Below are 57543 nucleotides of genomic sequence, written 5' to 3' on the forward strand. Positions count from 1 at the left end.
GCAATGACCTCCTTTTGTTAAATTGCCTGCGGACACAGGCAATTTATTATACAAAAGGAGTTTTTTTATCTTCCTTACCGGTGAAACCTTTACCGAACCCCCAGCCTAGCTGGGGGTTTTCACAACATACAAAAACCCCCGCCTAAACAGGCGGGGGCGCCCATATAAGACAATATAAAAGAAACTAGTCTTCCCGCACAATGCGGTTGGTTTTACCGGATTTATGCAACTCTTTGGGGAAGCCTTCGTATTCCACTTTCCCCCAGCTGTGGGCGCTGGCGGTTAATTCTTCCGAGGCGCGGCAAGAAATATCGCCCCACCCATAAGCCGAAGCGGTAACAAACTGGGCACGCAAATCACCCGCGTCAATATCTTCACGGCTGCGGTTTTCCAGTTCCACTTTATCGGCTACGCCGCTAAATTCCAACTCGGCATGTCCGCTGGAGCGGGCAATTAACGTATTGGCTTTTAAAATGCGCTCCACAGACACGTCAGCCCGGCCGGAAGCGTTCACTAAAATGTTTCCAGCCTCCACCCGTTTTAAGCTTACTTCCGCGCGGTCAGAAGCTTCTATTTCCAAGTCTTGCGTTATGAGCCCGCGGGGAATTTCCACTTCCCCTTTATCTGACGTTACAATTTTGGAAAGCTCCGGCCCGGTTACCCGCACCTGCAAATCTTTGCGCCCGCGGATAATAACCGGCTGGTCAAAACCAATATAAAGGGCCCCTTTATTCACATTGACGCGCACTAATTTCACCAAGTTTTCGGAACCGTAAATCCGGGCAGATACCTCTTCCTGCTGATCAAAAACCACATCAATATCTCCGTTTACCACTAATGTATTAAAAGGTTGCGCAATTTCCGCTTCCGTGGAAATATAATCCTGGCTAGCGCGTATTTTTAACGTATCGGACGCAAAAACCACAGCCGCGGCCAACACAACCCCCATCATGCTTAACAGTATTTTTTTATACATGCTTTTCTCCTTATTTGAGTATCCGCCCCGCAAGCGGCGCGGATATATATTGTAACAAAACACATCCTTTATGAAAAGTATTATTAAGATTTTTCTTATTTTGAGCCAGTTTTCTGCCCCCTTATTCTCTGGTAAAAATATGGCCCGCCATTTCCGGCGGGCCACATAAAAACATACATCAAAAATTACTTCAGAACTGCAGCATTTTTACATAATCTTTTAAGCGTTTGTTAATCTCCCGCTTGGTCAGGGAGGCAAGCCGCGTAACGCTGAAGGATTCTATCGTAAAAGAGGCCATCACGTTGCCAATCATCATGGCGCGTTTTATTTCAAGCGGGTTATCCCAATTTTTTACGCTGGCCAAATAGCCGGTAAACCCGCCGCCAAAGGTGTCTCCCGCGCCGGTGGTGTCATGCACGTGCTGCAAAATAAACGGGGGCAGCTGCGCCGTGCATTTTTTGCTTACCAGCATGGAACCGTTGGACCCCAGCTTAATAATAACGTACTTTACGCCTTGTTTTAAAAGCCATTTACCGGCTTGAAGCAAATTATATTCCCCGGTAAGCAGCCGGGCTTCCGTTTCGTTTAAAAACAAAATATCTATCTTCTTTACTACTTTAAGCAAGTCCTTCTTTTTGGAAGAGATCCAATAATTCATGGTGTCGCACGCAATAAAACGGGGTTTTTTTACCTGTTTTAATACGGAAAGCTGCTGCACCGGGTCAATATTAGCCAAAAACACGGCGGAAGCGTTTTTTTGTTTTTCCGTTAAACGGGGCTCAAAATCTTGAAAGACGTTCAAATCCGTAAATTTGGTAATGGCGGTATTGAAGTCTTTATCATACTCCCCGCCCCAGTGGAAAGTTTTGCCCTCTTTTACCTGCAGGCCGGACAAATCCACCTTCCGGCGCACAAAAGGCTGGCGGTAGGCGGAAGTAAAATCCGTACCTACCACGGCCACAATAGAGGGCTTGGCAAAATAACTGGCGCACAGGGAGGAATAACTGGCCGCTCCGCCCAGCACGCACCGGGCGTGGCCGTTGGCATTTTCCACTGTGTCAAAAGCAACAGAACCTACAACCAATACATCGTTATTCACAAGAAATCCTATTTCAAATAAGTTTTAATTTCCACTTCATTATTGAACTGGTCAAAAAACGCTTGTTGGGCCGTTTCCATTTTGGTATCTAACAAGGCGGAAGCAAATTCCTCTTTATTTTTTTCAAAATCTTTCATATTCCCATGTTGTATTTTATAGGAATATTTTATTTCTTCCGGAGTCAGTTTATAATGGGAATACAATACCCCGCGGAAACGGTCCGCCAGTTTGGTTTTGCGCAGCTGGGATTCAAACTCGGCAGGCGTCATACCCAAAGAATGCTTTAACGCATATTCATACGCGATGCGGTTAAATTGGCCGCCGGCGTTAAATTGCGGGGCGGTTTGGATATCGTAAGCGATTTCATAATCCGCCACGTGCAGGCCGATGTTCTGCGCGGCTTGGTTTAATACTTCTTCGCTAATCAAGGCGGACAGCGTCTGTTGCGTAATGAACTTCATCAGGTTTTCATCTACGTCCACCCCTTGGTTGCGCAGCATGCTGGCGCGGTCTTCCGACATTTTATAAAGGGTGCGGTAAGAAATATCCGTTCCGCCCACGCTGGCGGCCGTGGTGCTAAAAGCGCCCTGGCGGTAAGAATCCAGCCCTAAATAAACAATACTTCCTATAAAAAAGGCCAAGGTGATAATTAAAATGCTTTTTTTATACTTGATTAGAAAAGATATCATGTTTTTGCACGCTCCGGTATTTATTTTTGAGGCAAGGAGTCCGTTTCGGAAATTTCCTCTTCCCCGCCAATGGCGCAATGTCCCTCAATGCGGGCGCCTTCTTCCACAATCATTTTTTTGGCGCGGATGTCTCCCTTAATGCGGGATTTGGCCAACACTTCCAACATATCCGCGCAAATGTTTCCTTCAATTTCCCCGCCGCATACTACCACTTGGGCGGTAACGTCCCCGGCAATGCGTCCGCCGTCACCCACAATGACGTGGCGGGCGTTATCCACCGCGCCTTCCAGGCGTCCGTCCACGCGCAGGGAACCCTGCACGCTAAGCGTACCCTGGAAATAACATTCGGCGCTGACGATGGAAAAATGTTCGCCGGATTCAAAATCGGAATCTTTCTTTAAAAAACCCATATAATCCTCCTAAAATTATTTAAAATAGTTGCGCGGATTGACAGGCTGCCCGTCTTTCCACACCTCATAATGCAGGTGCGTCCCCGTGGAACGCCCGCTGGAACCCATGGTGGCAATGGTCTGCCCGCGTTTTACCACGTCACCCGCTTTTACGCGAATACCCGTTGTATGCGCATACAAAGTGGAATAACCAAACCCATGGTCCACCAACACGGCCTGCCCATAACCGTTTACCCAGCCCGTATGGCGCACCACGCCGTCCGCGGTGACCATGATGGGGCTGTCCGGCTTGCCGGCAAAATCCAACCCGTTGTGGCGTTTGGTGCTGCGGCGGCCAAACGGATCCAACCGATACCCAAAGCCGGAACTGATACGCGCCGTAGACGGGCGTATAGACGGCGTGGAGTGAAGCCCTTCGCGCGCGTTGGCGTAATACCAAGCAATTTCCTGAAAGGCGGCCAAGCGGGTTTGGGCGGTGTCTTCAATCTCGTCTATATACTGTTCAAATTCCGCCGTGTCAAAATCTTTCAAATCTTTGCCGAACATGGCGTGGGCGCGGGCATCCGCTTTTTCTTGCTTTTCTTCCCACCCTTTAGGCATATTAACAAATTTTCCGCCCGGCATGCCTAACATTTGCCGCATTTGGGATTCCGTTTTACGGGTTAAATCCAAATATTTGCGTCCGCGTTCCAATTCGTCGGAAATAAGCTGCATTTTTACGCGCATGAGGCGGTTGTCCGCCTTAGTAATGTTATAGTCGTAGGCGCGGATGAAAAAGAATATGCCAATCCCCGTTACCGTTACCCACAAAGCAAACGCAAACACAACGGTAATGACGCGCACTTTAAATTTTTTGGACGAGCCAAAGCGCGGCATGATTAATATATCCACCCGCTCACCCAGCCAACGCCCCAACGAATTGATTATTTTATCCATCTTTTGTATTCTATCATATACAGAGCGGGAGGTGTGTTTCCCGTTTCAAGTTTACCTGTAAGGACATTTACGATGAAAAAATTCTTTTTCCAGTTGGTGCTGGCTTTGTTTGCGGCCGCCTGCCTACAAGAACTGCCCCAAGCGCCTAAATTAGAAATAGAACTGCCCGTGGCCGGAAGTGAAGAAATATGGAAAGCCTCCGAACAAGAAGGCAAACCTGTGCTTATTTCTTTCATGGGTACCTGGTGCCCTTGGTGCAAACGCTCTTTGCCGGCGCTGGACGCGGCGGCCCAAGCGTTTGAAGGCAAAGCCGTAGTAGTAGGCGCGTTTGCGGACGCGGATGAAGACGCCGTGCTGGAAGTGGTAAAAGAACACGGAATGAAAACCAAAGCCTTATATAATGCCCGCCAAGCGGCGCAAAATATGGGCGTATCCGGATTTCCGCACATCATGTTGTTTGACAAAAAACACCGTTTAGTAAAAGTATGGAACGGGTACGGGCCGGACTTGGAAGTTCAGTTTCAGGAAGAATTATCCAAAGTGGCGGACTAAAGATTACCAAAACAAAACCCCGGGCCAAACGCCCGGGGTTTTTATTTGTGGAAATTTATCCTTGGCAGACGGCTTTTACCACTTGGGGGTCTTCCATACATAAATACACCACCGTTTTTGGAAAAACCTTTTTTAACAGCGGCACAAAATAACGGTATACTTCCAGGCGCTGCCCGTCCCCGTAGCGCATTTTGCCGTCAAAATCCAGCAGGAATTCTCCGTCCAACAATTTGCCGTTCGGAAAGCGGGTTTCCATCATTTTCTTCAGTTCCCGGCTAAAGCGCAGCGTGCCCACGCTAATCCAGGCCACTTTGTCCGCGGGAACGGCTTGGGCAAGGGCCTCTACCGTTTGGGCGTAGTCTTGTTTCCAGCCGTCATAAACGATTACCGGGTCAAAATGAAAAGCCGTACGGTAACCGGCTTTTACCACCTCGGCCGCGGCCGCCAGGCGTTCCTGCAAAGACGGGGTAAAATGTTCCGCCGTTTGAATAACGGGCTGCGCGTTGACGGACCACGCCGCAACCACGTTTTCCGCTCCGCCCGCCTGCAAAAGGCCCTCAATATTTACGCTTTTGGTCTTAAACTCAAACTGTAAATGCGGGCGCGCCCGAAAGAAAGGCACTATTTGCCGGCTGTACTGGGTAATGTGGTCAAATACCAGCGAGTCCGTAAATTCCCCGCTGCCGATGCGGGGGCGGTCAAACGGTCCTTTATTAAAAGAAGCCGTGTCTATTTTTGCCAAAAATTCTTCCACATTGGCCGGCAACAAAACAGCGTGTAAATTTTGGTATTGCTGCAGGAAACAATATTCACACTCAAACCGGCAGCCAAACCCCAAATTGATTAAATTGTACCCGCAGCCCGCGGCCGCACAGCTGCAGGGGCAAGGTTTTAAAAAATCATATTTTTCACGGTGGATAAGCAGCGTTTCCGTACGGCGGGAAAAATGGGGGCTGCCCACTTGGGTTTTGCCGTCCGTTAACTCAAAACGGGCGTTGGGAAACAACTCCCGCACGCGCGCGGCCAGCGGCGTATTTTGCGCGCTTTCTTCTATATACACCGTTTTGGGATAAAAGGGGCGCGGAGTTAAATCCGCCCGGAGGGCCGGGTCCAGCTCCAGCTTGGGCAAATAAAAACGGTTGCGCGCGGCCGTTTTAAAATTAACGGGATAGCGTTTTTTTAACAAATGGGTTTTGGCTTTTTCAAAATTCCATTTTTCTTCTTGGGGAAGAATTTGGGGCAAGGGGGCGCCGTCGCGCTGGGCGATTTCATACAAAAGCCGCACCAGCTCCCGCATTTTATTAATGCCCAGCCCGGGCAGTACAACGGATAAATAGTTTGCAATATCAACGGGCCCCATGGTTTCCCTCCAAAAATTCCAAATCCCCGGGTTTAGGTTCCCACCCAACCGCCGCGGCGTTTTGTGCCGCCTGCTGCGCCGTTCTGGCCCCGGCTAATACGCTGGTTACCCCGGGCATATGCAACACCCAGCCCAAGGCGATATGCGCGGGCGGAACGCCGTCGCGCTCAGCTAGTTGGTTAATGCGCTGCACGAATTGACAACTGCGGTAAAAATTTTCCCCTTTGTAAAAACGGTAAAAATAGCTTCTGGCGTCCGCACGGCGGATATTGGCTTCTTTTTTATATTTAGCGCTTAGTATTCCCCCACCCAACGCGCCGTATGCCAAAAAAGACAGGTTTTTCTCCCGCAACAAAGGCATAAGCGCCCGGGCTTTTTGCGTATCCAGCAAAGAATAAGCGCCCTGCACGCAGGAAATCTCCGCCACGGAGCACGCTCGGCGAAGTAAATCCGGCGGAAAATTACACACGCCTATAAAACGTATTTTGCCGGACGTTTTTAAACGGGAAAGTTCTTGCAACGCGTCTTCCAGCGGGGTGGCCGGGTCCGGCCAGTGGATTTGATATAAATCAATGTAATCGGTTTGCAGGCGGCGCAGGGAGTCTTCCAGCTCCCGGCGTATGGAATCAGGCTTAAGCCAATGGTTAATCCCTTTGGCAAAACGCACCAACCCGCATTTGGTAGCCAAAAAAACCTGGTGGCGGCGGCCTTGCAAGGCTTGGCCCAGCACTTCTTCGCTATGGCCTAAGCCGTAAATGGGGGCGGTGTCTATCCAGTTTACGCCACTGTCCAGCGCGGCGTGCACCGCGCTGACGGACTGGGCGTCATCGGCCGGGCCCCAATCGCTCCCGCCGCCCATGGCCCAGGTACCCAGCCCAATGCGTGAAAGGTGTATCCCCGTATTTGCCAACGCCGCGTATTGCATTACCACAAACCGTTTTCCGCCATAAAACAACCGTCTTGCGCGGCAATGCCGGCCTGCACGGCCAAATCATAAGCCTCTTGGGACTGCGCGCCGGGCTGAAACCAAATCTCTTTTACTCCCCCGTCTATACATTGCCGCACGGCCTGCGGCAAAGCCGCCGGAGGAATAACCATAATGGCCGTATGCGCCCGCTGGGGCAAATCAGCCAAACATATATATAGCGGGGCTCCTAAAATCTGCCCGCCCTTTGGGTTAATGCCAAATACCGTAAAGCCTTTGGCTTGCAATGTTTTAAAAATTTTATGACCGTATTTGGCAGGCTCTTGCGATACGCCAAACACCGCCACCACGGGGTGCGCGTTCATATATTTATGCCTGCGGCATGGTTAAGCCGGCCATCCCGCCCATGGCTTGCGCGGCCATGGATTGGGAATCACGCACGGCTTTGTTAACGGCGGCTTTGATTTCTTCCCCCAGTTCGGCCGGGGTAACTTCTTTATACGTTTCAGCCAGTTTTACTTCTTTAATTTCCTGGGAGCCGGAAATGGTGATTTCCACCAAATGTTTGGGGCCTTGCGCTTTAACCACCATGCCGTCCAAGCGTTTTTTTAATTCTTCCATTTGGCTTTTTAATTTCCACAAATCTTTTAACTGTCCCAACTTATCAAACATAATACAACCTCCAAAAGTGTTTTATTTATTTTAGCTTTTATAAATCCACCCCCGCAAACCGCCGCACAAAAAACACCGTGCGGCGCAGCGCAACGCCGGGAAATAATTTTTCCACCGCCCGGCGGTACATATCTAGCTGGGGCGCGTATTTTAAAGCGGCGGTTTGCAAATCCCCCTCCACCACGTCCGTCTTATAATCAGCCAGCCACAACCCTTCGGGCGTGCGGACCAGGGCGTCCATCTCGCCCGATACGGTTTGCCCGTCCTCATTGATAAACGTAAAAGGGATTTCAGAGCCAACCAGCTGGGCCTGCAAAAACGGGGCAAACGCCTCGCATGAAATAAAATTCTCCGCCAGCAGGCAAGCCTCTTGCTGTAAGGATTCGTCCGCCTGCAACAGCGCCGCGGCGCGCGCCAAAGCGCGGGCTAAATTACGCTCTTTATCCGCCAAATACAATTCCAGCGTTTTATGGGTTAAACTGCCCAAAGCCATGGCCTGCTGGTGGGAAGGGAGAGAATCCCCCTCCAAATGGCTGGGGGCAAGCGTTCCCTTGCGCGCGCAAGCTAAAGCGTAGCGCGTTTCCCGCGCGGCGCGCGCCTGTTTCCAGCGCGCGAGCTGGGCTCCGCTTTGGCTATGCGCTGAGGGCCCAACAGCCTGATAAATAAATTCTTCCGGCGGGCGATAAGCAATATAACGCACCGGCACGCTTAAAAGTTCCCGCTGCATTTGGGCGGGGCGGTTGTCCTCGTGCGGGTATAAACCCGCTGCCACAAAAGCGGCGGCCGGGGTTTTAGCGTTGCCGGATAAATTGCCCGCTATTAACAATTTTTCTTTGGCGCGCGTAAGCGCCACATACAACACGCGAACTTCTTCACAGCGGGCGTGCTTTTTTTGTTCTTCTTCCAAAAACGCCAAATTTACGTCACACACATTTCCGACGCGAAGCCCGTGCATATCATACTGCCAGGAATAAATATGCTGCGCCCGTTGGGTGGGAGAATAAGATTCTTTGCGGGAAACATCCGCGAAAATCACCACCGGGAATTCCAACCCTTTGGATTTATGCACCGTGGTGACACAAACCGCATCCAGCGCCTCATCGCTGACGACGCCTTTCAGCCGCTCCGGTTCTTCTTCTATCAACTGCTGGGCCTGCGCCAAAAACTGCCCCAGCGTAACCGGGGCTTGCTGGGCGTATCCCCCCGCCAAGGCGCATAATTTTTCCAGGTTGGAAAGAGTCCTTTCCCCGTCATAAGCCATAGCACAAAGCGGCAACAGGAAAGTTTCCTTCTTGACGGCTTGCAGCAACTGCTCCAGCGGCACGCGCCCGGCGCGCGCGATAAACGAACGAATTAAACGGTAAAAATTATTTAGCTCTTCACTCTGGGTTTTGGCAAAAACGTTCAGCTCCCCCCGTTGGGAAAACTGGAAAATTTCCTCATCCGTAAACGCGCCCAGCGGCCCGCGCAAAAGCCCCGCCAAAGAAATTTTGTCATCCGGGTCATCTATTACCCGAAGCAGGTTTAAAAAATCACTGACTTCCTGGTTTTGGTAAAAATGTTTATCTTCCTCTACATTAAATTTAATGCCGCTGCGGCGCAGAGCGTCCAAATAAAATTCCTGAGAGGTGGACGCGCGGGATAAAAGCGCGATATCCCCATACGCCAGTTTTTTGCCGTTGGAAAGCGTCATCTTGCCCACATGGGCGCAAATCCAATCCGCTATAAACTGGGCCTGATTGCGGCGCAGGTCGTCCGCCAGCGGGGTTTTATCCCCCCCGTCCACCACGGCTAATTCCACCGCGCCCGTACGGGCGGTTTTATCCGTAAAAATAGGCACATACGCCGGCTGAAACGCCGCGCTTTGCACCATAACGCGCCCGCAAACGGCGTTGGCCGCGTCTATAATTTCCGCTTCACTGCGGAAATTCTTTTGCAAAAAACATTTTTGCCCGCCTTGTTTTAAAATCAAATCGGTAAACAATTCATAAGCGGTGATGTCCGCCCCGCGGAAGCGGTAAATGGATTGTTTGGGGTCCCCCACCACAAATAATTTGCCGGGGGCCAAGCGCACATCCTGCCAGCGGGCGGCGTGGGAGGTTTTTTCCTCCGCCAGGAAAAGGAGCATCTCCCCCTGGACGGGGTCCGTATCCTGGAATTCATCAATAAACAAAGCGTCGTAATCTTCTTTCAGGCGGCGGCGCACGGCAAAATTATGCTCAAGCAAATTGCGGGTTTTAACAATTAAATCATCAAAGCTTAACACGCCCTCCTGCGCTAAACTCTGGCGCACCAGCTCAACCAGCGGCTGCACCAAAGAAAGCGCAGCGCGGAAAACCTGTTGGTTTTGGGGAGCCGCCTTTTGGGCGAAATCCGCCAAAGATTCCGCCTCTTCAAAACTTTCTTCGTCCCAGCCTTTTGGGGCCTTGCCGGAAAAATCAATTTCTTCTTCCAAAGCGGGGCCGGGGTCTTTGCCTTGCAAATAAAGCGCCGCCCGGTTAAGTTCCCGCGCGCTTAACAAAAGCATTTTTTCCGCCTTGCGGGGGGTTTTTACCCCCTGGGAAAAATACGCCGCCATTTCTTGCGCGCGGGCCGCTTTTTGCAAACAAATTTTAGCCAGCATGTCCGCATGGGAGAAATAATCGTACTTTTCTATGCGCCCGCTGCAAAGCTGCCGGGCAAAGTTTCTTAAATCGGCAAGACTAACGCGGGAAAGAACGCTTTTCCACTCCTGTGCGCGGGGCGCGTTTACGCCCAGCTGCTCATCTAAAAAAGTATTCCAGGCCGCGTCAAACAAGCGCGCCGCGCGCGTGCCCGTATCAATTTGCGCATTGGGGGAAAGACCGGCTTCCAGCGGGTAGGCGCGCAAAATATCGGCACAAAAACCGTGTATGGTGCCTATGGAGCTGCGGTCCAGCAAAGCCAAAGCCTGCTGGCTGCGTGACAGAATATCTTCCTCTTTTACGGCAAAATGCTCCCGCAGCAAAGAGAGGGTGCGGTCCTCTTGGTTGTTTTGTACGCAGAAAGCCAAACGCTGTAATTTAAAAATTAAACGGGTTTTAATTTCCGCGGCGGCTTTTTCCGTAAAAGTTAAAGCCACTAAACGCGGCGCGGGAATGTTTTGCGCCACCAAAGCCAAACAAAGCCGGTCAATAAGCAAAGTGGTTTTACCGGTTCCGGCGCCGGCCTCCACCACCATATTTACCCCAAGCAGGATTTGCACTTTGGTGCGGTCTTCTGAAATCATGCGGGTATTTTCTCCTCTACTTCCTTAGCCGCCGTACAACGCAGGGCGCGCTGGCGCATTCTAAAAGCGTCTTTGCGGCAAACGGCCGCGTAACCGCAGTATTGGCAGTCCGCCGCCGGGTGCAAATAAAAATCCCCTTCTTTTACCAAACGGGCCAAACGCGCGAAAAACGCGTCCGCCGCCGGCTTTAAAGCCTCAAACTCCTGCGGGGTTAAATCTTTGCGCTGATACCCCTTATTAATGGACATTAAACAAGAACCCGCGCTCTGCCACCCTTTAAGAGGCTCCCACTGCTGCGCCAATAACACGTATAAAAAAGGCTGAAAAATGCGTTTTTTAAGTATATCCTGCGCCAAAGATTTGCCCGCCTTGCGGCCGGACTTGTAATCACACACGCGGTAAAGTTTGCGGGAAGGGTCCGTATCCACACGGTCCAAAATGCCTTTTAAACGCAAAGAAATAGAAGAATCCGGCCGGTAAAGGCCTACCAGTTCCCGCTCAAAATAAGAGGGAACAAGCCCCTCCAGCTGGGCGGTATCCGCAAGGACGAATTCTTCCAAAGCGAATTGTATGTCTTCTAAAATTAAATCCCAAATAACCGGATAAATGCCAAAGCGTTTATAAGCGTTTGGCGGGTACAGGGAAAAAAGCGTTTTTTTAAGCTGCGCGCGCAGGCCGTCTGCAAATAACTGGTGCAAAGCGCCGGTTTTTACCAGTTCCCCATAAAAAGCAGCCAGCACCTCATGATAGGCGCTGCCGCGCAGGTTGGGGGCCAGCTCCTGCCGGCTGAGCGCTTCTTCCGGCTCGCCCAGCCCTAGAGCCCGGGACAAAAAATAACGCATGGGGCAGGAAGCCAACATCATTAACGCCGAGGCGGAAAAACCTTTTTCGTTTGCCCGCGCAAAAATAACTTCCCCGCTTTGTACTTTTCCGTCATAAGGAGTTAAATCCCCGCGGGTGCATACACAAGCGCCGGCGGAAAGCCCCCTGCTTAAAGAAGGGGTTAACAGGCCGGCTTCCTCAAATTGGGTTTCTTTGTCTTTCTCACCGCTTAGCGCAAGATAAACCGCCATTTCCTGCGGGGTAAAATAAACGTCTTCCGTATACTCCAGGCGCTCCAAAATGCGCCCGCTGACGCGCTGCACTTCCTGGGAATGCAAATCCACCCCGCAGGCGCGCGCCAACTCCGCCACGTAAACGGATAACACCGCCTCTTTGCCTTCGCCATCCGTACGCTGCCAGCATACAAACAGCCGTTCTTTGGCGGCGGTAAGCGCAATATAAAACAACAGTTTTTCCTCTTCCAGCCGCTCCCGCGTTTGGTTTATCCAATAACCCAAACCGTCCCGCAGAACAAAACGGTAATAATCTTTTAAAATGGGGTCTTCCGGCACGACGCGGGGAAATATTTTTTCATTCATTCCCAACACAAACACCGCTTTAAACGAAAGCCCGCGCAAAGACAGCGCATCCGTAAATGTTACCCCGCCGGGATGGTTTACCCCCCCGCCGGCCGGGGTTTGGGCCAAAACGGCCGTCAAATCAGGTAAAAATTCCCCTTCTTTTGCCATAGGCCGTACGCTGGCGCGGCGGGTGAAACTTTCCAGCGTTTGCAATATTTGGCTAAGTAAAGCGTTTTCCCCTTCCGTTAAGGAAAGTTCGTCTATATTGCTTCGCAAATAAGCCTGGGCCATGGCGCATAAATCCGCCCACGGCAAGGGTTTGTTTAATTGCTCCAAGCGGGTTTTGCAGTCCGCCAGCCAAGTTAAAAAGTCCGGGTCATAAAATTTCGTTTGCGGGGTGATTAAATCCGTCCATTGGGCATAATCCCGGCTGGCCAGGCAGGCGTTTACCAACTTGCGCCAACGCTCCGCTTTGTATTTAAAATAAGGAGAAGTAACCAACGCTAAAATAGTTTCACGCGCAAAGCCGTTTTGCGCAAGCGTTAACAAATTCAAACAAAATACGCCAAGCGGGGTAACCCCCAGCAAATTCTCAAAAGAGGCGTTTAACGCAATGCCGTTTTGTTCAAAAACGTTTACTATTTCTTGGCGGTAAGGTTCCGCAGATCGGGCCACTACGGCAATGTCTGAAAAGTCAAACCCCTCTTCTTCCACCAGTTTTAAAATTTGTTTGGCGGTATAAAAAACCTCCCCCCGCGCGCCGGGCGCCTGCACCAAACGCAAAGCCGGGCATAGCGCGCTTTGCCCGGGGTTAAACAAGGCTTGCCGCGCCGGGCCCAAAGCGCCTGGCTCCGCCGGGCATTCTTCCACCTGCCCGGCCCCCATATAATTGCTTTCAAAAAATTTGCGGGCAAAAGAAAAAGCGGGCACTCTTTCATACGGGGCGAAAACCGTTACCGGGTAATGCCCCGCTATGCGGGAAAACAGCTCCAGCTGGCGGCCCGTCATATCATAAAAGCCGTAAAAAATAATTTGGGAAAAAGACGCCAAATAAACCGAATTTTCCGCCTGTTCCAACGCGGAAGAAAAAAACTGCGCGTACGAACGGTACCCCGGCACTTGGGCGGTGGCTTGCAGGTACGCCTCGTACACCTCCACCAGCCACGTTAAGTGGGGAAGGTCTTCCTGCAAACACGGGTCCGACGAAGACAGCAGCTGTTCCCTCAGTACTTCCGGCTCCGCCAAGGAATCGGCCAAGTCCCGCAAAGAACTTTTTAACGCGCTGACAAACCCCCTGCCCACCGCATAGCGGTTTAGGCCGGGGCGGGAAATAATTTCCCGTATAATAAAATCGTGCAAATCATCATTGGGCAAAAGCTTTTGCTGCGGGGCGGGGTTTTGGGCGTCCAGCTCACGCATCAGCCCGTTAAAAGAAACAAAACGGATATTGCACACCGCTTGGTAAGCGTGCGCCAAGCAATCACGCAAACGCGCCCCCACCCGCTGGGAGGCGCACACCACCAGCACCCTCTCCTGCGGCGTACGCCGGGCCGGGTTCATATACTTAACAAAAGCCTCTTCCAAGGCGGGATAGTTTGCGTATTCCAAGCGCATAAAATGATATAGTAATAAAGATAAATTTACTTTATTATTGCATTTTTTAAGGATACTTTCACCCATGAAAACGCTTATTTTGGTACGCCACGCCCACGCGCTTGGCGCTTTGGAGGCAGGCGTACAAAAAGACGCATTGCGTCCGCTCTCCCCACAGGGGCTGGAAAAAGCCGCCCATACCGCCAAACGGCTGCAAAACGCTGGCTGCCGGCCGGAACGCATTTTGCACAGCCCGTTGCTGCGCGCCTCCCAAACGGCGGATATTTTATCCGGCGCGTTAAACGCCCCTTTACAGCCTTGCGCGGAATTAAACGGCATGCATGATGACCAAGCAGTGTGCGATTTTTTAATACAACAAATACAAGAAGCCAACTGCCTGGTTGCCGTGGGGCATAACCCCAATATTGCCGTTGTGCTGCATTTGCTTACCGGGCAGACGAGGCACTTTTCCCCCGGTTCTTTTGCCATATTGAATATGCAAAAGGCACAGGAACCCCAATTAATGAGCTTTGAGGAATAATCATGACTATTTTTGACGCCGTTTTACTGGGTCTTTTGCAAGCGCTGGGAGAGTTTTTGCCCATCTCCAGCTCCGCCCATTTGGTGCTGTTGCCTTATTTGCGCGGGCAGCAATACCAGGGACTGGCTTTTGATGTCATGCTTCACGTAGCCACCTTGCTGGCGGTACTGTTGTATTTTTGGAAAGATTGGTACCAGCTGATAAAAGACGGGCTGACGCGCCCTTTATCTGATGAGGGCCGCACCATTTGGTACTTGGCTTTAGGCACGGTGCCCGCCGGCTTGGCCGGCGTGTTGCTGGGGAGCTGGGCGGAAACCACCTTTAGAAACCCGTTAATGATTGCCGTTTGCTTAATGGTGTTTGCCGTTATTTTGTGGGCGGCGGACCGCAAAGCTTCCAGCCAAACCGGCACGCTGTTAAGCTTAAAGACCGTACTGCTTATCGGATGCGCGCAGGCGTTGGCCATTATGCCGGGAGTGTCCAGAAGCGGAGTCACCATTACGGCGGCTTTGCTGTTGGGGCTTTCCCGCGCGTCCAGCGCACGGGTGTCGTTTTTGCTTTCCGCCCCCGTCATAGGCGGGGCGGCGGTACTGGAACTAAAAAACCTTTCCTGGGCGGAAATAAACGCCCCGTTTATATGGGGGTTTGTCAGCGCGTTTTTAGGGGCGCTTTTGGTAATCGGCTGGCTGATGAAATACATTAAAACCCACAGCTTTAACGTGTTTGTTGTTTACCGGCTGCTGCTGGGGTTGTTTATTATCGGGTTTTATTTTTGGAAATAATCTCGCCCAAACGCAAACTAAAAACGCCCCTTGTTTCCAAGGGGCGTTTTTAATAAAAAGCTATTTGGCAAATTCCCGCGCTTTGTTTACGGTGGCTTGCACCACTTTTTCAAACAATTGGTCCGCGCGGGTTTCTTCCAACACGGCCACACCGGCCGCCGTACAACCGCCGGGAGTGGTTACGCTTTTTTGCAAAGCCGCCGGGCTTTGGCCGGACAGAAGCGCCATTTCCGCTGCGCCGGCCGTCATTTGCGCGGCCAGCAAATTGGCCGTTTTTTCCGGCAGGCCCAAATCTTGCCCGCCCTTGGACAACGCCGCAATAACATAATAAATAAACGCCGGGCCGGAGCCGGAAACCGCGGTAGCCGCGTCAAACAAATCTTCCGGCAGTTCTTCCACACGCCCCGCGCAGCCGAAAATGTTCCGCGCGGTTTGCATTTGCTCGTCCGTTACATACTTTCCACGCGCCAGCAGGCTCATTCCTTTGCCTAAGGCAATAGGGGTGTTGGGCATTACCCGCACCACGGGAAAACCGGGCAGCGCTTTTTCCAGCATAGCCGTAGCAGACCCCAACGCCACTGAAAGCACCAGCTTGGGGGCGGTTAATACGCGCGCGATTTCCCGCAATACTTCAGGCACCACGGCGGGCTTAACCGCAATAATCAGCACGTCCGCCTGGGCGATAACGCGCGCGTTATCGGTACAAGCGGTTATGTTAAAGCGGGAAGACAAATCCCGCGCTGATTTTTCCGTATGTACGCTAGCCAAAATGTCTGCACTGCGGTAAGAGCCGTAATTTAGTAATCCTTTAATAATGGCGCCGCCCATTTCTCCGGCGCCTAAAAAACCTATTTTCATTTTTTATCCTCTTGCAATAAATTTTTATGTGTAAATTTCTGCGCGTGCGGGCCCACAAAATCCCCCACTATCTGCCCCGTACCGCGCAAGCGGTATTTATAAATGGTTAATCCTTCCAGCCCCACCGGGCCGCGCGCGTGGGTTTTGGCGGTGCTGATGCCTACTTCCGCCCCAAAGCCGTAGCGGTAGCCGTCCGCAAAGCGGGTGGAAGCGTTGTGGTACACGCCGGCGGAGTCCACGGCAGAAAGGAAATATTCGGCTTCTTTATCGTTTTGGGTTAAAATGGCGTCCGTATGGTGGGAACCGTAACGGTTAATATGCAAGGCGGCCTCTTTTACCCCATGCACCGTACGTACGGAAAGTTCCGGCGCGCCGTATTCCGCATGCCACTCCAGCTCTTGGGAATACGCGCCGCCGGGAAAGCGTTCTTTTTCTTCTTCCAACGCGTGTACGGTTACCCCCGCCTGATGAAGCGCAGACAGCAAACTATTGACGCTCTCCTGCGGCCAGGCCGCGTCCACCAAAAGCGTTTCCACGGCGTTGCAGGCTGCCGGATATTGGGTTTTGGCGTCCACACAGATTTTTATTGCCAAATCCGCCGGGGCGGAGGGAGCTATATAAATATGGCATACGCCGTCCGCATGGCCCAAGACGGAAATGGAAGTATTTTCTTTTACATATTGCACCAACGCGTTGGAACCGCGGGGAATGACTAAATCTATATACGCGTCTTGCTTTAACAATTCGGCCGCGTCTTGGCGGGAGTGCACCAAACTAAGCGCGCCCTGTGGCCAGCCGCCGGGCAAAGAAGAAAGCGCCCCCGTAAGAATTTTTAAAAACGCTTCGTTTGTATGCTGGGCTTCTTTGCCGCCTTTTAAAATCACCGCATTGCCGGATTTAACCGCCAACGCCGCAATTTGGGGAAGTACGTCCGGCCGGGCCTCAAAAATAACCAATAATACCCCCAGCGGACAGCTTACTTTTTGCAAAGTAAGGCCGGGAGCCATTTCCGTATACGCCAGCACACGGCCAACCGGGTCCGGCAAGCGGGCTAAATCTTCCATGCCGCCGGCTACGGCGTTTAATTTATTTTCATCCAATTTTAAACGGGCAAACAAAGACGGCTTCATTTTGCCTTCTTTTATGGCCTGTTCGGCGGCTTGCAAATCCAGTTTATTGGCGGCAAACAACGCCCGCGCCCCCGCGCGCACCGCCTGCGCCATAGCCAAAAGCGCGGCGTTTTTTTGCGGCGTTTCAACCAACGCCAACAGGCGGGAAGCCTCTTTTGCTTGTAAAGCCAATTCTTGCGCGTTCATAACATACCTCACAAAATGACAATATTGTCACGGTGGATTACTTCATCGTAATTTTTGCCGCCCAGTTTTTTGGCGATGTCTTCACTCTGGCAGCCTAAAATTTTGCCGCAGTCCGCGCTGGAATAATTCACCATGCCTTTGGCAAATTCGGCGCCGTTTTCGTCAAATACGCTGATTACGTCCCCTACGTCAAACTCGCCCGCTACGCCTGTAATCCCGGCCGCCAGCAGGCTGGCCCCTTTCTGGCACAGCGCTTTAAACGCGCCGGCGTTTACCACCACGCCGCCCGTCATATTGGTGGAATAGGCTATCCACACTTTTTTACCGGGCAAATCAGCCACCGGCCTAAATAAAGTGCCAGTAAACTCGTCCGAAAACACACGCCCCAACGCGCCCGGCGTTTTGCCGTTGGCAATCACCATGGCGCAGCCGGAATGGGTAACCACTTTGGCGGCCTCCAGCTTGGTTTTCATGCCGCCGCGGCCCCGTTTGGAGGCGCCTCCGGCGGCGGATTCTATTTCCGGCGTAATGGCTTTTACTTCCGCAATCAGCTTGGCGTCTTTATTTTTGCGCGGGTCACTGTCATACAAGCCGTTGATGTCTGACAAAATAACCAGCAAATCCGCGTCCAGCCCGCCGGCTACCAGAGCGGAAAGTTTGTCATTATCTCCAAAGCAGACCTTAACCCCTTTGTCTTTATAGGCGCGAAGTTCGTTGGTGGAAACGGTGTCATTTTGGTTAATAATGGGAACCACCCCCAGCTCCAGCAGGCGGCAGAGCGTATCGCGCAAACTTAAATAACGGGGGCGGATGGAAAAGTCGTCCTCCGTTAAGAGCACCTGAGCGGTGGTAAGGCCCAAAGCGGCAAAGCCGTCTTCATAAAATTTCATCAGCCCGCACTGGCCTACCGCCGCGCAAGCCTGCTTAATGGAAACCAAATCCGGCATTTCCGTTAAGTGCAAACGCTGCGCGCCCAGCCCCACCGCGCCGGAAGTAACCACAATAATCTCTTTGCCTTTGGCTTTTAAGCGGGCCATGTCTTCCATAAAAGAATAAATGCGCGACAGCGCCAGCCCCCCCTCTGCCGATGTAAGCACATTGGTGCCAAATTTAAAAACAATGCGTTTTGCGTTTTTGATTAGTTCATGCATAAATAAATATCCTCTGCAAAAAAGCCCGCTTGGTTAAGCAGGCTTTGGAAAAAATAAATTATTCTTGAGTTTGTTTCGCCAAAGCCGAATGTTCGCACCGGGTATTGAACGGACACTGCGCGCAATGGGAAAGGTTGGGCTCAAAATCGTTTACTTCTATTTTTTTCCCAATTTCTATAAAAGTGTTTAAAATTTTATCTTCGTCAAACGCGTCAAAAGGGACGCTTTCGGTTTTATCGTACGCTACAAAATACAAAGTGGCCCGCCCGTTTTGCAGCCCCCACGCCCGGCGCGCGCCAATGGCGTAAATGCCCAGCTGCAAAGAATCTTTTACCTCCTGCGCAAAGTCTATATCCGTACCGGTTTTATAGTCTATCACTTCCCAGGAACCGTCCGGCCATTTGTCTATGCGGTCAATTTTACCGCGAAAGGTCCACGGTTTTTGTTCAAAAATAAATTCCCGCTCGGTAGCGTCCACCGTGGTTTTGCGCTCATATTCCCGCTGGGCGTAGGTTTCCAGCATTTTTTTGCCTTTTAAATACCACTCCATCTGTTCCCCGGCGCTGGAATAACCGGCGCCAAGCCAGCAGTCATCGTAAAAAGAAAGCAGTTCAGACGGGTCATTGCTTTCCCGGTGGTACTCTTCCAACGTGCGGTGAATAGACACCCCTAAAGAAGAAGCGGGCACCAGCCCTTCGCGCTTGCCTTCTATGTATTTTAATTTGTAAAGGAAAGGGCATTCCTGATAGGTTTTTATTTTGGAAAAATTTAACTCGTAAACATCGCTGTACATAAATCAGCCTTTATTTGTTTTATAGCGGAAAAAGTGCACCAACGTATCGCCGTATTTTTCTTGGCGGTACATTTCAAATTCGTCCGGTATGGAAAATGCTTCGCTTTTATGCGTTTGCAAAATGACAATGCCGCCCGGGGCCAATAATTTAGCCTGAGCCACGTTTTTTAAAGCCGGTTCTGAGAAGGCCAACATTTTGTTGTTTTGGTCCCGGTAGGGCGGACCCATAAAAATAATGTCGTAGCCTTCGTTATCACTATATGGAAGCAGCCAATCCAGCGGGCGCAAAATATCCCCTTTAAGCACTTTGGCGCGGTCCTCAAACCCCAAATGGGCCAAGTTGCGGTGGATGTTTTTAATACAGGCGGGCTCCCGGTCCACCATGACCGTTTTCTGCGCTCCGCGGGAAAGCGCCTCCAAAGACACGCTTCCCGTACCGGCAAACAAATCCAGCATAATGGCGGCCGGAACGCGCGGACGGATAATATCAAACAAGGATTGTTTGATACGGTCCGAAATGGGTTTTACGGGCAAATTTTTAGAAACGGAAAATATCCTCCGCCCTCTGGCGCTGCCTGCGATAATGCGCATAAAAAACGTTTCTCCTTATAACTGGGCAATGCCTTCCTTAATGGCGTAACGCACCAGTTCCGCCTGTTTATGAATGGAAAGCTTCTTCATAATATTATTGCGGTGTACGTGAATGGTGTTTAAAGACAAATTAAACGTTTTGGCGATTTGCTTGCTGCTGTAGCCTTCCGCAATTAACTGCAAGACTTCTTTTTCTTTGGGGGTAAGGCCGGTTACATCGCGCTTGCGGCCGGAGGTTTTACCCAAAAAGCCCTGCACAATGTATTTGGAAACTTTGCTGCACAGGTAAAAACGGCCGGAGGCTACTTCGTGTATGGCTTCCACAATTTCATCGGCGGTGGATACTTTTACAATGAAGCCTTTTGCCCCCGCTTTGAGGGATTTTTCCACCGCTACGCGGTCATCATACATGCTTAAAATGATTACTTTGGCGGAAGGTTTCATTTTTACCAAACGCTGCACCGCTTCCACCCCGTTTAAAAGCGGCATGGAAATATCCACTACATATACGTCCGCATCGTTGGAGGAGGCCCACTCCAACAGTTCTTTTCCGTTGCCCACTTCGGCCACAACGCTCAAGTCTTTGCCTTTGCGTTCCAACACCGCTTTCACGCCGTCACGCACGATAATATGGTCGTCCGCCAATACAATTTTGATAGTCATGGTCTTCCTCCGTATACTACCCGCGGGCAGGTAACCGTTATTTGGGTACCTTTTCCGGGTTCGCTTTTAATCTTTAAAGTGCCGCCCAAATAAGCGGCGCTGTCTTTCATGGCCAGCAACCCCACATGCCGTATGGAACGCTGTTTGGAGGGGACAAACCCCACCCCGTCGTCTTCTAATTTAACGGTAACGTTTTTTTCCGTCTTGCGAAGCACCAGCTTTACCTTTTTGGCATGGGCGTGCTTTACCACATTATTAAGGCCTTCCTGTATCACACGGTACAACATAATGTTTACGTTGTCAGAAGAAGGCTCCTCACACTGGTCATCCACCACCAGCTCGTGTTGGATGCCGGTAAACGCGCTGAAATATTCCAACAGTTCGCGCGCCGCCCCTTCCAGCCCCAAGGCTTCCAAATGCGGAGGGCGCAAATTGACAATAATATTTTTCACCCGGTCAATGGTGTTTTTTATTTGTTCGTCCAGCCGGGCAATATCCTGCAGCGCCTGCTTTTTATTATTAGAGCGGACGCTGTCTTTCACCAAGGCCAACAAAGAGGTCAGCGTGACGGCTGAGGTGCCTATTTCGTCATGCAGCGCTTTGGATATTTCCCTCTTTTCATCTTCCCGCGCCGCCAACAAAATTTGGGAGAAGGTGTGTTCCCCTTTCTCATGCAAGGCCTTTTGGTGCCGCAATGAGGAGGACTTGTCCAAATTACGCACCAACCCCAACACATTGGCTACTTTTTTGTCATTGTCAAACAACGGCAATAAGGTGGAATGATAATAATAAGTGACGGATCCCCGGTCCAAACTCCACGCGTATTTGACCACATTGCCTTTTAACGCTTGCTGGAAAGCTTTATCATGCAAGGCAAAAGCGTCCGGCCCTTTGGCGTTTGTATAAAAACCTTCCGCATTGCCAAACATAAATACTTTTTTCGTTTCCGGGTGGGCCACGTAAATTAAATCATACCCGTATATTTTGGAGTTATGCGCGGAAGCGACGGCTTGGGGACTGTCTACATAAAAAGCCGCTTCGGCGCAATGTTCCTTGCACGGGTAGATACACGTTTGCTTTTTGTTTTTTTCACAGGGCATAAATACCTCGGAAACGATACTTAGTAAAATTTTACTATTTTTATTCTTATTTTGTACAAAAAGACGTCCCTCTTTTATATAGGTACTGCCCCGAAAATATCCTTAAGTTTGATATAATTTTAATAATATGAAGAAATACTTAAAAAAACTTTTTTCCACAAAACCCATCCTTTTCGGCTGTCTGGCCGTTCTATTTTTACTTATTATCTGCACCGCCGTGTTTATGCGTTATATTTTTTCCGGCTTGCCGCCGGTGTATGAAATGGAGGAGTACACCCCCTCCCTCACCACCCGCGTATATGACCGCAACAATAAACTAATTCATGAATTTTCCATAGAAAAACGCAGTATGGTGCCCCTTTCGGAAATACCGGTGGACTTGCAAAACGCCGTGGTGGCTATGGAAGACCGGGAATTTTTTGAGCATGCCGGTTTGTCTTTTAAAGGTATTTTCCGCGCCGCCTTGCACGATCTTATCCACGTAAGCGCCAAACAAGGGGCTTCCACTCTCACCCAGCAGCTTTCCCGCGGGGTATTTTTAAGCCAAGAAAAAAGACTCATCCGTAAAATACGCGAAATTATTTTGGCCGTACAAATTGAACACCAATTCAGCAAACAGGAAATTCTGCAGCTTTATTTAAACCAAATGTATTTAGGGCGCGGGGCTTACGGCGTAAAATCCGCCGCAAAACGCTATTTTAATAAAGATTTATCCGAACTGACCACCGGGGAAGCCGCCATCATTGTGGGTTTGGTGCCGGCGCCGGAACGCTATAACCCGTTTACCAATCCGGAACTTTCCCGCCAGCGCAGGGATTTGGTGCTCTCCGTCATGAAAGAGCAGGGCTACATCACCCAAGAAGAATACGAAACCGCCAAGCAGGAACCCATGCCCACCCGCCAAACGGTAACGGAAGAATACAAACCCGGTTTGTATTTTATTGAGCACATCCGCCGCGTGTTAGAAGAAAAATACGGAACGGAAACTTTATGGAAAGGCGGTTTAAACATTTATACCACCGTGGATATTGACCAACAGTCCGCCGCCGAGCAAATTATGAACGACCGCCTGCAAAAATTGGACGAGCGCGTAGCCAAAAGCTTAGGGATAGACATTACCCCCAAAGAACCGCAGCCGCAAGAAACCCCCGAAGGGGAAGAAGCCCCCGCGGAAGAAGAAACCGAACCGGATTTTCCCCGTCTGCAAGGCGCTTTTATGGTGCGTGACGTAAAAACCGGGGCCGTGCGCGTGCTGATAGGCGGGCGGGAATTTGACGAAAGCAAATTCAACCGCGCCACCCAGGCCAAACGCCAGCCGGGGTCTTCTTTTAAACCTTATGTATGGATGGCCGCCTTACAGAAAGGCTACACCCCCGCCACGTTGGTAAAAGACTTGCCCACCATGTTCTATAACGACGGCAGAAACTGGCGCACGTTTGATGAAACGTCTGACTTGTATTCTTTGGATTTAGCAAAGCAGTCTTTTATCTCCTCCAAGGATTTTAACGTATGGGTGCCGCAAAACTATGGCGGACGCAACGAAGGATGGATTACCCTGCGCCGCGGGTTGGAAAAATCCAAAAACCTGGTAGCCGTAAACTTAATTGACGCCGTAGGCGTACCGGCCGTGGTGCGTGTGGCGCGCAAAGCGGGGCTTACCTCCGCCCTTCCCCGCGTGCCCGCCTTGGCCTTGGGCGTAAGCGTGCTGACGATGGACGAACACCTGGCCGCCCTTACCACTTTCGCCAATGCCGGCATTCATACCGACAACTATTATATTGAACGCGTGGAAGACGCCAACGGACGCATTCTGGAACAGCATATTCCGATGGAAAAAGCCGCTTTCTCCCCGCAGGATTCTTACCTGCTTATTAATATGATGAAAGGCGTTGTGCAGCGCGGAAGCGGACGGTATGTATCGCGCCTGGGGCGCAATATTGCCGGTAAAACCGGCACCACCCAAAGCCACCGGGATATGTGGTTTGTGGGTATGACGCCGCGCACCGCCGCCATTGGCTGGATGGGGTATGACGACGACTCCGCCTACGCAGACAAAATCCACCTGGAAGGAAGCAACACCGGCCATTGGTGGAGCGATATTATGGAAGAGCTCTTAAAAGACGAGCCTAACGACGATTTTGCCGTGCCGGAAGGGATATCCTTTGCGTATATCAACCCCAATACCGGCAAACTGGCCATGCCCACGGAACGCAACAAATTCTGGGAAGCGTTCATCAAAGGAACCGAACCCAAAAGTTATTGATTTCCCGGCAGGCTTATAAAACGGTTTTGTGTGTATGACTGCACAGGAAAACCAAAACAAAACTGCTTGTTTTTACGGGCTGCCCAACGCGGCAGCCCGGGGCTATTTTTTGTGTGAAAAATTCCTGCATAAAGGGCAAAGCGTGGTATTTGTGCGCGGAGCCCAAACGCAAGAAGACGCCCTGCACGCCGCGGTAAAAGAATTCGGCCCCCAAAACGTGCTTGCCGTACACTTGCCGGAACAGCATATCGGCCGCATGGCGGCCCTTTATCAGTTATTACAAAACCAACAACCTTTTTTGCTGGATATTCACCCGCAAGACCTGGACGCGGCCTTCCCCTCTGCCCAAGAATTTAAACGGCGTTTGTTTGAAGTGCACCGCGGGGCCACCCTGCGCCGGCAGGATTTGCTGGACGTATTGGAAAACGCCGGCTACCAACGCGAAGATTACGCCGAATCCCCCGGACAATACGCCGTGCGCGGCAGCGTGGTGGACGTGTTTTGTTTGGACCAGCACCTCCCCCTGCGCTTGTATTTTTCCGGCCGAACCGTGCAGTCCATCGCCAGTTTTGACCTAGACACCCAAAACACCCAAGAACAAACGGATAAAGCCGTTATTGTGCCCCTGCGTTTTGAGCGGGAAGAAGATCCATTATCCGCCTATACCGCCGGAGCCGTTTACGCGTTTGAGGAAAACCTTCCCCCGGAAGGCAGCTTCCCTCAAGCCGTTGTTTTATCCACCCTGCCCGCGGCTCACGCTACGGACTGCGGGCTGCAGGCCAATATCCGCTTCGGGGCCAACTGGCCCCTGCTGGAGCGGGAAGCCCAACAGCTAAAAAACCGCAACATACACTTAACCCTATGCTGTTTAAACCGCGGGGAACTGGACCGCCTGGGTGAAATCATGCAGGAATACCCCACCCTATCCAAAACACCTATTAAAATATCCCCCCTTATACAAGGTTTTGTAAACCCGGTCAAGCAGCAGGCTTTTATCACTTCCTGCGAAATTTTAGACCGCCGCTACAATACCTCCGGCGTGTTAAAAAGCTTTACGGTGGAAGGCGCCAAACGGGTGCGCTTTAAAGAATTGGCGCCGGGAGATTATGTAGTACACCAAACCCACGGCATAGGCAAATACCTGGGGCTGGAAATTATGGATAAGGAAGAAAACCCCACAGACTGCCTGATTATTGAATACCGCCGAGGAAGCAAACTGTATGTGCCGATGTATGACTTTAAAAAAGTGCAAAAATACATCAGCGCGGGAGGCAAAATACCCGCCTTGTCCGCCTTGGGCGGAACGGCTTGGCGCGACGTAAAAAAACGCGTAAAAGAAGAAGCGCAAAAAACCGCCAAAGAGATTTTAAAGCTGGAGGCCCTGCGCCAGGCTTCCCCCGCGCCGCTCACCCCGGGGGACCCGCGCATAGAGCAGGAATTTGCGGACTCTTTCCCCTACGACCTTACCCCCGGCCAACAGCAAGCCATAGAGGACGTCCTGCGGGATTTAAATTTATCCCGCCCCATGGACCGTGTTCTAGTGGGGGACGTGGGCTTTGGCAAAACGGAAGTAGCCATGCGCGCCGCCTTGCGGGTGGCCGTATCCGGCAAACAGGTAATGGTATTGGTGCCCACCACCATTTTGGCGGACCAGCACTATAAAACTTTTTCCAAACGCTTGGCGGGTTTCCCGGTTAACGTGCGCATGTTGTGCCGCTTTCAAGCCCCTAAAGAACAGCGGGAAGTGGTACAGGAAATAAAAAGCGGCGTGTGCGACATCATCATCGGCACCCACCGCCTGATGAGCAAAGACATTGTATTTAAAGATTTAGGGTTGGTAATTATTGACGAGGAACACCGCTTTGGCGTAAAACAAAAAGAAAAAATCAAGGCCAAAAGCGCCGGCGTGCATACCTTAATGTTAAGCGCTACGCCCATTCCGCGCACGTTAAACCAATCGCTATCCAGCCTAAGGGACATATCCCTCATAGACACCCCTCCGCGCGGGCGCACCGCCATAAAAACCGTGGTAACCGCCTGGAACAATGAACTGGCCGCCGCCGCTATTACCGAAGAACTTGCCCGCGGCGGGCAAGTATATTATGTGTACAACAGCGTGCAAAGCATGGAAAGCCGCTACCTGTTTCTTAAAAAACTGGTGCCGGAAGCCAAAATCTGCATGGCGCACGGACAAATGGACGAAAAACTGCTGGAACAAACCCTGTGGGACTTTAACCAAGGCAAATACGATATTCTTTTAGCCTCCACCATTATAGAATCCGGCATAGACATTACCAACGCCAACACGTTAATTGTGGAAAATGCACACAACTTCGGCCTAGCCCAGCTGTACCAGCTGCGCGGGCGCATCGGGCGCGGCAGCACTAAAGCCTACTGTTATTTATTCCACCCGGACTGGCTGTTTAAAAAACCCGCCCCGCAGGAAGAAGACAATTTTGCCCAGCTGGCCGCCGTACCTTGGAACCCCAAACCGGAAAAAGACCCCACCGAAGAAGCCAAAAAACGCCTGGCCGCCTTAATGGAATTTGGCGAACTGGGCAGCGGCTTTAAACTGGCGCTTAGGGATATGGAAATACGCGGCGCGGGAGAACTGTTAGGCGTCAAACAGCACGGGTACGTGAACGAAGTGGGGCTTAGTTTGTACTGTGATTTAGTGGCTAACGAAGTAAAAAAATTAAAAGGGGAACCCGTCAAGAGGGAGCTTCGCTCCACCGTTAATCTGCCTTTGCCGGCGTATATCCCGCCGGATTATTTGCCCGACGAAGCCGAACGGCTGAAATATTATAAGGAACTAATGAGCGCGGATGAAACCAAAACCCACCTGCTTCTTACCCGCCTGGCGGATTTATGCGGCCCCGTACCGGCGGAAATAATCAATTTAACCAAGGTGTTTGCTTTGTCGGCCCGCGCGGGGGAATTAAAAATACAGCATATTGACGCCAGCGATGACAAGCTGGAATTTTCTTTCTCACGGGATTTTAGAATGCCGGCGGATTTTCCTTCCCTTCTTTTTAAGCGTTACGGGGCGGCGCATGTAGAATTTTTAAAATCCAATTCGGGAGACGGCATCCGCCTGCGTTTCGCGCCGGGGACGGACTTGGTAAAAGAAGCCCAAAACGCCGTTTGCTTTTTTCAAACGCTCCCCTCCGGCGCGTAAAATGATATAGTATGGGTATGCGCAATATTTTTTTATTTTCTGTTTTATGTGTCTTGTTGGCGGCCGCTTGCAATAAGCCGGCCGAAACCCCCGTTGCCGAAACGCCCGCGGAACCGGAAATCGCCGCTAAAGTGGGGGCCGTTATCATTACGGAAAAAGACCTGGAAGATAAATTGGTTTTCATGTCCCCCGAAGACCGGGACTTTGCAAAAACCTCCATCGGGCGCACCAATTTTATTAACGCCTTGGTGCGGGAAAAACTGGCCGAACTGGCCGCCCTAGACGCTAAGTTGGACGAGTCTGACTCCTATTTAGCCGCGTTGGAAGACAAACGCGCCCAACTCAGAAAAATTTACGACGACTACGCCCAGCAGCTGCTTATCCGCTCTTGGTATGACCAGCTGGAAGAATCCGGCGCAACCGCGGTAACGGAAGAGGAAATAAAAGATTATTTTGACAAATACCCTTATGAAATGACCGTCAAACAAATCATCATTTCCAACGCCCAAACGGCGGACCAAGTACTGCGCGCTTTAAAAGCATCCCCCTCCCGCTGGAAAGAGCTGGAAAGGCAATATTCCATCGCGCCGGAAGCTATACGCGGAAAGGAGTTTTCTTTCATGCCCGGGGAATTTATACCGGAAATTGAAGTCATAGCGGCCAACTCCCCCTCCGGCAGCGTACAGGGATTTATCAAAACTTCCCAAGGATTTCATATAATAATGAAAGTTAAGGAAAAACGGCTTTCTCTTAAAAACGCAAAAGAACGCATAGAGCAGATTTTGCGTTTACAAAAAGAAGACGCCGCTTTAAATGCTTTAAAAAATAAATACGAGGTGTTTGTGTATGAAAAAAACTAACCTAACGGCTTTACTGGCCCTGGTGCTGGCCTTCGGGGTGGGCGCACAGGCCAAAGTGATGGAATCCTCCGTCGCCACGGTGAACGGACAACCGGTACTCAGTTCCGAATATGATTCTTATTTGGAAGGCGTGCTGGAACAATACAAAGTGGCGGCTCCGCAATTTTTAGAACAGCCTTACGCGCAGGACGTACTGGGGCGCGAAGTGCTTAAAGAGCTTATTTCCAAAGAACTCTTATACCAAGCCGCCGATGAAGCCAAAATACAGGTAAAAGACAGCGAGGTAGATGCCGGAATTAACGAAATAAAAGCCCGGTTTATCGTGGATGAAAAAACCGGAAAAGAAGACCCCAAAGGCGCCGATAAACGCTTTAACGAAGCCCTTAAAAATCAGCATATGAGCTTAAAAGCGTATAAAGAAAAAATCAAAAAAGACATCGCCGTGCGCAAACTGATGGAACAACGCATCATCGCCACGGTAAAACCGGTGGAAGAGGCGGACGTAAAAGCCTTGTATGAAGATGTGGAAATCTGCATGAAAGGCAACAGCAAAAAAATGAAAGCGCTGGAGAAAAAAGACCCGGCCCGCTTTAAAGAAGCAACCGCCATCGCCGCCAAATTAAAACAGCTTACGGCGGAACAGGTGCGCATTGGGCATATTTATTTAGCCGTAACCAAGGACATGAAGCCTGAAGAAGCCAAAAAGAAACAAGAACTGGCCGTTAAAATCAAAGAAGAAATTGACGGCGGAAAAGATTTCTCCGAAGCCGTAAAAGAATATACGGAAGACAAAGCCGCCTTGGCCTCCGGCGGGGACATGATTTTAATTAAGGGCATCGCCCCCAAAGAAATTGACAATAAGGCGTTCTCTTTGGCTGTTGGCAAAGTGAGCGACCCCATTAAAACGGATCTGGGCTACCATATTATTAAAATTAAAGAAAAACGCGCCGAAAAAGATTTTGGTTACGATGATATCGCCAAAGATCTGGCCCAATATTTAGCCCAGCAAAAAATTCAAAACGCCATGGGCGATTATATCGGCGAATTGTATGACAAGGCGGACGTAAAAGTAACCATTAGCTTTGAGTCCGACAAACTGATTGAAGAAGCCTTGGCCCAACAGGCCCAAGCCGCCCAAAAAGCGGATAAAAAAGAAGTAAAATCCGAAAAAAAAGCGGACAAAAAAGAAGCTAAAGAAGAGAAAAAAGAAGAAAAAAAATAATTTCCGCCAAGCGGTTAAATTTATAAAATAAAGAGGGAGCAAACGCTTCCTCTTTATTTATTGGGGTTTGCTATGTTACAAAAACCGTTTATCGCCGTAAGCGCGGGTGATCCGCTGGGCATTGGGCCGGAAGTAACCGTAAAAGCGTTGCAAAATCCGGCCGTACGGCAAGCCTGCCGCGTGATTGTAGTGGGGGAGCCGCACTCGTTAGAGGCGGCCGGTTTCACGCCGGATCTGGCGCAGCTTCTTCCCATAGAGCACCCAAACGCCTTCGCCAAAACCAAACCCGCTCCTTGCAAATGGGCGGGGGAAGTGTCTTTTAAAGCCTTGCAAACCGCCTGCAAATTAGTGGCCGCACACACCGCCAAGGCGTTGGTGACGGCCCCCATATCCAAACAAAGCTGGGCGCTGGCGGGCGTCCCGTTTACCGGACATACGGAATTTTTACGCAAACACTACGGCAAAACCGCTTTAATGATGTTTGTAAGCGGAGCGTTAAAATGCGCCCTGGTCAGTGAACATTTTGCCATTAAAGACCTGCATAAAATCATCACCCGCCAACGCATAGAACAAACTTGTTTGGATTTTAACTCCGCACTAAAAAAGCTGGGCGTAAAACACCCTCAAATTGCGCTGGCTTCTTTAAACCCGCACGGCGGGGACAACGGACGCTTTGGCAAAGAAGAAGGGCAAACCATTCTGCCCGCCATGAACTATTTAAAAAAACACGGTTTGCGCGTGCAGGGGCCCTTCCCCGCAGACAGCCTGTGGCTGGCGCATAAACACGGCAATTTTGATGGGCTTTTGTGCATGTATCACGACCAGGCCCTCTTGGGCTTAAAACTGGCCGCCAAAGAACCCATTGTGCACGTGACGGCAGGCCTGCGTTTCTTGCGCGTTTCCCCCACCCACGGCACCGCTTTTGATATTGCCGGCAAAAACCTGGCGGACCCGCAAAGCATGGCCGCCGCCCTGCTGTTTGCCGCCCAACACGCCGGCTAATGTTTTCCGTCAATAACCGCGTTTATTTTGTTACAATGAAGGTATGCCCCGCATATTGCATTTTCCAGCGTTAAATTCCACCAACGCGTACGCTAAAGAGCACGCGCGGGAACTGGAAAACGGCACCGTTGTCTGCGCCGAAGAACAAACCGCCGGGCGGGGCCGGTTTAACCGCAAGTGGTTTTCCGCAAAGGGCGGCTTATATTTTTCCGTTCTTTTAAAAACAGAAAACACCCAATACCTGCCCAACTTAACCCAGCTGATGGCTTTGTGCATTTGCCAAACCGTACGGGAGCTGGGGGTTCCGGCGCAATTAAAATGGCCCAATGACGTGTTGGTAAACGGCAAAAAACTTTCCGGCATATTAAGTGAGGCGGTATTGGAAAACAACCGTTTTTACGCTTTGGTAATAGGCGTGGGGATAAACATCCGGCAGCCGGATTTAGGGCACGTGGGCCAGCCGGCCGTTTCCCTGGGGGAGCTACATATTTCCGTCACCGCGCGGGAATTGTTAAACGCCTTGCTTGCGCGTTTTAACGCCCGCCTGCCCAAAGCGCTGGCTGAAGGGTTTTCTTCTTTCGGGCAGGAATACAAGGCCTTGTTTCCGTACATAGGCCAAACCGTTTGCATTACCGCCGCAGACCGGCAACATACCGGAACCGTGCGGGATATTTCCTCCGCCGGGACTTTGCTGCTTAACACGCCGCAGGGCCCGAAGGAGTTTTCTATAGGAGACATGAACGCATGAACCTTGCAGAAAGTACCTCCTTGATGGACAGCGTAAACTTAACCATTATCGGCATGATGGTGGTGTTTACGTTTCTTTTCATCATGGTACTCGTGATGAAAGTGCTGGGCTGGCTGGTGAAAGTATTGGAAAAATATTTTCCGCAGTCTGCTCCCGCGCCGGCCGCCGTGGCCGCCCGCGCGGATAATTTGGCGATAGCCGCCGCCGTGGCCGCCGCCAAGAGATTTACCGGTAAATGAGAGGAAGCCAAAAAATGAAAAAAATTGATTTTATGCTTACCGCTTTCCGTGACGGGTTTCAATCCGTATACGGGGCGCGTGTGCTGACTAAAGATTTTATGCCCGCGGTGGAAGCTGCGCGCCACGCGGGTATTACGCATATGGAATTTGGCGGCGGGGCCCGCTTCCAGGCGCTGTTCTTCTATTGCAATGAAAACGCTTTTGACATGATGGACACGTTCCGCAAAACCGCCGGGCCGGACGCCAACCTGCAAACCTTGGCCCGCGGCGTAAACGTGGTGGGGTTAGACAGCCAGCCTTCCGACGTTATTAAAGCCCACGCCCAACTGTTTAAAAAACACGGCACCACCACTATCCGCAATTTTGACGCGTTGAACGACATAAACAACCTCATTTACTCCGGCCAGTGCATTCATGACGCGGGCTTAAAGCACGAAGTGTGTGTAACCATGATGTCTTTGGCCCCGGGGTGGGACCCCACCGGCAAAATCCACACGGAAGAATTTTACGAAAAAGTACTGCGCGAAATTTTAAAATCCGGCGTACCTTTTGACTCCGTCTGCTTTAAAGACGCGTCCGGCACCTCCACCCCCAGCACGGTGGGCAAAACCATCGCCATGGCGCGGCGCATCCTGCCGCAAGGCACCAAGATTGTGTTCCATACGCATGAAACGGCGGGCAACTCCATCGCCTGCTGCTTGGAAGCCATTAAAGCGGGGGCGGACTCGCTGGACTTGTCCATGCAGCCCGTTTCCGGCGGAACCTGCCAGCCTGACATCTTAACCATGTGGCACGCTTTGCGCGGCACGGAATACACCCTGGATATTGATTACAAAAAAATCCAAGAAGCGGAAAACGTATTTAAAGACTGCATGAGCAAATACTTCCTGCCGCCGGAAGCCACCGCCGTCAACCCGGAAATTCCTTTCTCCCCCCTGCCCGGCGGTGCGTTAACCGCCAACACGCAAATGATGCGCGACAATGGCACCTTTGACAAATTCCCCGAAGTGGTAGACGCCATGGGCGAATGCGTCAAACTGGGCGGGTTCGGCACGTCCGTCACGCCGGTTTCCCAGTTCTATTTCCAACAGGCGTACAGCAACGTAATGTTTGGCCGCTGGAAAAAAATTACCCCCGGTTACGGCAAAATGGTGCTGGGCTACTTTGGCAAAACCCCGGTGGAACCCGCAGAGGAAGTGGTAAAAGCCGCCAGCCAGCAGCTGGGCTTGGAACCCACCGCCAAAACCCCGCTGGAAATTAACGACGCGGACCCCAAAAAAGGCTTAAAACCCGCCAAAGAAAAACTGGAAGCCGCCGGCCTGCCGGTAACGGACGAAAACGTGTTCATCGTAGCCACCTGCGCCGACAAAGGGTTAATGTATTTGAAAGGCGAATCCAAAATAAACGGCATCCGCTGGGCCAAAGACGCCAAACCCGCCGCCGCGGCGGACGGCGCCAAAACCTGTAAGGTAACCGTAGACGGAACCGCCTATAACGTAAGCTTTGACGGCGACAACGTGGCTGTTGTAAACGGCAAACGTTTTGCCATTTCCGTAGGCGAAGCGGACGCAAACGCCGCCGCACCGGCCCAATCCTCCGGCGCCGCGCAGGAAGTAAAAGCCCCCGTACCGGGCGCCATTTTGCGCTTCAGCGCCAAGGAAGGGGACAGCGTTTCCGAAGGGCAGGAAATACTGGTGATGGAAGCCATGAAAATGGAAACCGCCATCAGCGCGCCCAAAGCCGGGACGGTCAGCTTCCTCGTTAAACAGGGGGACCAAGTGCAAACCGGCCACCCCATTGCGCTGATTAAATAGGGGGCGTTATGGATATTACCGTTGCATTAACCAAAATATTGCATACCACTTCCCTATACGCCATTACCTGGCAGCAGCTGGTAATGATTGGGGTGTGTTTGTTCCTGCTGTGGCTGGGTATTAAAAAACAGTTTGAACCGCTGCTCTTAATCCCCATCGCGTTTGGCGGGCTGTTGTCCAACATTCCGGTGGCGGACATGGCCGGCCCCAACGGGTTTTTGGGCATTGTGTACAACGCCGGCATACAAACGGGTCTTTTCCCGCTGTTTATCTTTATGGCCGTGGGCGCGATGACGGACTTTGGGCCGTTAATCGCCAACCCGAAAATGGCCCTATTGGGCGGCGCGGCCCAGTTTGGTATTTTTGCCACGCTTATCGGCGCCATTGCCATGACCAATATGCACATGGGGGACTTGTCTTTCACCATGAAGCAGGCGGCCTCCATTGGCATTATTGGCGGGGCGGACGGCCCAACGGCCATCTTTTTAACCAGCCGCTTGGCACCGGAACTGCTAGGCGCTATTGCCGTGGCGGCGTATTCATACATGGCGCTGGTGCCGATTATCCAGCCCCCCATTATGAAACTGCTGACTACCGAAGCCGAACGCAAAATTAAAATGGAGCAGCTGCGCCCCGTAACCAAACGGGAAAAAATCCTCTTCCCGCTTACGCTGCTTTTGCTGTGCGCGTTTTTGCTGCCGGACGCGGCGCCCTTAATCGGCGCGCTTACGTTTGGCAACCTGATTAAAGAATCCGGCGTGGCGGAACGCTTATCCAAAACCTTGCAAAACGAGTTTTGCAACATCGTGACCATTTTGCTGGGGTTATCGGTAGGTTCCAAATTGCAGGCCAGCCAATTCTTAACCGCGCAAACGTTGGGTATTTTGGTGCTGGGGGTGGTGGCGTTCTCCATTGCTACGGCTTCCGGCGTGTTAATGGCTAAACTAATGAACCCGTTCAGCAAAACCAAAATCAACCCTCTTATCGGTTCGGCCGGGGTATCTGCCGTGCCCATGGCGGCGCGCGTATCCAACAAATTAGGCTTGGAATACGACAAAAACAACTACCTGCTGATGCACGCCATGGGGCCCAATGTGGCGGGCGTTATCGGCAGTGCGGTGGCGGCGGGGATTTTGCTTTCTCTGCTTGGCAAATAAAGTTTACCAAAACCAAAAACCCCGCTTTTACAAGCGGGGTTTTTTATTTTTATAAAAAGACGAATATTTTTCCGCAAAAACTAAACGCATGTGTAAAAAATTCCCGCCTTTCTTTTTAGGCGGGAACAGCTAAAACAAAATAATAACATCCTTCTTTTATGGCATGGGCGGCACCGATACGTGCGCTCAGGCGGAAACTTTCACCCCGTTTTTGGGGCACAGCCCGCATAGCGCGCAAGCCGTACACACGGGTTTGCGCGCGTTACACACATTGCGCCCGTGCAAAATAAGCGCAATGGCTATCCAGCCCCAATATTCGTACGGAATAAGACGGATTAAGTCTTTCTCCACCTTTACGGGATCCGTCTGTTTGGTAAGCCCTAGGCGCAAAGCCAGCCGCTTTACATGCGTATCCACCACAATGCCTTGCGGGGTTTTAAAATAGTCCCCCAACAGCACATTGGCCGTTTTTCTGGCTACCCCGCGCAAGGACAGCAAATCCTGCATATTTTGGGGAACCTCTCCATTAAAAGCTTCACAAATGCGCTTGGAACTCTCTATTAAGGACAGGGCCTTGCTGTGGTAAAAACCGGCGGAGTGGATGATTTCTTCCACCTCTTTGAGATCCGCCGCCGCCAAAGCCTGCGGAGTGGGATATTTTTTAAATAAGTTTGGGGTAATGGTGTTTACGCGCGCGTCCGTACATTGGGCGGATAAAATGACCGCCATTAACAGCTGCCAGGCGTTTTGGTGGTGAAGCGGAATGACGTGCTCCGGGTAGAGTTTTTTTAATTCCTTAATTAAGGGAATAACCTCTTTTTTACTTTTCTGCGGCATAGGCGTTCCTTATCCGGCTGTATGCGTAAGCGCAGGCCAATATGAATAAATTTACCAAAATAATAGTGGCCCCGGAAGGAATATCAAACAAGAAAGACAAATACACCCCCGCCCATACCGCCGCCAGCGCCAGCCCGGCGGCCCAATACAGCACCTGTTTAAACGTACGCGCCAGCATAAGGGCGGAAACGGGCGGAATGATTAATAAGGCGGAAATAAGAAAAATCCCTACCACCTTAAACGCCAACACCACCGCCGCGGACGTAATTAAGGTAAGCGCCAAATTCACCGCGCGCACGTTAATGCCGCGCGTATGGGCAAACGGCGCATCAAATGAAGCGGAAACCAAATCCCGGTAAAACACAATGACAAAAAACAACAAAATAACCAGCAATACAGCGCACAGAATCACTTCATCCGTGCCCACGGTTAAAATACTGCCAAATAAATAGCCAAACAAATCCGTATTAAACCCGCCGGCCAGGCTGGTAATAAAAATACCCACCGCCAGCCCCGCCGCGCTGATGATGCCGATGGCCGCGTCCCCATAAATGCGGAATTTTTCCGTCAGTTTTAAAATCCCCAAAGAGGACGCCATCACCACCGGAATAGAAACATACACCGGCGAAGCCCCCATTAGCAGCGCCGCCGCCACCCCGGTTAAACACACGTGGCTGAGGCCGTCCCCAATTAAAGAAAGCCGTTTAAGCACCAAAAACACACCCAGCAACGCGCAAATAACCGCCGCCAAAGAGCCCGCCAACAGCCCGCGCTGCACAAAGCCGTAACTTAAAAATTCACTCAGCATGGTCTTTCTCCCCGCAGTGGCAGCCCAAAGGGCAGTGCCCGTTATTATGCAAGTGGTCTATGGTGTGTTGGGCAAAAGCGCCCAGCTTGGCGGCCACTTTTTCCGATTGGCAAAACTCCTGCTTGGTGCCGTAGAAAACCAATTCCTTATCCACGTACATAAATTTAGAAATGTATTTGCCCACTTCGCCCGTGTCATGCGTGATGAGCAAAATGGTTACCCCGTGGCGGGAGTTTAACTCCCCCAGCAAACTAAAAAAATCTTCCCGGCTGCCCGCGTCCAACGCGGCGGAGGGCTCGTCCAAAATCAATAATTCCGGGCGGCTTACCAAGGCGCGCGCCAACAATACGCGCTGCTGCTGGCCGACGGATAAATCGTGAAAAATCCGCTTGGCGTAGCTTAGCGTATTGGTTTTTTCCAACGCGTCATATACTTTTTTTAAATCTCCGCGGGTTACCCGGTTGTGAAAGCGCTCAAACCCAAGCCCCATAAACACCACTTCTTCCACTGAAATAGGAAACCGGCTCTGCGCCACCGGGCTTTTTTGCGCCAGATAGCCTATTTTTTTCCAGTCTTTAAATTGCCCCAAATCCTGCCCGAACAAACGCACCGCGCCTTGGGCTTTTTCCAACCCTAACAGCACTTTTAACAAAGTGGTTTTTCCGCCGCCGTTGGGACCGATGAGTCCCACATAATCCCCCGGCTGAACCTGAAAAGAAATATCATCCAGCACCCAGGCCGTTTCATACCGAAAGCGCACCCCCCTGGCTTCAATTACGGCTGGCATTCAAGCCCCCTTTGCAAACTGGATAAATTACGGCGCATTAAATCGGCATAGGTTACATTGTTTTGCGCGTCTTGCAGGCTTACGTGTTCCACGGTATACAGGGGCAACAACTTGGCGCCCGTTTCTTTAGCCACTACGCCGGCTAAATTTTGGGAGAGGGCCTCTTCCGTAAATACATACGGCACGCCGGAATTTTTAACCAAATCCACCACTTGCGCCAAACGTTTAACGGAATGTTCCCCGTCGTGCGACGTACCCGCCAAGGCGGTCAGTTCCAGCCCGTAGCGGGAGGCCAAATTGCCAAAAGCCAAATGCCCCACATGCACAATGCGCCGCCGGCGGCACTGGGCAAGAGCTAAAGAAAATTCTTGTTCCAGTTCGTCCAGCTGCGTATTAAACGCGGCTAAATTGGAGGCGTACACGTCTTGATGAGCGGGGTCTTTTTCCTGCAAAGCTTGGGCAATGGCCCGGGCAAACGGGCGCATATTGTCAAAATCCATCCAGATATGCGGGTCTTTGGAAGGTTTGGCTGATTGAGCCGCCTCCACCACCACGGCCCCTTCTTTTACGTTTTCCGCGATATCCGTTACCCACGGTTCTATGCGGCCGGATACATAAATAAATACGTCCGCCCCGTGCACGGCAATAATGGCCCCGGGGGTGGGCTCAAAAGAATGGGGCTCCGCATTGGCGGGAAGCAGCATAGACAAATCTATAAGCTCCCCCCCTATCTGTTTGGCTACGGTATAGGGTACGTAGCCGGAGACCACCACTTTTATTTTTCCGTCCGCTCCCGGCCCTTGCGGGCGGGAGCTGTTGGCGGACCAAAACCAAAATACACCGCCAACCAACAATATGAGTAAGATAAAAAAGAGTATTTTCTTCATAAATTTCCTTTATATATATTATACTTTTTTACTCAAGCGCCCTTTTTGGCAAACCCAAGCCAAAACACGCCGCGCGGCATCAACCAACCCCGCCGCGCACAGCACCGCAAACAAAACCAATACGGCAAAACGGCATACCAGCGTTTCCCCAAACAACGCCACGTTGCCCGCGTACCAGCTTTTAGGCAAAGCAAACAACCATACCGGAAGCCATATAATAAGAAACAAAGCAAAACAAAACCAATCCAAAGGGGATTTTTTATCCGCTTCGTCCACTAGCAACACAAACGCCGGGAATAATAAAATAAGAGAGTAAAACCCGCTCATCTGCGGCACCAGCGCCATCAAACACCCCGCCAGCGCCCACGCCCGCCACGTTTTTTTGCTAAACCAAGCGGCCAAAGCCCCCACCCCTAGCACACTATAAGAAACGGCGTGTATCCCCGCCAGGGAAACCGGCTTCCCCAGCCAATACGACACCAGCATAAATGTATTGGGCGCGCTGACCTCATAGCCAAACCCGCCAAAACGCCTAAGGTAATTTAAATGCAGCTGCATATTGCGCCACAAACGGTGGTACACGGCCTCCGGTCCGCCGTACAAAAAAGAAGGCAATAACAGCAAAGCCGCCGTATAAACGCCCAACATCAAAATATCTTTCCAACGTCTTTCCCGCACCAAAATAATGCCCAGCGCCAGCGGATAAATTTTACACGCCCCGGCCGCCGCCAAACAAATAAGCGCCAAGTGGCGCACCCAGGGGAGGGGGCTGTCTTTCCAACGCAAAAAACCTAAGATTAACAGAAGTACGGGGAAAATAAAATTAGCCCGCTCAAACTGAAATAAAAACGGGGCCGAAAACAAAGCCGCCGTTAAAAACAGCGCTCTTTCTTTTTTCTCCCCTTTTTTAATCCCTAATACCAACGCGCAAAACAGATATATCCCCGCTATTTGATACAACGCATATAATCCCGTCCCCTGCCAGCTGGCCCGCAAAGTGGCCGCGCCTCCTTGCCATATCTCCGGGGGGAAACAAAGACCGATTGCGTTATAAAACGCCATAGGCAAGGGCGGATACAAACTGGCCGTGCCGGACAAAGCGGCATAAATAGGATTAAAAAAATCCATGCCCATATCCCACTTATTTCCATAAAACAAACAGTATGGGTTGGCCGTTCCCAGCAGAACCCCCGCACCTGCCGCCAGCACCCCGGTTAATACCACTACGCAAAACAAAAAACTCATGGTATTTTTTTTATAAAACCACATACACACCTATCCTCCGCAGAAGGAAAGTAAAAAATGGGATAGGTATATTTTATAAAACTTACCCCGCTTAACAATTTACTATAATGTTATTTACGGAGGTTTTTATACATGAGTTACTTACTGGCGTTTTGTTTGGCCCTGTGTTGGGGCACGGCCTTTCTGGCTTCTAAAAACATGGTGGAAGCCCTGCCGCCTTATTGGAGCACCTTTTTCCGCGTGGCGGCCGGCTTGGCGTTTTTCCTTGTATTATACGGGGTGCAGCGCAAAAGCTTAAAAATTAATCCGCGCGAGCTGTGGCGCCCGTGGCTTATTGGTTTTTTACTTATTTTATTTCCGTTTGCGGCAATCTCCTGGGGGCAGCGGTTTGTGGCCCCTACCATTGGAGGTATTTTTAACGGTACCGTGCCCATATGGTCTTTCATCGCCGGGGCAATTATCTTAAAAGGGGAAGACCGCTTTACCTGGCGCCGCGCCATCGGGGTAACCATCGGTATGGCGGGGCTGCTAATTATTGTTTGGCCCTCTTTTACTTTAGGCAGTGACAAAATGGCCCTTTACGGCTGTTTTGCGTTTTTATTAATGGCGTGGTCTTACAGTTTAGGAAACGTCATTACCAAGCTGGTCATGGTGGACAATACTTCCGTTACGCTGGAAGCCAACACGTTCCACCAATATTTGTTTTCCGCCGTGGTGCTGGTGATTGTGGCCGCGCTGGCGGAGCCGTTCCCCCCCGCTTCGGCATTTAGTTTAAAAGTGGTGTTGTCCATTTTCAGCGCGGGTATTTTTTCTTCCGCGGTGGCTTTCCTGCTGATGGTGGCCTTAATCAAACGCTGGGGGGCTACCCGCATGGCCTCTGTTACTTATTTCACGCCGGTGGTAGCCATGGCCAGCGATATTATCGCCCGCGGGCGTATTCCTTCCGGCATGGAAATCATCGGGCTTGCAATTATTTTTGTAAGCTTATTTTTAATACAAAAACCGGTAAACGCCAAATAAACCCTTTATGAAAAAAATCTTAAACCTGCAATGCATCAACTGCGGCAAAGAACACAAAACCAGCGAAACGGATTTTGTGTGTACGGCCTGCGGCGGAAATTTGGAAGTGAATTATGACTATAAATTAATTTCCAAACGTTTCAGCATCGGCAAATTAAAAGACAACCGGGAATACAACATGTGGCGCTATATGGACCTGCTTCCTATTGACGACCACGACAAAGTGCCCAATGTGCACGTAGGCTGGACGCCGCTGTACCGCTGCAAAAAATTGGCCAAAGAGCTGCATATTTCTAATTTGTTTATTAAAGACGAGGGACGCAACCCCACCGGTTCCATTAAAGACCGCGGAAGCGCCGTGGTCGTGGCCCGCGCGGTGGAACTAGATAAAGAAATTATCGCCGACGCTTCCACCGGAAACGCCAGCGATTCTCTAGCCTGCCTGACCGCCAGCCTGCCCATGAAGAGCGTTATTTTCGCTCCCACCTCCGTACCGGAACCCAAACTGGTGCAGCTGCTGGTATACGGGGCGGATGTCATAGCGGTGGAAGGTTCTTATGATGACGCCTTTGAGCTGTGCAAACAAACCGTGGAACAATATGGCTGGTATTCCCGCGCGGCGGGGTTTAACCCTTATACGCGCGAAGGCAAAAAAACTTGCGCTTTTGAAATTTGCGAACAGCTGGAATGGGAAGCCCCGGACAAAGTAATTGTGGCCGTGGGGGACGGAACCATTTTATGCGGCTTATGGAAAGGATTTGTGGATTTCGCCAAACTGGGCATTATTGAATCCATGCCGCAAATGATTGCCGTGCAAGCCCAAGGAAGCGCCGCCATTAAAGAAGCGTTTGATGCAAAACGCGAGGTCCGTTCCGTTAAGGCCCATACGGTGGCGGACAGTATTTTGGTAAATTACCCGCGCGACGCGGCGCTGGCTATGCAGGCGCTGGAAGAATCCCACGGGTTTGCCGTTTCGGTAACGGACGAGGAAATCATCACCGCCATACCGGAACTGGCCCGCAAAGCCAATATTTTTGCCGAACCCGCCGGGGCGGCCACTTATGCCGCGCTGAAAAAATTGGTGGCGGAAGGAAAGATAGAACATGATGAATCCGTCTGCCTGATTATAGGCGGCAACGGGTTAAAGGATACGGACTCCGCCTTAAAAGCGGTTCAAACGGCGGATATTATCCCCGCCAATATGAACGCCGTGCGCCAAGAACTGAAAAAGAAAGGGCTTATTTAAGCCCAAAAATTCATTTAAAACCCCGGGTTCGGCCCGGGGTTTTCATTTTACATGTTTTATAAATGATTCTGCCGCCGCTACTCAAACTCACTCAGCGGGCAAACTCCGCTGGCGTCATCACAGGAGGGGCGGGGCTCCTGCGCCTGTTGCTGCGCCGCGCGCCCGCCTTGCATTTGTTTTAACGTTTGGGACTGTGTTTTTTGAAACATAGCCTGCACCTGCAGCAATACAAAAAGCAGTACTCCTCCGGCCGCCAGCACAATAACGGCCCCTATCCAGCCAAATCCTTTTTTATTCATGCTTTTATTGTAACAAAAAAAGATTTTTTGCCCAAGAAATTCCCCTTCTTTAAAACTTTTTTAATTTTCCGCAAAAAAAACCCTATTTTACGCCGAATAAATGCTACAATATAATGGCTGAAGACTATCATGCTTTTTTATTGTTTTATTCTTAAAGGGTGAGGTAATAATATGACACAAAATTTATCGTCCTCCGCGCTGGTGAAACCCGCGGTGAAAGACGCGAAAGCGGAAGCCGATATTCCGGCTTCTTACGGCAAGACTGAAAGCTACCTTTTGCCAAAAGACCCGGCCTGGCTGTTTCTGTTTTGGGAAATTACTGCCGCTACCATTGAATGCATCAAAAGCCAATACAGCGCCGATGTATTAAACGCCGCTAAAACCATTATCCGTTTATACGACGTAACCGGCATCAGCTATTTTGACGGCACCAACGCCGTGCAATTTTATGATATGCCTGTTATTTTTGAAGCCCGCAGCTGGTATATCAACGCGCCGGCAACCGGCCGCAGCTACGTGGCGGATTTGGGCTACCTGACGGCGGACGGCCGCTTTATTTTAGTGGCCCGCAGCAACCAAACCCTGCTGCCCCCGGGCAAAATTTCCGATATCATTGACGACAAGTGGATGATTGTGGAGGGCGACTTCCAAAAATTATTGAAACTTTCCGGGGCGGATTACATCGGCCTGGGCGCCAGCGAGCTGATGCAGGTAATCGGCCAGCGCTGGAAACTGACCCAGCTGCCTTCTTCCGGCACGCCTACGTCTTGGTCTTCCTTTGCTTTGCACTTGGAAAAACCGGAAAAGAAAGAGGACGAAGACATTTGGCTGAAAGCGGATTGCGAAATCATCATTTACGGTTCCGCCTCCAGAAATGCCACCGTGTCCATCAACGGCCAAATTATTGAATTGAAAGAAGGTAAATTCTCTATCCGCCAACACCTGCCCGCCGGCAGCGTGGTGGACTTGCCCATCAAAGCCCAAAACGCCAAAGGGGATAAAGTCCGCCAAATCAACATAAAAGCGCTTCGCGAACAGGGGAAATAACATGGCAGAAGAAAAAGGCTATCTAGCACTTGTATTACACGCGCATTTGCCGTTTATCAAACACCCCGAATACCCGGACTTCTTGGAAGAAGACTGGTTCTATGAAGCCATGGTGGAAACCTACCTGCCGCTTCTGAACGTGTTTGAAAATTTAACCAACGAGGGGACGGATTTCCGTTTAACCATGTCCCTCACGCCGCCTTTGTGCAATATGATGTCGGACCCGCTTTTAATAGACCGCTTCCGCCATTATTTGAACCAACGGGTGGAACTTTCCGGCAAAGAAATAGAGCGCACCCGCGGTACGGAATTTGAAGCCGTAGCCAAGATGTATTATGATAAATTCCGCCGCTACCAAGACTTGTTTGAAAACCGCTACCACGGGCGGATTTTGGAAGGATTTAAGAAATTCCAAGATATGGGCAAACTGGAAATTATCACCTGCTGCGCCACCCACGGCTATTTGCCGCTAATGGTACACAAAGAAAGCGTAAACGCCCAAATCAAAATCGCCGCCAACGATTACCGCAGCCGCTTTGGCCGCAGCCCGCGCGGCATTTGGCTGGCGGAATGCGCCTACAACCCGGGGGACGATAAGTTCCTGCGTGATGAAGGCATCCGCTTCTTCTTTACCGAGTCCCACGGCATTTTACACGGCACTCCCCGCCCCAAATACGGTATTTACGCCCCCGTGTACTGCCCGCAAACGGGCGTAGCCGCCTTTGCGCGCGATATGGAATCCGCCCAGCAGGTATGGAGCGCAGAATCCGGCTATCCCGGTGATGCCAGATACCGTGAATTTTACCGCGATTTAGGGTATGACTTGGATTACGATTACATCAAACCTTACCTGCACAGCGACGGCGTACGCCGCAATATCGCCATGAAATACTATAAAATTACCGGCAAAGTGCCCTTGAACCAAAAACAGGCCTACAACCCGCAGGAAGCGCGCGAAGTGGCCGCCGTACACGCCGGCAATTTTATGTTTAACCGCCAGAAACAAATTGAATATTTAAGCACCTTGCTGGACCGCAAACCGCTGGTTGTTTCTATGTACGACGCCGAGCTGTACGGCCACTGGTGGTATGAAGGGATAGACTTCTTGGAATATCTCTTTAAAAAGATTTATTACGACCAGACGGATATTAAGCTGATTACTCCCAGCGAGTACTTGGCAAAATATCCCGTCAACCAAACGGTGCAGCCTTCCATGTCCTCCTGGGGGGATAAAGGCTATCACGACGTGTGGCTTAACAGCGGAAACGACTGGATTTACCGCCATTTAATCAAAGCGGCCGAACGCATGATGGAAATGGCCAACCAGTTCCCCAATGCGGACGGGCTGCTGCGCCGGGCGCTCAACCAGCTGGCAAGAGAATTACTGTTAATGCAGTCTTCCGACTGGGCCTTCCTGATGACTACCGGTACCGCTAAGGAATATTCCACCAAGCGCACCAAAGACCACATACAGCGCTTTAATGAGCTGTATGAGCAAATCAAAGGCAACCGCATTAACGAAGCCTATGTGTATGAGCTGGAACAGAAAGACTCTATTTTCCAACAAATAGACTATAACCACTACTCCAGCGCTTCTAAAGAAGCGGTGTTAAAAAAATATCAATAACAAGCCTTATGTAAAAAACCCCGGCGATAAGCCGGGGTTTTTTAATTGCTCCGCGTTTTAAAATAAACCCTCAAATAAGCCCAAGCCCCAAGGCAAGAAGTTAAAAAATTTTTACCTGTATTTTCCAATAACACACAACAGGCTACACCCGCCAAAGCCGCCGCGGGTTTTTGTTGCCCAAGAAGAGCCTCCTGGGGAAAGCAGACAAGACCTCTTTTGCTTATCTTTAAAAACAAACCCGTCCATGCGCCTGTATTTTTAACAATTTATCTGAAAAATTAGGCCCAAAGGCCCAACGGGACTTAGGTCTAAAGACACTGGTTAGGGATTTATAGGTTTACTACACTAAAATTATGAAGAAAATTACTTTATGTTTAACCTTTATTTTAAGTGCATGTTGCGCTTTTTGTGCCACCGGCCCAGGCGGAGGGAAGAAAGCGCTTCGCCGTTTAGTAAAGGAGGCTTCTTCCTCCTCTTCCAAAACTGCCGCTAACGCCGAGAAAATCCTGTCAAACCTGAACCGGGGAACTCAGGGCCTGTATTCCACCAGCACTTACCGCCACTTGGGGCAAAAGCTGGAAGTGGTTATGTCCGCCTCTCCTTTTAAAAAATTGTTAAACCGTCACCAGGCTTACCAACATGAAATTAACGCCATGACGGAAATACTCCCCCGCGTGATGGCCTTACAGGCAGACCCGAAACCCTCCGAGGTGGCTTGGGCAGAATTGTTAATCAAAGACCAAGTAATTAACCAAACCTTATCCAGAACGTTGCTTAAACTTTTGGAAAATGAAGAGTATGCCCAATTGTCCAAAGAAATTTCAGATTACTACGCCATTCCGCTTGACCGGGATCTGGAAAGCTTGTCTAAACAAGATTTGCGTGAATTTGTGGTAAACAGCGCGTTAAATTACGCAATCAGCCACCCGCATAAACCCAATTTGCCGCTGCGCGAATTGTTGAAATCTTGGAAAGTATCCCAACGCACGAAAGAACATCTGCGCAGATTTTTAGCTATACCGGAACTTTTATACAATAATCCGGAAGAATTCAAAAAATTTACCCGAGACGCATATAACCAACATCAAAAAGGCATGCAGCAATCTATTAACGCCCCAGAAGTGCAGGCTACTATCAGCGCCTATAATTTAACCTTAGAAGACCTGCGCGCGTTTGTGGCTAAAAACCACCGCCAGCCTATGTGGAACGCCCCCATTAAAGAACGGCGTTTATACAACACCCTGCAGCTTATTTTAACGCGCAATGTTACCAATACCTTTTTGGAAACAGAAACCATTAAACGCCAATTACGTGATTTACTGGCAAAATATCCTAACCGCCCTTACTATGATTTTTTAGAAGACTTTAAAGCCTTCCGCGAAAAACACCAAAGGCTGCCGCAATCCGTGCAGGAGCGCCCGTCCGCCAGCCTGCACGAACGCATCTTGTATGATGAAATGATACGTTATATGGTAGACGGCAAACTCACCTTACCCCTGAAATAATAAGCCCCGTTAAACACAGTTTCCAAACGTAGCCATTGCAAAAAACAGGCCGCTTAAAAGCGGCCTGTTTTGCTATAAAATACGGAACAAATTATTTGTATTCCAACTTTATCAATTTATATTTTTTGGGCCCGCGGGGAAGGATGGCCTCAAACTCTTCCCCTTCTTTTTTGCCCAGAACACCACTGGCTAACGGGGATTTTACAGACAATAACCCTTTATCCGGGTTGGACTCCATAGACCCCACCAGCGTATAGGTAAACTCAATATCTGCGGCTAAATCTTTAATGGTAACAGTGGCGCCAATGCGGGCTTCGCTGCGGTCTACCGCCAAATCATCGGTAATTTCTGCGTTGCGAAGCTTCATTTCCAAATCATCAATGCGGCGCAAGGTTTCCGCTTGTTTTTCTTTGGCGGCGTGATACTCCGCATTTTCTTTTAAGTCCCCCTGGGCGGCAGCCGCGCCGATTTCTTCAGACAGCTGGGCCTTTATTTCCTTTAACGCTTTTACTTCTTTTACTAAATCTTCATACTTTTTGCGGCTAACGTAAAACTTTTCCATAAAACACTCCTGTTACACTAAAGTTTACAATTTATACCCACTCTTTTCAACCGCGCCTAAAGGCCAAAATTTATTATAATCGGTAATATGAAAAACCTCTTTCCGGCTTTTTTGCTGTTTTGCTTTTTAACACCTTCATTGGAGGCAAAAACCCATGTGGAAATTGCCGATGAAAACGCCAAAACCGTGGTAGCGGTTAACGTGGCCAAAAACGACGGCACCACCTTTACCGGGACAGGGTTTGTCGTCCATCCGGACGGGATAATAGCCACCAGCCGCCATGTGGCGGACAACGCCCTGTACATAAATGTAACTTTTAACACGGGAGCCGTGTCCGGAGAGGCAAAACGGATTGCCCAGTCCCAAGAAGTGGATTTAGCCTTACTTAAAATACAGGCGGCCAACCTGCCCGCCGCCGTTATTGGCGATTCAGACACCGTGCTGCCGGGGCAGGTGATTACCGTAATCGGCAACCCAAGACGTTTGCAAAATACCGTTTCCTCCGGTCTGATCAGTCAGGTGCGCCAAAAATCAAACGGCATCCTGTGGCACCAAATAAGCGCCCCCATTTCCCCCAGTTCCAGCGGAAGCCCTGTTTTTAATAGGGAGGGAACCGTCATATCCGTGGTCTTTGGCAGCTATAAAGGGGAAGGAAACCAAAACTTAAATTTCGCCGTTCCTTCTAATTACCTAATCCAACTCATGGAGCAAGCAGGATATCCCCCTCTGCGCAGTCTCCAACAGCCGGCCCAGCCCCAGCCCAACGCTTTTGTAAAGCATATTCAAAAATCCTGGCAAATACTAAAACGCCTGTTAAAAATGGAGTAAGACCCTTGAAAAATGCTCTTTAAACGGGTAGACTATGAATAACCTTTTGCGGGGGCGTTCTTTACGCGGCCCGGAAAAAGGAAGATTTTTATTTATGTCAGGGGCTATCGTATGAAGAAAACCATTGGCAAAACTTTTTTAATCATATGTATTTGCGCGCTGCTTCTCTTTTTGCTTCTGCCGTTTTTAGAAACGCAAGAAACTGCCGGCGGGCCGGGTAAAAAGGCTTCCCCGCAGATTTTTACCTCCAACCCGTTAACAGAGCTTGTAAACCGCATAGCTTCTATATTTCAAAGCAAACAGAAGCGCCTGGCTAAAGCCCGGGGGAAAATACAAACTTCCCCCGAGGATTTAAACGAACTGTATGCCGACGTCCCGCCCGAAATCGCCACCCGCTACGCCGCAGAAAGCTCGGAAGAAGGGGCTTCTTCCCAAACCACTTTGTTAAGACCCTCCAATTTTGATTATGGAGACGCCGCCCTGCAAAACGACGACGGAGACTGGGTACTTGTGCGCCAAACCGCCCCTCAGGCTAACGCAAAAGGCATATACGAGATAAACACGACCGATACCGCCTATGACCGCTATGTTCGCCAGGAACGGGCCGCCCGTTTTACACCGGGGCTAGACGCCCCCGCCCGCCCGGCGGATTCCGCGCTGGCGCGGCTTTTGGCACCCATTAAAAATTTGCTTGGAAAGAAATCGGCTTCAGAAACCGTTCAAACAAATCTTTCGGCGCGCCCGGTGGCCTCTTTCCAGGGATTAGGTGGAAACCAAGGGAAAACCCCTTCTTCCACCCGTACCGCCGCGGCTCCCGCCATGCCTAGTTATACCGTGGCTTCTTTGCCCAGAACAGGCGCAAGAACCCCGGCCGCATCCACCGGGACGGAAACGGCTACCGTCTACTCCGGCGGGGATTTGTTTAACCCCATGCTGGCCATCACCCGCACAAGCGAGTGGATTATAAATAACCAGGATGAAGACGCCACGGATGAAGAAAAGAAAAACAATCAGCAAAAATTGGCGTCAATCATCTCTCGGACAAAAGAAAACCTTTCTAACAGATTAACCCGCCAAGTACGGGAAGAAGCCGGCAACGCCCCCGCGCCGGACCGGCTTCCTACCACGATTGGCTGCAAAGGGGAGAGTGACTCTTTCTACGCGGAAGATCTTACCCTCTGTGGCACGATTCCTTCCATTTCGCAGGATGCCAGCGCCTGGATGAGCCCGGAAGAACAAGAAAAGCAAAACCAACAAGGCAGACAAAAACTGGTGGAAAAACTGAATTTACCGGCCGGGCATCCGGCCTTGCCGGAAGTAAACGTGATGGTTGTTTTGGGTAAAACAAAAAATATGCGTCCCCCGGACATGGAAGACGATACGGAAGACATGCCGGAACAAAAGCAAGCCAAGGAAGCCATATCCCGCATCTACGAGCTGATGCTGGAAAAACAAAACTGCGCAAACGAAGAGTGTTATTGGATCCCCAATCAGCTGCAGCAATATCCCAACGTGCGCGAAACTGTTATTTCCGCCGGTTTAAACTCCGTAGAGGATCCGTTAAACTTATATAGTCAATGGGTGCCGGAACTGGAAAAAAGGTTGCTGGATGACACCCAAGACGATGAATCCGGCGAACGTTTTATAATTATGCAAGAGGCTTTATCTAAAAACGCCCCGGCGTATATTCCCATAACACGCGCGCAAATGGAAGAGCTTAACCGCCGCAACGATGACCGCAAATTATTAAACCCGCAAACACGGCAGGAGCACATTATCTTTTACGTGCCGGACCCCCAAAACGCCCGTGACATGACAGACGTGTTTAAAGAACATCCGGCTTTTTTGGTATGGGGCAAAGACGGCAAAGTGTTTGACCGCAGCGCCAAATTAGACACCGCCGCCCGGGCCGACATCTTACAAAATGATTTAACCGAACGCGCCAAAGACATGGCTGCATTCGCCCAAGGGGTTATACAGGAACTGTATAGGGAAAACTTAATTGATTCTTCCCGCCGCAAAACCAAAAAAATAAGCAACATGACAGCAAGCCAAGCCACGCAAGAATTACAAAGAAACATACCGGAGGGGAAAAAATCCTCCGGCAATAAAATAACAAACAGCAAAATCCCCGGGCTTCAGTTTGAAGAATACAAACCATAATATACAGGCCGCTGGAAACAGCGGCCTTTTTATATAAAAAATATATTTTCCATTTCATTCCAAAAACGGGTATAATTTATTAGCGAAAGGTATAGACTATTCTGACCTTTTTAAGGAGTTTTATTATGAAAAAACTAATTCCCGTTTTAGCCGTTTTATGCGTTGTGGCGTTTGCCGGCGCGTGCCGCCATACCGAAGAACCTTATAACCGCTCCGACTATAAAAAAGAATACGAGCGTCTCTTCCGCCGCAATGTTTTTGCCCAATGCGAGAATATGGGCACTTTCTATGCTACCTATTGTTTGGCCCGGCTTGACCAAAAACCCGCCAATAACGACCCGCGCTATAAAGTGACGTTTCTGCGCGGTCCGTTAAAAGGGAAAACCGTTTGGACTACCAAAGTAATCACCAAAACAATCCCGGTAGACGCCGGACCCTTGCCCAAAGGCATGGTGGTGTTGCGCAATTACGACAACCCCCGCCAAGCCTATGACGCGGACCATATAGACCGCTGGCACCTGGGCGTTGTTCATGACACCCGCAATATAGACAAAGGCAATATTGAGCTGGAATTTCCCCGCGACGCCAACGACTTTATGGCCGCGCGCGAAAGCATTTATTTGCACAACATCCGCTATGTGGTTAAACCGGAAGTAAAAGATATACGTGTTTGGCTGTAAGTAGTATAAATCCAGAGACACAGGAGCGCTAACGTGAAACTTAAACAAGCTTTTTTTCTTACTGTATTAACCGTTTTTCCCTTAGGAGCATGGGCCGCGGAAGGAGATCCCATCACCACGGAAACCATGCTTTTGGACGTCCCCACCGCGCAAGTGCTGGACCGCTACCAGGCCTCTTTCCTAACCCGGGCTTATTCCCATGGCTCGCTTATGGAAACCATAGAATTTGGCGTATTTCCCCGGATTAATTTAGGGGTTTCTTTTTCGGCGCATGAACTGGTGGGGAACTCGTCTTCTGTAAAAGTGTTGTCTCCCGATTTCCAGGCAAAATGGAAATTGTTTGACGGCGATTTATACCTTCCGGCTATCGCCATCGGCTATGACGGGCGCCGCTATGGGTACGGCTATAAAGACCATCTCTATACTTACCCCATAGATAAAAGTAAAGAATATATGGATAACCGCAAAGGCGGCTACATTGCCATGTCCCGCGAGATTATTATCCCCGGGTTAGACGCTTCCGCCGGGTTGAACTTTTCAGATTTTGACTGGGAAGAACTGTATTTCTTTACCGGTATGTCTTATGTGTTTAAAGACGCCATCGGTTTAGTGGCGGAGTGGGATAATATCCGCAATATCCGCGATTCCCGCTTCAACGCCGCGCTGCGGTTCTATTTACACCCTTCCCTTTCGCTTGACGCGGCCGTGCGCCGTATAGGCCGCGGAGATGAGGCCGAACGTATTATACAAATCCGTTACGTCGGCAATTTTTAGGGCCGTTTTTCATTTGCGTACGGCTCCGCGGTTCCTGAAAAGGGAGGCAAACGGGGCCGTTGTTATTTAAGAGGTTTTATGACAGATAAATCTACCCCGGCACCCGCGCAAAACGCGGCGCCCCAGTTTAAACGCCGAACGATTTTTATTAAAAAATCGCTCCAGCTGCGTTACATGCTGATGATAATTTTCAGCGTATTAATCGGGCTGGGCATCATGGCTTTTGAGTTAACCGTTACGCTGGATGAAATTTTTGACCGTTACCCGGTACTGGTGCAGCCTTTATACGAAAATATACTTCCTATAATGACGTCTTTCGCTTACAAAATATCCCTATACGTATTATGTGTGGTGGTTATATCCGCTTTGGTTTCTCATAAAATGGCCGGGCCGGTGTACCGGTTTGAACAGGTGTGCAAGGCCATTGCCAAAGGGGATTATTCCCAGCGGGTTCACCTGCGCAAAGGGGACCAGCTGATGGAACTGCAAGACGAGTTTAACAACATGATGGATAAAATAGAATCCGACATGAAAAATAAAAAATAAGGGGGCCTATGAAAAAACTTTTTATGTTGCTGCTGGCACTATGTTTAACGCAGGCAGTTTTTGCCCAAAAAGAATACGGCATTAAATTTTCCAGCCTTATTAACGACGACCTAACCCTGGAAAACGCCATCCGCTTAGGGCTGGAAAATAATTCGGACTTTTTAGCCGCACGGCAAGAAATTACCATTGCCGAGCAAAAAGTAGCCGAGGCTAAATTTATGTATTTGCCTCAAATTTCTTTGCAAGGCACCGCCACTTGGTTTAATTTAGATTATCCCATGGTATTGCCGGAAGCCGTTGGGAACCGTTTTTTAATCAGCGACGACCTGCTAAAGCTGACGGAAGACTCTATAAAGAACCAATTCTACGGCGTCGGGGTAACCGCCACGCAGTATTTATATTCCGGCGGCCGCATTTCCAGCACGCTCAAAATGGCCAAAGCCAATTTAAAACAAGCCCAAAGCAAATATGACACGGTAAAAAACGCCGTCGTATTAAATATTAAAAAAGCTTTTTTTAATTTGCTTTACGCCCAGGAACACACCAAATTAACCGAACAAACCGCCCAACAAGCGCAAATTTTTTATAATGCCTCCACACTAAACGCGTGGGAAAAAGTACAGGCCCGGGCAAAGCTTGCTTCTTTGCTGGGGGCGCGCAACGAGGCTGTTAAAGAATTAAAAGATGCCGAGCTGGCTATGCTGGTAGCCCTAAACAAAGAACTCAACACCCATGTAAAAGTGGTGGGAAATTTTAAACCCGTAAAGACGGATTTGGACTTGCCTCATTTAAATTTGTGGTCTATGGAATTTAGACCGGAGCTTAAATCCGCCATTTACGCCTTGGAACTGGACAGTTTATCTATTGACTTGGCATTATCCCGCCGCTATCCGGATATTATTTTAACCGGCAGTTATGAACAATTGGGTTATGATAATTTGGACTCCGTAAACCGCCAAATATCATTGGCCATGCGCTTGCCGCTGTCTTATAATTTGGCTACGCAATCAGCCCAAAAAAAGGCGGAACAGACAAAAAGCACCCTGCGCCGGGCAGCCATAGAAGACAAAATACACGTACAAGTAGCCCGAGCTCATGCGGATATGCTTTTTTGGCAGACGGAAGTACTGCAAAGACAGGAAGCTTTTAATGAAATTTCCAAACTCTTTTCCCAAGCGCAAAAAACACCTAAATACGGAACGGCCCCCCTGGAAGCGTTAAGCGCTTATTTACAAGCCGGTAGCGACTACTACTGCGCCATCCGCGACAACTTAACGGCCAAGGCGGAATTGGAATGGGCCATTGGACGGGATTTATAATATGCGCAAAGCTTTTCTAATCTGCTTAACAACCGCTGTGCTGGCCCTGCTGCCGGCAGCGGCTGTTTACGGACTGGAAAGGCAAACGGATGATGAAATCCTGCGGGATTTTTTGTGGGAAGAATTTACCCAGCTGCCTAAAAACAAACGCCCTACGGTAGGGTTGGCGCTTTCCGCCGGAGGGGTGCGCGGTTTTGCCCACGTGGGCGTGTTGGAAGTGTTAGACAACGCCGGCGTACCCATTGATATGATGACCGGAACTTCTATGGGTTCTGTGGTAGGCTCCCTATACAGCGCGGGGCTGCCCGTATCCAAACTATGGGAAATAAGCCATCACATGACGATGGAAAAAATCACCCCGGATTTTAACGTAGGCGGCCTCTTGCGCTTTTTGCTAGCAAAGAAATTACCGTCTTCCAGCAATCTGCAAAAATTTTTTAACGAGCAAATTGGGGAAATGCGTTTTGAGGATTTGCAAATTCCTTTTTCCTGCGCGGCCATGGACGTAAAAACCGGGGAACGCGTTTTATTCAATTCCGGGCCGCTTTCTATCGCGGTGCGCGCCAGCATGAATTTACCCGGCGTATTTGAGCCGGTGGAATACCGCCACCGCCATTTGGTGGACGGGGCGGTGGTAGACTACCTGCCCACGGAAACTTTGCGCAAAATGGGAGCCCAATACGTTATAGCCTCTGTCACCCCGCCGGACTTCTCTTCCCAAACACCTCGCACCATTGCGGAATACTTCCTGCGGGTAGGAGACGTGCGCGGGGCGGCCATGATTGAGGAATCCTCTAAAAAAGCAAATTTTGTCATTACCAACCGGGTGTTAAATATTTCCACCTTGGAGCTAGACAAACTGCCCAAAGCGGGAGAAGAGGGCATACTTTCCGCCACCAAAAGCCTGGCGGATTTGCAAGAAGATATGCTTCTTAAAATGGGACATTATGTATACCAACCGTAATTTTTTACTAACGCTTTTAAGCGTATGTTTTCTAGCCGCCTGCGCCGGCCAGCCCGGCTTGTTGGGGTTAGACTTCGCCACCCGCCATGACCGCAAAGAATATGTACAAGCGCGGGATTTGTTTAATGCCGGAAAATATCAGGAAGCCATTACCGAATTAAGCGCCTACATTTATAAAACCAAAAACGTTAAACGCCGCGAAGTGCGCGCCTACCGCCTGCTGGGCCAAAGCTATGAACAATTGGGGGATTTAAGCAAGGCGTTGGAAACGTATCAGGAAGCGCTGGAATTTCACCCGGACGACGTGCCTCTGCTGCTCTCCGCCGCCGCTTTGTATAAACGCACTGAACTGACGGACCGCTCTTTATCTTTATATGAACACGCCCTTTCTTTAGAACCCAATAACCAAAATGTGCTGGCCGGTGTGGGAGAAATCTATTTAACCACCGGGTATTACGCCAAAGCCCGCTCTTATTATGAACAGCTTTTTAAACTCAACCCGCAGGCGCCGGCGGTCCACCGGGCCCGCTACGCCCAAACGTTCTATCAACAAAAAGATTATGCCAACGCTTTTATAAATATTACCATGGCTCTTTCCGAAACGCCTGACAACCCGGACTTTTGGCTCCTAAGCGCCAAAGCAAACCGCGGTTTAGGCCGTTTTAATGACGCATTGGCCGATTTGGACACCGCTTTATTATTGTCCCCCCACCGCCCGGATTTAGAAGCATACCGCGCTTTATGGTTGCACCAGGCCAAACGCTATGCCGAGTCTGACTGGCAGGCCCGCCAAATACTGGATAAACAACCCGGAAATGAACTGGCTCTTTTTGTCATGGCCATGAACGCCAGCGGCCAAGGCCGGCATGAGCAAGCCAAATCCTTGCTGGAGCAAATACGCCAAGGGGAAAAAGACACCTTTATCCGCCGGTTTACTGACAGCCTGTTTTCCGCACCGGCCATTTCCCTTACGCAACCCTCCGCCAAACCCAACTGATAAGCAGAATTTTCTTTTAAACACATACATCAAAACCCCAAAAAACCCCGCCTTTAACGGCGGGGTTTTTAACATAAAAACCTAACTAAATGCTTTTTACGGCTTAGAGACAAAAGGTTTACGGTCCGGGTGTTTGCCCGTAGGAACCAGTTCCACTTCGTCCACCAATAAAGAAGGAACGATGATAGCATGCGCTGGATCTGAATCCTCGGAAAAATTGAAAATGGTTTCATCATCTCCTGCCGCTAATATATCACGCAAAGAGCGGGATGTGAAATTTTCCAACTTGGCGCCATATACTTGTTCTTTACGCCCGTCTTTTACATAAACACGCGTAATGTTGGGCAAATCCTGTTTGGCATTGGGCATCATTTCCACAATATAACCGTATTCCAGGTCCAGCTCACGGCAGCGGTCCAAGAGTTTCTGTTCCAGCTCTTGCTGGGATAAAGGATCCTGGGGCGTAACAAACAAATTGGTTATTCCGGCGCGCGGGCGCTGGCGGTAAGAAACCCGCGCGTGCCCGTTGCTCTTTTTGCGTCCCTGCGTTAAACTGCGGCTAAAAGGCAAATCCAATAGTTTGCCGTTGCTCACCAAAAGCAGGTTTTCAGCCGGTACGCCTTCGGCATCAATAGGGGCAAAACCCGCCAGCGAAACCCCCTTATATTCCCTTAACAGGGGTTTGTCTTCCACCGTAAATTGCTGGGCAAACACCCGCTGGCCTATTTTATCTTTAAACCCGCCGGCGCTAAGGTCCTCCCCCTCCTCTTGAAGCAAAGGCTTGGTGTTAGACACGTTAGACACAAAAAGGGAGTTTATCATTTCTTGCGCGGCGGCCGGTTTAAATAAAACAGGCCCTATGTAAGGGGTGGCTTTTTTGGCTGAATAGCCCTCACTGACCCATTTATAAAACGCATTGGCTTTTTGCAGCAGTTCTTCTTTAGAAGGAAGTTCTTCCAACGTATACATCCACTGCGCCATAGGGCGTTGTTTTATACCGTCTTTATTACGTATTTGGGCTTGCAAAAAGACGTTCTTCCAAGTGGTGTTTAGGCGCATTTTGCCGCCTTGGCTGTTTACGTACCATAACATGCTAAGCAAAACACGCACGCCGGCGGAAGCTTCTTCTAAATTCGGATATTTTTTAGCTTCGGCTGACAAAGCTTTTGTTAAATCTTCATAATAGGCGTAATCCAGCTCTTCCCATTGGGGTTGCGGCTCCAAGAAAGACCCTTGTTTGGCGGGGGCGAAATCGGAAGATTTATCCGCCAGGTTTTTTTGGCGCATAAAGGCCTGTTTTTGGGCAAAAATTTCTACCATTTCCCGGTATTCCGCATCCGTAATACCCCATAACCCCAGACGCACGGCGTCATATCCGTCGCCTATTTTAAACACCTCGTTGGGGATGTAATAATAATGGCTGTGTAAAAAGCCGTGGCTGTTTTCTTTTTTATCACCCACCACCATATGCACCCGGCCCATCAGCAGCCAATCGTCCGATACGTCTGTGCTGGATACGGTCAGTTCCCCCCATAAAGATTCGTAAATTACGCCTTTGGTTTTGGTCAGCCAGTAGGCCGTAAAATACGGGCGGGGAGCATTAGGAATGCGAAGCTGCTTTTGCGTGCGGGCCAGCTCGTCCTGCATGGCTTTAAAATACACATCGTCCTGCGCCCAGGAAAAAGCGGGAAACAACAAACATAACAAAACAAAGAACTTTCTCATTTTTTACCCCCTTTAGAAGAATTTTCTGTATATGGGGGGCGTAAAATGGGAGGCTTGGAGGGATTTTTTTGCACCTTTTCCACCTCCATTTCCGAAACTAAAATACTGGGAGACACGGCCGACACCGGCACCCAGCCCGACTCGGCCCCGCAGCTGCCGTTGAACACGGCGTAATCGTCCGCCGCCGCAATGACTTTGCTAAAACTGGTCAGCGGAGTGCCCACCAAGTCTACCCCGCGCACCATTTCTTTATGCCCGTCCGGATAGATTTTATACACCAACAGCGGGTTTACTTTAAAAGCCTGCGGGGCGGAGGTTTCCGTCATGGTAAAACCGCCGGAAATGTCTTCAATAATTAAACCGTACGGCTTGCCTTGGCGTTTAATTTCCGCCAAAAGCCGCTTTTCCAACTCTTCATAAGAAACGGCTGAAACCGGGGTAATCATGGTATTGCCCATACGGGCCACGGCGCGGTTCCCTAAAGACTTGCGGCCATGCCCGTTGGAAGCGGGAAACCCTTTAATGGGGCTGGAACCCATGAGGAAATTTTTTAACACGCCCCTTTCTATCAACAGAACGTCTTGGGCGGGGTTTCCCTCATCATCATATACATAATGCCCGCGCAGCGGCACTCCCTGAAAGTGGGAAAGCAGCGGGTTATCGCTCACGTTTAAAATGGGGGATACCACTTGTTGGCCCACGCGGTTGGTAAAAGTCTGCCCAAAGGAATCACTTTTTTGGCGGTGCCCTTCTAAGCGGTGGCCTAATATTTCATGAAAAAACACCCCGCTGGCGCGGTTTTTTAAAATAACCGGCCCGGTATAGGGTTCCGCCGCTGGGGCGGAAAGCAGACTTTTTAATTCCTGCGCCATACGGGTAAAATCTTCTTTCATTTGCCGCATAGAAGGGAAATCTTCCATGGTAATGCCGTCATATAATTCGTTGCGCTCCAGCACCATTCCTTCCGGCGTTTGCGCGCGGATAACCATGGAGTAGCGCCCCAAAATACGCGGGGTGCGAAGACGGCTGCCCACACTGTTTACAAAAAAAGTATCTTCCTGCGTGAGAACAAAACTAAAAGAGCTTTTGTCTATAAAATCATAATCTTTTACCAATGAGGAAAGCGTTTTTAGGCGTTGGGCTATTTCCTGGCGGTCATAGCTTACCGAAGGCTGCGTTTGGCAGAAGAGGGCCTTTTGCGGAAGGACAAAATCGTCCGAAGTATCCAAACTGGCGGAAGACACCTGTTTATTGCTGATTACATTATTATAATCATCCTGCGCCTTCTCCACCGCTTCTTGGGTACCCCGCCATAATACATTACGTAATACTTTTTGGGACTCAGCATCCAGCGGGGCTTCTTTTTCCACTTGGCGGAAATTATTCCAAAAACCTTTTAATTCGTGGGTGTTATCCGTCTGCACGCTGCCTACGCGCACGTCAAAATCCACCCAGTTGGAGCGGCTGTCCGTATTTTGGCGGATTACGCCCGCTTGCGCCGTTATCACCAACTCCTGTATGGACGTTAGCTGATAAG

At 50.3% G+C, this 57543-nt stretch carries 52 protein-coding genes (1 of these 52 only partly in view); 25 read left to right on the plus strand and 27 right to left on the minus strand.

Features of this window, described 5'->3' with window-relative positions; genetic code table 11:
* Positions 1 to 184: 184 nt before the first annotated feature.
* From ACQY33_RS03905 to ACQY33_RS03925, 5 genes are all read right to left on the minus strand, one after another.
* Positions 185 to 976, minus strand: a complete 792-nt coding sequence (locus tag ACQY33_RS03905) for a head GIN domain-containing protein (protein ID WP_428074134.1) — start codon at positions 974 to 976, stop codon at positions 185 to 187.
* Between the two features lie 190 nt (positions 977 to 1166).
* Complete coding sequence (locus ACQY33_RS03910) at positions 1167 to 2075, minus strand: PfkB family carbohydrate kinase (protein ID WP_428074136.1); 909 nt, start codon at positions 2073 to 2075, stop codon at positions 1167 to 1169.
* 8 nt (positions 2076 to 2083) lie between these two features.
* The gene (locus tag ACQY33_RS03915) at positions 2084 to 2764 is read right to left on the minus strand and encodes a SurA N-terminal domain-containing protein (RefSeq protein WP_428074138.1); all 681 of its coding nucleotides are present in this window, start codon (positions 2762 to 2764) and stop codon (positions 2084 to 2086) included.
* A 20-nt stretch (positions 2765 to 2784) separates the two neighbouring features.
* A complete protein-coding gene (locus ACQY33_RS03920) occupies positions 2785 to 3174 on the minus strand; it encodes a bactofilin family protein (protein WP_428074140.1) in 390 nt (129 codons plus the stop codon).
* Positions 3175 to 3189: 15 nt separating this feature from the next.
* The gene (locus ACQY33_RS03925) at positions 3190 to 4110 is read right to left on the minus strand and encodes a M23 family metallopeptidase (protein ID WP_428074142.1); all 921 of its coding nucleotides are present in this window, start codon (positions 4108 to 4110) and stop codon (positions 3190 to 3192) included.
* 72 nt (positions 4111 to 4182) lie between these two features.
* Here ACQY33_RS03925 and ACQY33_RS03930 point away from each other — a divergent pair, with 72 nt between their 5' ends.
* On the plus strand, positions 4183 to 4662 hold the full coding sequence (locus tag ACQY33_RS03930; RefSeq protein WP_428074144.1) for a TlpA family protein disulfide reductase: 480 nt from the start codon (positions 4183 to 4185) through the stop codon (positions 4660 to 4662).
* A 55-nt stretch (positions 4663 to 4717) separates the two neighbouring features.
* Here ACQY33_RS03930 and ACQY33_RS03935 read toward each other — a convergent pair whose 3' ends face one another.
* From ACQY33_RS03935 to ACQY33_RS03960, 6 genes are read right to left on the minus strand one after another with little or no spacing between them, the layout of a single operon-like run.
* The gene (locus ACQY33_RS03935; RefSeq protein ID WP_428074146.1) at positions 4718 to 6022 is read right to left on the minus strand and encodes an SPL family radical SAM protein; all 1305 of its coding nucleotides are present in this window, start codon (positions 6020 to 6022) and stop codon (positions 4718 to 4720) included.
* Positions 6009 to 6947 carry an aldo/keto reductase gene (locus tag ACQY33_RS03940; protein WP_428074318.1) on the minus strand — a complete coding sequence of 313 codons (939 nt, stop codon included), beginning with the start codon at positions 6945 to 6947 and terminating at the stop codon, positions 6009 to 6011. Before ACQY33_RS03940 ends, ACQY33_RS03935 begins: the two co-directional genes overlap by 14 nt.
* Positions 6947 to 7312: a CoA-binding protein gene (locus tag ACQY33_RS03945; RefSeq protein WP_428074148.1), complete on the minus strand. Its 366-nt coding sequence runs from the start codon at positions 7310 to 7312 to the stop codon at positions 6947 to 6949. Before ACQY33_RS03945 ends, ACQY33_RS03940 begins: the two co-directional genes overlap by 1 nt.
* A gap of 4 nt (positions 7313 to 7316) precedes the next feature.
* A complete protein-coding gene (locus ACQY33_RS03950) occupies positions 7317 to 7619 on the minus strand; it encodes a YbaB/EbfC family nucleoid-associated protein (RefSeq protein WP_428074150.1) in 303 nt (100 codons plus the stop codon).
* Positions 7620 to 7656: 37 nt separating this feature from the next.
* Positions 7657 to 10866 (minus strand): UvrD-helicase domain-containing protein, encoded by a 3210-nt coding sequence (locus ACQY33_RS03955; RefSeq protein ID WP_428074152.1) that lies wholly within the window; start codon positions 10864 to 10866, stop codon positions 7657 to 7659.
* A complete protein-coding gene (locus ACQY33_RS03960; protein ID WP_428074154.1) occupies positions 10863 to 13949 on the minus strand; it encodes a PD-(D/E)XK nuclease family protein in 3087 nt (1028 codons plus the stop codon). The genes ACQY33_RS03955 and ACQY33_RS03960 overlap by 4 nt, the downstream gene beginning before the upstream one ends.
* On the opposite strand from ACQY33_RS03960, the gene ACQY33_RS03965 reads away from it, so the two are divergent.
* Both ACQY33_RS03965 and ACQY33_RS03970 read left to right on the plus strand, forming a co-directional pair.
* Complete coding sequence (locus tag ACQY33_RS03965) at positions 13948 to 14403, plus strand: SixA phosphatase family protein (protein ID WP_428074156.1); 456 nt, start codon at positions 13948 to 13950, stop codon at positions 14401 to 14403. The genes ACQY33_RS03960 and ACQY33_RS03965 overlap by 2 nt on opposite strands.
* A gap of 2 nt (positions 14404 to 14405) precedes the next feature.
* Complete coding sequence (locus ACQY33_RS03970; RefSeq protein WP_428074158.1) at positions 14406 to 15185, plus strand: undecaprenyl-diphosphate phosphatase; 780 nt, start codon at positions 14406 to 14408, stop codon at positions 15183 to 15185.
* A 60-nt stretch (positions 15186 to 15245) separates the two neighbouring features.
* Here ACQY33_RS03970 and proC read toward each other — a convergent pair whose 3' ends face one another.
* Genes proC through ACQY33_RS04005 form a run of 7 tightly spaced genes read right to left on the minus strand, consistent with a single transcriptional unit; the run spans position 15246 to position 21657 of the window.
* On the minus strand, positions 15246 to 16043 hold the full coding sequence (gene proC / locus ACQY33_RS03975; RefSeq protein ID WP_428074160.1) for a pyrroline-5-carboxylate reductase: 798 nt from the start codon (positions 16041 to 16043) through the stop codon (positions 15246 to 15248).
* Positions 16040 to 17359, minus strand: a complete 1320-nt coding sequence (locus ACQY33_RS03980; protein ID WP_428074162.1) for a glutamate-5-semialdehyde dehydrogenase — start codon at positions 17357 to 17359, stop codon at positions 16040 to 16042. Before ACQY33_RS03980 ends, proC begins: the two co-directional genes overlap by 4 nt.
* Before the next feature lie 8 nt (positions 17360 to 17367).
* Entirely contained in the window at positions 17368 to 18510 is a 1143-nt protein-coding gene (gene proB / locus ACQY33_RS03985) for a glutamate 5-kinase (RefSeq protein ID WP_428074164.1), read from the minus strand.
* Between the two features lie 58 nt (positions 18511 to 18568).
* Complete coding sequence (locus ACQY33_RS03990; protein WP_428074166.1) at positions 18569 to 19303, minus strand: RecB family exonuclease; 735 nt, start codon at positions 19301 to 19303, stop codon at positions 18569 to 18571.
* Positions 19304 to 19306: 3 nt separating this feature from the next.
* Positions 19307 to 19894, minus strand: coding sequence for a 16S rRNA (guanine(966)-N(2))-methyltransferase RsmD (rsmD, locus tag ACQY33_RS03995; RefSeq protein WP_428074168.1), 588 nt, complete (start codon positions 19892 to 19894; stop codon positions 19307 to 19309).
* A 15-nt stretch (positions 19895 to 19909) separates the two neighbouring features.
* Positions 19910 to 20557 carry a response regulator gene (locus ACQY33_RS04000; RefSeq protein ID WP_428074170.1) on the minus strand — a complete coding sequence of 216 codons (648 nt, stop codon included), beginning with the start codon at positions 20555 to 20557 and terminating at the stop codon, positions 19910 to 19912.
* The gene (locus tag ACQY33_RS04005) at positions 20554 to 21657 is read right to left on the minus strand and encodes a sensor histidine kinase (RefSeq protein ID WP_428074172.1); all 1104 of its coding nucleotides are present in this window, start codon (positions 21655 to 21657) and stop codon (positions 20554 to 20556) included. The genes ACQY33_RS04000 and ACQY33_RS04005 overlap by 4 nt, the downstream gene beginning before the upstream one ends.
* Before the next feature lie 127 nt (positions 21658 to 21784).
* Here ACQY33_RS04005 and ACQY33_RS04010 point away from each other — a divergent pair, with 127 nt between their 5' ends.
* From ACQY33_RS04010 to ACQY33_RS04050, 9 genes are all read left to right on the plus strand, one after another.
* Positions 21785 to 23920, plus strand: a complete 2136-nt coding sequence (locus ACQY33_RS04010; RefSeq protein ID WP_428074174.1) for a penicillin-binding protein 1A — start codon at positions 21785 to 21787, stop codon at positions 23918 to 23920.
* A gap of 34 nt (positions 23921 to 23954) precedes the next feature.
* On the plus strand, positions 23955 to 27098 hold the full coding sequence (locus ACQY33_RS04015; RefSeq protein WP_428074176.1) for a DEAD/DEAH box helicase: 3144 nt from the start codon (positions 23955 to 23957) through the stop codon (positions 27096 to 27098).
* Positions 27099 to 27115: 17 nt separating this feature from the next.
* Positions 27116 to 27958, plus strand: coding sequence for a peptidylprolyl isomerase (locus tag ACQY33_RS04020; RefSeq protein ID WP_428074178.1), 843 nt, complete (start codon positions 27116 to 27118; stop codon positions 27956 to 27958).
* Positions 27945 to 29180: a peptidylprolyl isomerase gene (locus tag ACQY33_RS04025; protein WP_428074180.1), complete on the plus strand. Its 1236-nt coding sequence runs from the start codon at positions 27945 to 27947 to the stop codon at positions 29178 to 29180. Before ACQY33_RS04020 ends, ACQY33_RS04025 begins: the two co-directional genes overlap by 14 nt.
* A gap of 72 nt (positions 29181 to 29252) precedes the next feature.
* Positions 29253 to 30182 (plus strand): 4-hydroxythreonine-4-phosphate dehydrogenase PdxA, encoded by a 930-nt coding sequence (gene pdxA, locus ACQY33_RS04030; RefSeq protein WP_428074182.1) that lies wholly within the window; start codon positions 29253 to 29255, stop codon positions 30180 to 30182.
* A 43-nt stretch (positions 30183 to 30225) separates the two neighbouring features.
* Positions 30226 to 30930 (plus strand): biotin--[acetyl-CoA-carboxylase] ligase, encoded by a 705-nt coding sequence (locus ACQY33_RS04035; protein ID WP_428074184.1) that lies wholly within the window; start codon positions 30226 to 30228, stop codon positions 30928 to 30930.
* Positions 30927 to 31169 carry an OadG family transporter subunit gene (locus tag ACQY33_RS04040; RefSeq protein WP_428074186.1) on the plus strand — a complete coding sequence of 81 codons (243 nt, stop codon included), beginning with the start codon at positions 30927 to 30929 and terminating at the stop codon, positions 31167 to 31169. Before ACQY33_RS04035 ends, ACQY33_RS04040 begins: the two co-directional genes overlap by 4 nt.
* A 14-nt stretch (positions 31170 to 31183) precedes the next feature.
* The gene (locus ACQY33_RS04045) at positions 31184 to 32983 is read left to right on the plus strand and encodes a biotin/lipoyl-containing protein (protein ID WP_428074188.1); all 1800 of its coding nucleotides are present in this window, start codon (positions 31184 to 31186) and stop codon (positions 32981 to 32983) included.
* Positions 32984 to 32991: 8 nt separating this feature from the next.
* Positions 32992 to 34140 (plus strand): sodium ion-translocating decarboxylase subunit beta, encoded by a 1149-nt coding sequence (locus tag ACQY33_RS04050; RefSeq protein WP_428074190.1) that lies wholly within the window; start codon positions 32992 to 32994, stop codon positions 34138 to 34140.
* Between the two features lie 186 nt (positions 34141 to 34326).
* Here the strand turns inward: ACQY33_RS04050 and nth are convergent, their stop codons facing one another.
* Genes nth through ACQY33_RS04075 form a run of 5 tightly spaced genes read right to left on the minus strand, consistent with a single transcriptional unit; the run spans position 34327 to position 38704 of the window.
* Positions 34327 to 34977 (minus strand): endonuclease III, encoded by a 651-nt coding sequence (gene nth / locus ACQY33_RS04055; protein WP_428074192.1) that lies wholly within the window; start codon positions 34975 to 34977, stop codon positions 34327 to 34329.
* The gene (locus ACQY33_RS04060) at positions 34961 to 35785 is read right to left on the minus strand and encodes a metal ABC transporter permease (RefSeq protein WP_428074194.1); all 825 of its coding nucleotides are present in this window, start codon (positions 35783 to 35785) and stop codon (positions 34961 to 34963) included. Before ACQY33_RS04060 ends, nth begins: the two co-directional genes overlap by 17 nt.
* Positions 35775 to 36572: a metal ABC transporter ATP-binding protein gene (locus tag ACQY33_RS04065; RefSeq protein WP_428074196.1), complete on the minus strand. Its 798-nt coding sequence runs from the start codon at positions 36570 to 36572 to the stop codon at positions 35775 to 35777. Before ACQY33_RS04065 ends, ACQY33_RS04060 begins: the two co-directional genes overlap by 11 nt.
* Positions 36560 to 37459, minus strand: coding sequence for a metal ABC transporter solute-binding protein, Zn/Mn family (locus tag ACQY33_RS04070; protein WP_428074198.1), 900 nt, complete (start codon positions 37457 to 37459; stop codon positions 36560 to 36562). Before ACQY33_RS04070 ends, ACQY33_RS04065 begins: the two co-directional genes overlap by 13 nt.
* Before the next feature lie 18 nt (positions 37460 to 37477).
* Positions 37478 to 38704 carry a glycosyltransferase 87 family protein gene (locus ACQY33_RS04075; RefSeq protein ID WP_428074200.1) on the minus strand — a complete coding sequence of 409 codons (1227 nt, stop codon included), beginning with the start codon at positions 38702 to 38704 and terminating at the stop codon, positions 37478 to 37480.
* Between the two features lie 132 nt (positions 38705 to 38836).
* Here ACQY33_RS04075 and ACQY33_RS04080 point away from each other — a divergent pair, with 132 nt between their 5' ends.
* Both ACQY33_RS04080 and ACQY33_RS04085 read left to right on the plus strand, forming a co-directional pair.
* Entirely contained in the window at positions 38837 to 39724 is an 888-nt protein-coding gene (locus tag ACQY33_RS04080; protein WP_428074202.1) for a DMT family transporter, read from the plus strand.
* 7 nt (positions 39725 to 39731) lie between these two features.
* Complete coding sequence (locus tag ACQY33_RS04085; protein WP_428074204.1) at positions 39732 to 40970, plus strand: threonine synthase; 1239 nt, start codon at positions 39732 to 39734, stop codon at positions 40968 to 40970.
* 77 nt (positions 40971 to 41047) lie between these two features.
* Here ACQY33_RS04085 and ACQY33_RS04090 read toward each other — a convergent pair whose 3' ends face one another.
* Positions 41048 to 41269, minus strand: a complete 222-nt coding sequence (locus ACQY33_RS04090) for a hypothetical protein (protein WP_428074206.1) — start codon at positions 41267 to 41269, stop codon at positions 41048 to 41050.
* A 171-nt stretch (positions 41270 to 41440) separates the two neighbouring features.
* Between ACQY33_RS04090 and ACQY33_RS04095 the strand changes: the two genes are divergently transcribed.
* The 3 genes from ACQY33_RS04095 to ACQY33_RS04105 all read left to right on the plus strand — a co-directional run bounded on the left by ACQY33_RS04095 (position 41441) and on the right by ACQY33_RS04105 (position 45448).
* Complete coding sequence (locus ACQY33_RS04095) at positions 41441 to 42316, plus strand: DUF4912 domain-containing protein (protein WP_428074208.1); 876 nt, start codon at positions 41441 to 41443, stop codon at positions 42314 to 42316.
* A gap of 1 nt (position 42317) precedes the next feature.
* Positions 42318 to 43943 carry a glycoside hydrolase family 57 protein gene (locus ACQY33_RS04100; protein ID WP_428074210.1) on the plus strand — a complete coding sequence of 542 codons (1626 nt, stop codon included), beginning with the start codon at positions 42318 to 42320 and terminating at the stop codon, positions 43941 to 43943.
* A 353-nt stretch (positions 43944 to 44296) separates the two neighbouring features.
* Entirely contained in the window at positions 44297 to 45448 is a 1152-nt protein-coding gene (locus ACQY33_RS04105) for a hypothetical protein (protein ID WP_428074212.1), read from the plus strand.
* Positions 45449 to 45539: 91 nt separating this feature from the next.
* On the opposite strand, the gene ACQY33_RS04110 is transcribed toward ACQY33_RS04105, so the two are convergent.
* On the minus strand, positions 45540 to 46010 hold the full coding sequence (locus ACQY33_RS04110) for a GreA/GreB family elongation factor (protein ID WP_428074214.1): 471 nt from the start codon (positions 46008 to 46010) through the stop codon (positions 45540 to 45542).
* Positions 46011 to 46097: 87 nt separating this feature from the next.
* Between ACQY33_RS04110 and ACQY33_RS04115 the strand changes: the two genes are divergently transcribed.
* The 8 genes from ACQY33_RS04115 to ACQY33_RS04150 all read left to right on the plus strand — a co-directional run bounded on the left by ACQY33_RS04115 (position 46098) and on the right by ACQY33_RS04150 (position 54281).
* The gene (locus ACQY33_RS04115) at positions 46098 to 46838 is read left to right on the plus strand and encodes a S1C family serine protease (RefSeq protein WP_428074216.1); all 741 of its coding nucleotides are present in this window, start codon (positions 46098 to 46100) and stop codon (positions 46836 to 46838) included.
* Between the two features lie 111 nt (positions 46839 to 46949).
* On the plus strand, positions 46950 to 49001 hold the full coding sequence (locus tag ACQY33_RS04120; protein ID WP_428074218.1) for a hypothetical protein: 2052 nt from the start codon (positions 46950 to 46952) through the stop codon (positions 48999 to 49001).
* A gap of 125 nt (positions 49002 to 49126) precedes the next feature.
* A complete protein-coding gene (locus ACQY33_RS04125) occupies positions 49127 to 49681 on the plus strand; it encodes a hypothetical protein (RefSeq protein ID WP_428074220.1) in 555 nt (184 codons plus the stop codon).
* Positions 49682 to 49714: 33 nt separating this feature from the next.
* Positions 49715 to 50455, plus strand: a complete 741-nt coding sequence (locus ACQY33_RS04130) for a hypothetical protein (RefSeq protein WP_428074222.1) — start codon at positions 49715 to 49717, stop codon at positions 50453 to 50455.
* A gap of 78 nt (positions 50456 to 50533) precedes the next feature.
* The gene (locus ACQY33_RS04135) at positions 50534 to 51001 is read left to right on the plus strand and encodes a HAMP domain-containing protein (RefSeq protein ID WP_428074224.1); all 468 of its coding nucleotides are present in this window, start codon (positions 50534 to 50536) and stop codon (positions 50999 to 51001) included.
* An 8-nt stretch (positions 51002 to 51009) separates the two neighbouring features.
* Positions 51010 to 52320, plus strand: a complete 1311-nt coding sequence (locus tag ACQY33_RS04140) for a TolC family protein (protein WP_428074226.1) — start codon at positions 51010 to 51012, stop codon at positions 52318 to 52320.
* A gap of 1 nt (position 52321) precedes the next feature.
* Positions 52322 to 53284 (plus strand): patatin-like phospholipase family protein, encoded by a 963-nt coding sequence (locus tag ACQY33_RS04145; RefSeq protein WP_428074228.1) that lies wholly within the window; start codon positions 52322 to 52324, stop codon positions 53282 to 53284.
* A complete protein-coding gene (locus ACQY33_RS04150) occupies positions 53268 to 54281 on the plus strand; it encodes a tetratricopeptide repeat protein (RefSeq protein WP_428074230.1) in 1014 nt (337 codons plus the stop codon). Before ACQY33_RS04145 ends, ACQY33_RS04150 begins: the two co-directional genes overlap by 17 nt.
* 96 nt (positions 54282 to 54377) lie before the next feature.
* Here ACQY33_RS04150 and ACQY33_RS04155 read toward each other — a convergent pair whose 3' ends face one another.
* Positions 54378 to 56006: a metallopeptidase TldD-related protein gene (locus ACQY33_RS04155; RefSeq protein ID WP_428074232.1), complete on the minus strand. Its 1629-nt coding sequence runs from the start codon at positions 56004 to 56006 to the stop codon at positions 54378 to 54380.
* On the minus strand, positions 56003 to 57543 hold the 3' portion of the coding sequence (locus tag ACQY33_RS04160) for a TldD/PmbA family protein (RefSeq protein ID WP_428074234.1). Its footprint extends 163 nt past the window's final position; the window shows 1541 of its 1704 coding nt (coding positions 164-1704); the start codon falls outside the window, past its right edge; the stop codon is at positions 56003 to 56005. Before ACQY33_RS04160 ends, ACQY33_RS04155 begins: the two co-directional genes overlap by 4 nt.

Origin of the sequence: Candidatus Avelusimicrobium aviculae (genome assembly GCF_949292495.1) — a bacterium.
GTDB classification, from domain to species: Bacteria; Elusimicrobiota; Elusimicrobia; order Elusimicrobiales; family Elusimicrobiaceae; genus Avelusimicrobium; species Avelusimicrobium aviculae.

Excerpts from the sequence above, each read along its gene's own strand:
- ACQY33_RS03905 (WP_428074134.1), bottom strand. The coding sequence starts at position 976 with ATGTATAAAAAAATACTGTTAAGCATGATGGGGGTTGTGTTGGCCGCG.
- ACQY33_RS03915 (WP_428074138.1), bottom strand. The coding sequence starts at position 2,764 with ATGATATCTTTTCTAATCAAGTATAAAAAAAGCATTTTAATTATCACC.
- ACQY33_RS03920 (WP_428074140.1), bottom strand. The coding sequence starts at position 3,174 with ATGGGTTTTTTAAAGAAAGATTCCGATTTTGAATCCGGCGAACATTTT.
- ACQY33_RS03925 (WP_428074142.1), bottom strand. The coding sequence starts at position 4,110 with ATGGATAAAATAATCAATTCGTTGGGGCGTTGGCTGGGTGAGCGGGTG.
- ACQY33_RS03930 (WP_428074144.1), top strand. The coding sequence starts at position 4,183 with ATGAAAAAATTCTTTTTCCAGTTGGTGCTGGCTTTGTTTGCGGCCGCC.
- ACQY33_RS03935 (WP_428074146.1), bottom strand. The coding sequence starts at position 6,022 with ATGGGGCCCGTTGATATTGCAAACTATTTATCCGTTGTACTGCCCGGG.
- ACQY33_RS03940 (WP_428074318.1), bottom strand. The coding sequence starts at position 6,947 with ATGCAATACGCGGCGTTGGCAAATACGGGGATACACCTTTCACGCATT.
- ACQY33_RS03945 (WP_428074148.1), bottom strand. The coding sequence starts at position 7,312 with ATGAACGCGCACCCCGTGGTGGCGGTGTTTGGCGTATCGCAAGAGCCT.
- ACQY33_RS03950 (WP_428074150.1), bottom strand. The coding sequence starts at position 7,619 with ATGTTTGATAAGTTGGGACAGTTAAAAGATTTGTGGAAATTAAAAAGC.
- ACQY33_RS03955 (WP_428074152.1), bottom strand. The coding sequence starts at position 10,866 with ATGATTTCAGAAGACCGCACCAAAGTGCAAATCCTGCTTGGGGTAAAT.
- ACQY33_RS03965 (WP_428074156.1), top strand. The coding sequence starts at position 13,948 with ATGAAAACGCTTATTTTGGTACGCCACGCCCACGCGCTTGGCGCTTTG.
- ACQY33_RS03960 (WP_428074154.1), bottom strand. The coding sequence starts at position 13,949 with ATGGGTGAAAGTATCCTTAAAAAATGCAATAATAAAGTAAATTTATCT.
- ACQY33_RS03970 (WP_428074158.1), top strand. The coding sequence starts at position 14,406 with ATGACTATTTTTGACGCCGTTTTACTGGGTCTTTTGCAAGCGCTGGGA.
- proC (WP_428074160.1), bottom strand. The coding sequence starts at position 16,043 with ATGAAAATAGGTTTTTTAGGCGCCGGAGAAATGGGCGGCGCCATTATT.
- ACQY33_RS03980 (WP_428074162.1), bottom strand. The coding sequence starts at position 17,359 with ATGAACGCGCAAGAATTGGCTTTACAAGCAAAAGAGGCTTCCCGCCTG.
- proB (WP_428074164.1), bottom strand. The coding sequence starts at position 18,510 with ATGCATGAACTAATCAAAAACGCAAAACGCATTGTTTTTAAATTTGGC.
- ACQY33_RS03990 (WP_428074166.1), bottom strand. The coding sequence starts at position 19,303 with ATGTACAGCGATGTTTACGAGTTAAATTTTTCCAAAATAAAAACCTAT.
- rsmD (WP_428074168.1), bottom strand. The coding sequence starts at position 19,894 with ATGCGCATTATCGCAGGCAGCGCCAGAGGGCGGAGGATATTTTCCGTT.
- ACQY33_RS04000 (WP_428074170.1), bottom strand. The coding sequence starts at position 20,557 with ATGACTATCAAAATTGTATTGGCGGACGACCATATTATCGTGCGTGAC.
- ACQY33_RS04005 (WP_428074172.1), bottom strand. The coding sequence starts at position 21,657 with ATGCCCTGTGAAAAAAACAAAAAGCAAACGTGTATCTACCCGTGCAAG.
- ACQY33_RS04010 (WP_428074174.1), top strand. The coding sequence starts at position 21,785 with ATGAAGAAATACTTAAAAAAACTTTTTTCCACAAAACCCATCCTTTTC.
- ACQY33_RS04015 (WP_428074176.1), top strand. The coding sequence starts at position 23,955 with ATGACTGCACAGGAAAACCAAAACAAAACTGCTTGTTTTTACGGGCTG.
- ACQY33_RS04020 (WP_428074178.1), top strand. The coding sequence starts at position 27,116 with ATGCGCAATATTTTTTTATTTTCTGTTTTATGTGTCTTGTTGGCGGCC.
- ACQY33_RS04025 (WP_428074180.1), top strand. The coding sequence starts at position 27,945 with ATGAAAAAAACTAACCTAACGGCTTTACTGGCCCTGGTGCTGGCCTTC.
- pdxA (WP_428074182.1), top strand. The coding sequence starts at position 29,253 with ATGTTACAAAAACCGTTTATCGCCGTAAGCGCGGGTGATCCGCTGGGC.
- ACQY33_RS04035 (WP_428074184.1), top strand. The coding sequence starts at position 30,226 with ATGCCCCGCATATTGCATTTTCCAGCGTTAAATTCCACCAACGCGTAC.
- ACQY33_RS04040 (WP_428074186.1), top strand. The coding sequence starts at position 30,927 with ATGAACCTTGCAGAAAGTACCTCCTTGATGGACAGCGTAAACTTAACC.
- ACQY33_RS04045 (WP_428074188.1), top strand. The coding sequence starts at position 31,184 with ATGAAAAAAATTGATTTTATGCTTACCGCTTTCCGTGACGGGTTTCAA.
- ACQY33_RS04050 (WP_428074190.1), top strand. The coding sequence starts at position 32,992 with ATGGATATTACCGTTGCATTAACCAAAATATTGCATACCACTTCCCTA.
- nth (WP_428074192.1), bottom strand. The coding sequence starts at position 34,977 with ATGCCGCAGAAAAGTAAAAAAGAGGTTATTCCCTTAATTAAGGAATTA.
- ACQY33_RS04060 (WP_428074194.1), bottom strand. The coding sequence starts at position 35,785 with ATGCTGAGTGAATTTTTAAGTTACGGCTTTGTGCAGCGCGGGCTGTTG.
- ACQY33_RS04065 (WP_428074196.1), bottom strand. The coding sequence starts at position 36,572 with ATGCCAGCCGTAATTGAAGCCAGGGGGGTGCGCTTTCGGTATGAAACG.
- ACQY33_RS04070 (WP_428074198.1), bottom strand. The coding sequence starts at position 37,459 with ATGAAGAAAATACTCTTTTTTATCTTACTCATATTGTTGGTTGGCGGT.
- ACQY33_RS04075 (WP_428074200.1), bottom strand. The coding sequence starts at position 38,704 with ATGAGTTTTTTGTTTTGCGTAGTGGTATTAACCGGGGTGCTGGCGGCA.
- ACQY33_RS04080 (WP_428074202.1), top strand. The coding sequence starts at position 38,837 with ATGAGTTACTTACTGGCGTTTTGTTTGGCCCTGTGTTGGGGCACGGCC.
- ACQY33_RS04085 (WP_428074204.1), top strand. The coding sequence starts at position 39,732 with ATGAAAAAAATCTTAAACCTGCAATGCATCAACTGCGGCAAAGAACAC.
- ACQY33_RS04090 (WP_428074206.1), bottom strand. The coding sequence starts at position 41,269 with ATGAATAAAAAAGGATTTGGCTGGATAGGGGCCGTTATTGTGCTGGCG.
- ACQY33_RS04095 (WP_428074208.1), top strand. The coding sequence starts at position 41,441 with ATGACACAAAATTTATCGTCCTCCGCGCTGGTGAAACCCGCGGTGAAA.
- ACQY33_RS04100 (WP_428074210.1), top strand. The coding sequence starts at position 42,318 with ATGGCAGAAGAAAAAGGCTATCTAGCACTTGTATTACACGCGCATTTG.
- ACQY33_RS04105 (WP_428074212.1), top strand. The coding sequence starts at position 44,297 with ATGAAGAAAATTACTTTATGTTTAACCTTTATTTTAAGTGCATGTTGC.
- ACQY33_RS04110 (WP_428074214.1), bottom strand. The coding sequence starts at position 46,010 with ATGGAAAAGTTTTACGTTAGCCGCAAAAAGTATGAAGATTTAGTAAAA.
- ACQY33_RS04115 (WP_428074216.1), top strand. The coding sequence starts at position 46,098 with ATGAAAAACCTCTTTCCGGCTTTTTTGCTGTTTTGCTTTTTAACACCT.
- ACQY33_RS04120 (WP_428074218.1), top strand. The coding sequence starts at position 46,950 with ATGAAGAAAACCATTGGCAAAACTTTTTTAATCATATGTATTTGCGCG.
- ACQY33_RS04125 (WP_428074220.1), top strand. The coding sequence starts at position 49,127 with ATGAAAAAACTAATTCCCGTTTTAGCCGTTTTATGCGTTGTGGCGTTT.
- ACQY33_RS04135 (WP_428074224.1), top strand. The coding sequence starts at position 50,534 with ATGACAGATAAATCTACCCCGGCACCCGCGCAAAACGCGGCGCCCCAG.
- ACQY33_RS04140 (WP_428074226.1), top strand. The coding sequence starts at position 51,010 with ATGAAAAAACTTTTTATGTTGCTGCTGGCACTATGTTTAACGCAGGCA.
- ACQY33_RS04145 (WP_428074228.1), top strand. The coding sequence starts at position 52,322 with ATGCGCAAAGCTTTTCTAATCTGCTTAACAACCGCTGTGCTGGCCCTG.
- ACQY33_RS04150 (WP_428074230.1), top strand. The coding sequence starts at position 53,268 with ATGTATACCAACCGTAATTTTTTACTAACGCTTTTAAGCGTATGTTTT.
- ACQY33_RS04155 (WP_428074232.1), bottom strand. The coding sequence starts at position 56,006 with ATGAGAAAGTTCTTTGTTTTGTTATGTTTGTTGTTTCCCGCTTTTTCC.